At 62.9% G+C, this 56,808-nt stretch carries 55 protein-coding genes (2 of these 55 only partly in view); 33 read left to right on the top strand and 22 right to left on the bottom strand.

The window, feature by feature from the left end; genetic code table 11:
* From P9273_RS09120 to P9273_RS09080, 9 genes are all read left to right on the top strand, one after another.
* Nucleotides 1-297 carry the 3' portion of a DUF2285 domain-containing protein gene (locus P9273_RS09120; RefSeq protein WP_336619372.1) on the top strand. The gene continues 87 nt to the left of window position 1, outside the view, so 297 of the gene's 384 nt are visible here — the last part of the coding sequence; its start codon lies off the left edge, out of view; its stop codon occupies nt 295-297.
* Nucleotides 298-437: 140 nt separating this feature from the next.
* Nucleotides 438-719: a helix-turn-helix transcriptional regulator gene (locus tag P9273_RS09115; protein WP_278048609.1), complete on the top strand. Its 282-nt coding sequence runs from the start codon at nt 438-440 to the stop codon at nt 717-719.
* 118 nt (nt 720-837) lie between these two features.
* Nucleotides 838-1,359: a DUF2840 domain-containing protein gene (locus P9273_RS09110; protein ID WP_278048608.1), complete on the top strand. Its 522-nt coding sequence runs from the start codon at nt 838-840 to the stop codon at nt 1,357-1,359.
* Nucleotides 1,356-1,901: a S26 family signal peptidase gene (locus P9273_RS09105; protein ID WP_278048607.1), complete on the top strand. Its 546-nt coding sequence runs from the start codon at nt 1,356-1,358 to the stop codon at nt 1,899-1,901. Before P9273_RS09110 ends, P9273_RS09105 begins: the two co-directional genes overlap by 4 nt.
* A 67-nt stretch (nt 1,902-1,968) precedes the next feature.
* Nucleotides 1,969-2,304: a DUF736 domain-containing protein gene (locus tag P9273_RS09100; protein ID WP_278048606.1), complete on the top strand. Its 336-nt coding sequence runs from the start codon at nt 1,969-1,971 to the stop codon at nt 2,302-2,304.
* 3 nt (nt 2,305-2,307) lie between these two features.
* Nucleotides 2,308-3,081 (top strand): lytic transglycosylase domain-containing protein, encoded by a 774-nt coding sequence (locus P9273_RS09095; protein ID WP_442920201.1) that lies wholly within the window; start codon nt 2,308-2,310, stop codon nt 3,079-3,081.
* A gap of 243 nt (nt 3,082-3,324) precedes the next feature.
* Nucleotides 3,325-5,064, top strand: a complete 1,740-nt coding sequence (locus P9273_RS09090) for a relaxase/mobilization nuclease domain-containing protein (RefSeq protein WP_278048604.1) — start codon at nt 3,325-3,327, stop codon at nt 5,062-5,064.
* 23 nt (nt 5,065-5,087) lie between these two features.
* A complete protein-coding gene (locus tag P9273_RS09085) occupies nt 5,088-7,076 on the top strand; it encodes a conjugal transfer protein TraG (protein WP_278048602.1) in 1,989 nt (662 codons plus the stop codon).
* Between the two features lie 5 nt (nt 7,077-7,081).
* The gene (locus P9273_RS09080; RefSeq protein WP_278048600.1) at nt 7,082-7,537 is read left to right on the top strand and encodes a CopG family transcriptional regulator; all 456 of its coding nucleotides are present in this window, start codon (nt 7,082-7,084) and stop codon (nt 7,535-7,537) included.
* A 51-nt stretch (nt 7,538-7,588) separates the two neighbouring features.
* Here P9273_RS09080 and P9273_RS09075 read toward each other — a convergent pair whose 3' ends face one another.
* Together P9273_RS09075 and P9273_RS09070 are read right to left on the bottom strand one after the other, a co-directional pair.
* Nucleotides 7,589-8,821: a type II toxin-antitoxin system HipA family toxin gene (locus tag P9273_RS09075; RefSeq protein ID WP_278048598.1), complete on the bottom strand. Its 1,233-nt coding sequence runs from the start codon at nt 8,819-8,821 to the stop codon at nt 7,589-7,591.
* The gene (locus P9273_RS09070) at nt 8,814-9,401 is read right to left on the bottom strand and encodes a helix-turn-helix domain-containing protein (RefSeq protein WP_278048597.1); all 588 of its coding nucleotides are present in this window, start codon (nt 9,399-9,401) and stop codon (nt 8,814-8,816) included. The genes P9273_RS09075 and P9273_RS09070 overlap by 8 nt, the downstream gene beginning before the upstream one ends.
* 369 nt (nt 9,402-9,770) lie before the next feature.
* Between P9273_RS09070 and trbB the strand changes: the two genes are divergently transcribed.
* Genes trbB through P9273_RS09015 form a run of 11 tightly spaced genes read left to right on the top strand, consistent with a single transcriptional unit; the run spans nt 9,771 to nt 19,765 of the window.
* Nucleotides 9,771-10,787 (top strand): P-type conjugative transfer ATPase TrbB, encoded by a 1,017-nt coding sequence (gene trbB, locus P9273_RS09065; protein ID WP_278048596.1) that lies wholly within the window; start codon nt 9,771-9,773, stop codon nt 10,785-10,787.
* The gene (locus P9273_RS09060) at nt 10,784-11,116 is read left to right on the top strand and encodes a TrbC/VirB2 family protein (RefSeq protein WP_336619371.1); all 333 of its coding nucleotides are present in this window, start codon (nt 10,784-10,786) and stop codon (nt 11,114-11,116) included. Before trbB ends, P9273_RS09060 begins: the two co-directional genes overlap by 4 nt.
* Complete coding sequence (locus tag P9273_RS09055) at nt 11,116-11,412, top strand: VirB3 family type IV secretion system protein (RefSeq protein ID WP_278048595.1); 297 nt, start codon at nt 11,116-11,118, stop codon at nt 11,410-11,412. The genes P9273_RS09060 and P9273_RS09055 overlap by 1 nt, the downstream gene beginning before the upstream one ends.
* Before the next feature lie 13 nt (nt 11,413-11,425).
* Entirely contained in the window at nt 11,426-13,924 is a 2,499-nt protein-coding gene (gene trbE / locus P9273_RS09050) for a conjugal transfer protein TrbE (RefSeq protein ID WP_278048594.1), read from the top strand.
* Nucleotides 13,921-14,679, top strand: a complete 759-nt coding sequence (trbJ, locus tag P9273_RS09045) for a P-type conjugative transfer protein TrbJ (RefSeq protein ID WP_278048592.1) — start codon at nt 13,921-13,923, stop codon at nt 14,677-14,679. The genes trbE and trbJ overlap by 4 nt, the downstream gene beginning before the upstream one ends.
* Before the next feature lie 10 nt (nt 14,680-14,689).
* Entirely contained in the window at nt 14,690-15,085 is a 396-nt protein-coding gene (gene trbK-alt / locus P9273_RS09040; RefSeq protein WP_278048591.1) for a putative entry exclusion protein TrbK-alt, read from the top strand.
* Nucleotides 15,086-15,087: 2 nt separating this feature from the next.
* The gene (gene trbL / locus P9273_RS09035) at nt 15,088-16,452 is read left to right on the top strand and encodes a P-type conjugative transfer protein TrbL (RefSeq protein WP_278048590.1); all 1,365 of its coding nucleotides are present in this window, start codon (nt 15,088-15,090) and stop codon (nt 16,450-16,452) included.
* Between the two features lie 2 nt (nt 16,453-16,454).
* Nucleotides 16,455-17,138, top strand: a complete 684-nt coding sequence (trbF, locus tag P9273_RS09030) for a conjugal transfer protein TrbF (RefSeq protein ID WP_278048589.1) — start codon at nt 16,455-16,457, stop codon at nt 17,136-17,138.
* Between the two features lie 56 nt (nt 17,139-17,194).
* A complete protein-coding gene (gene trbG / locus P9273_RS09025) occupies nt 17,195-18,268 on the top strand; it encodes a P-type conjugative transfer protein TrbG (RefSeq protein WP_278049014.1) in 1,074 nt (357 codons plus the stop codon).
* Nucleotides 18,265-19,539, top strand: coding sequence for a TrbI/VirB10 family protein (locus P9273_RS09020; RefSeq protein WP_278048588.1), 1,275 nt, complete (start codon nt 18,265-18,267; stop codon nt 19,537-19,539). The genes trbG and P9273_RS09020 overlap by 4 nt, the downstream gene beginning before the upstream one ends.
* 1 nt (nt 19,540) lies before the next feature.
* A complete protein-coding gene (locus tag P9273_RS09015) occupies nt 19,541-19,765 on the top strand; it encodes a DUF2274 domain-containing protein (protein WP_278048587.1) in 225 nt (74 codons plus the stop codon).
* Between the two features lie 22 nt (nt 19,766-19,787).
* On the opposite strand, the gene P9273_RS09010 is transcribed toward P9273_RS09015, so the two are convergent.
* Both P9273_RS09010 and P9273_RS09005 read right to left on the bottom strand, forming a co-directional pair.
* On the bottom strand, nt 19,788-20,723 hold the full coding sequence (locus P9273_RS09010; protein ID WP_278049013.1) for a LysR family transcriptional regulator: 936 nt from the start codon (nt 20,721-20,723) through the stop codon (nt 19,788-19,790).
* A gap of 81 nt (nt 20,724-20,804) precedes the next feature.
* Nucleotides 20,805-21,779 (bottom strand): class I SAM-dependent methyltransferase, encoded by a 975-nt coding sequence (locus tag P9273_RS09005; protein WP_278048585.1) that lies wholly within the window; start codon nt 21,777-21,779, stop codon nt 20,805-20,807.
* A 372-nt stretch (nt 21,780-22,151) separates the two neighbouring features.
* Between P9273_RS09005 and P9273_RS09000 the strand changes: the two genes are divergently transcribed.
* From P9273_RS09000 to scpB, 4 genes are all read left to right on the top strand, one after another.
* Entirely contained in the window at nt 22,152-22,943 is a 792-nt protein-coding gene (locus P9273_RS09000; RefSeq protein WP_278048584.1) for a helix-turn-helix domain-containing protein, read from the top strand.
* Nucleotides 22,944-23,099: 156 nt separating this feature from the next.
* Nucleotides 23,100-24,500: a hypothetical protein gene (locus P9273_RS08995; RefSeq protein ID WP_278048583.1), complete on the top strand. Its 1,401-nt coding sequence runs from the start codon at nt 23,100-23,102 to the stop codon at nt 24,498-24,500.
* Between the two features lie 239 nt (nt 24,501-24,739).
* Entirely contained in the window at nt 24,740-25,561 is an 822-nt protein-coding gene (locus tag P9273_RS08990) for a DUF1403 family protein (RefSeq protein WP_442920200.1), read from the top strand.
* 2 nt (nt 25,562-25,563) lie between these two features.
* Entirely contained in the window at nt 25,564-26,262 is a 699-nt protein-coding gene (scpB, locus tag P9273_RS08985) for an SMC-Scp complex subunit ScpB (protein ID WP_278048581.1), read from the top strand.
* Nucleotides 26,263-26,272: 10 nt separating this feature from the next.
* On the opposite strand, the gene P9273_RS08980 is transcribed toward scpB, so the two are convergent.
* Nucleotides 26,273-29,557, bottom strand: a complete 3,285-nt coding sequence (locus P9273_RS08980; protein ID WP_278048580.1) for a UvrD-helicase domain-containing protein — start codon at nt 29,555-29,557, stop codon at nt 26,273-26,275.
* Complete coding sequence (locus P9273_RS08975; protein ID WP_278048579.1) at nt 29,554-32,235, bottom strand: PD-(D/E)XK nuclease family protein; 2,682 nt, start codon at nt 32,233-32,235, stop codon at nt 29,554-29,556. The genes P9273_RS08980 and P9273_RS08975 overlap by 4 nt, the downstream gene beginning before the upstream one ends.
* 68 nt (nt 32,236-32,303) lie before the next feature.
* Here P9273_RS08975 and P9273_RS08970 point away from each other — a divergent pair, with 68 nt between their 5' ends.
* A complete protein-coding gene (locus P9273_RS08970) occupies nt 32,304-34,091 on the top strand; it encodes an ATP-dependent nuclease (protein WP_278048578.1) in 1,788 nt (595 codons plus the stop codon).
* 22 nt (nt 34,092-34,113) lie between these two features.
* Nucleotides 34,114-35,865 carry an ATP-dependent helicase gene (locus tag P9273_RS08965; RefSeq protein ID WP_278048576.1) on the top strand — a complete coding sequence of 584 codons (1,752 nt, stop codon included), beginning with the start codon at nt 34,114-34,116 and terminating at the stop codon, nt 35,863-35,865.
* A 99-nt stretch (nt 35,866-35,964) separates the two neighbouring features.
* Here the strand turns inward: P9273_RS08965 and P9273_RS08960 are convergent, their stop codons facing one another.
* The 8 genes from P9273_RS08960 to P9273_RS08925 form a co-directional block, all read right to left on the bottom strand.
* A complete protein-coding gene (locus P9273_RS08960; protein WP_278048575.1) occupies nt 35,965-37,083 on the bottom strand; it encodes a hypothetical protein in 1,119 nt (372 codons plus the stop codon).
* Between the two features lie 157 nt (nt 37,084-37,240).
* Complete coding sequence (locus tag P9273_RS08955; protein ID WP_278048574.1) at nt 37,241-38,011, bottom strand: hypothetical protein; 771 nt, start codon at nt 38,009-38,011, stop codon at nt 37,241-37,243.
* A gap of 62 nt (nt 38,012-38,073) precedes the next feature.
* Nucleotides 38,074-38,679 (bottom strand): BRCT domain-containing protein, encoded by a 606-nt coding sequence (locus P9273_RS08950; protein WP_278048573.1) that lies wholly within the window; start codon nt 38,677-38,679, stop codon nt 38,074-38,076.
* Nucleotides 38,672-39,424, bottom strand: coding sequence for a thermonuclease family protein (locus P9273_RS08945; RefSeq protein ID WP_278048572.1), 753 nt, complete (start codon nt 39,422-39,424; stop codon nt 38,672-38,674). Before P9273_RS08945 ends, P9273_RS08950 begins: the two co-directional genes overlap by 8 nt.
* A gap of 292 nt (nt 39,425-39,716) precedes the next feature.
* Nucleotides 39,717-39,893 (bottom strand): YegP family protein, encoded by a 177-nt coding sequence (locus P9273_RS08940; protein WP_278049012.1) that lies wholly within the window; start codon nt 39,891-39,893, stop codon nt 39,717-39,719.
* 313 nt (nt 39,894-40,206) lie between these two features.
* The gene (locus P9273_RS08935; protein WP_278048571.1) at nt 40,207-41,250 is read right to left on the bottom strand and encodes a CBASS cGAMP-activated phospholipase; all 1,044 of its coding nucleotides are present in this window, start codon (nt 41,248-41,250) and stop codon (nt 40,207-40,209) included.
* Complete coding sequence (locus tag P9273_RS08930) at nt 41,247-41,687, bottom strand: hypothetical protein (protein ID WP_278048570.1); 441 nt, start codon at nt 41,685-41,687, stop codon at nt 41,247-41,249. Before P9273_RS08930 ends, P9273_RS08935 begins: the two co-directional genes overlap by 4 nt.
* A complete protein-coding gene (locus P9273_RS08925; RefSeq protein ID WP_278048569.1) occupies nt 41,680-42,921 on the bottom strand; it encodes an SMODS domain-containing nucleotidyltransferase in 1,242 nt (413 codons plus the stop codon). The genes P9273_RS08930 and P9273_RS08925 overlap by 8 nt, the downstream gene beginning before the upstream one ends.
* 161 nt (nt 42,922-43,082) lie before the next feature.
* On the opposite strand from P9273_RS08925, the gene P9273_RS08920 reads away from it, so the two are divergent.
* Genes P9273_RS08920 through P9273_RS08910 form a run of 3 tightly spaced genes read left to right on the top strand, consistent with a single transcriptional unit; the run spans nt 43,083 to nt 44,887 of the window.
* Nucleotides 43,083-43,706 (top strand): hypothetical protein, encoded by a 624-nt coding sequence (locus P9273_RS08920; protein ID WP_278048568.1) that lies wholly within the window; start codon nt 43,083-43,085, stop codon nt 43,704-43,706.
* 18 nt (nt 43,707-43,724) lie between these two features.
* Nucleotides 43,725-44,117: a hypothetical protein gene (locus tag P9273_RS08915; RefSeq protein WP_278048567.1), complete on the top strand. Its 393-nt coding sequence runs from the start codon at nt 43,725-43,727 to the stop codon at nt 44,115-44,117.
* The gene (locus tag P9273_RS08910) at nt 44,114-44,887 is read left to right on the top strand and encodes an ImmA/IrrE family metallo-endopeptidase (RefSeq protein ID WP_278048566.1); all 774 of its coding nucleotides are present in this window, start codon (nt 44,114-44,116) and stop codon (nt 44,885-44,887) included. Before P9273_RS08915 ends, P9273_RS08910 begins: the two co-directional genes overlap by 4 nt.
* A 165-nt stretch (nt 44,888-45,052) precedes the next feature.
* Here the strand turns inward: P9273_RS08910 and P9273_RS08905 are convergent, their stop codons facing one another.
* A complete protein-coding gene (locus P9273_RS08905) occupies nt 45,053-46,420 on the bottom strand; it encodes a hypothetical protein (protein WP_278048565.1) in 1,368 nt (455 codons plus the stop codon).
* A gap of 34 nt (nt 46,421-46,454) precedes the next feature.
* Between P9273_RS08905 and P9273_RS08900 the strand changes: the two genes are divergently transcribed.
* Nucleotides 46,455-46,949, top strand: a complete 495-nt coding sequence (locus P9273_RS08900) for a hypothetical protein (RefSeq protein WP_278048564.1) — start codon at nt 46,455-46,457, stop codon at nt 46,947-46,949.
* Here the strand turns inward: P9273_RS08900 and P9273_RS08895 are convergent.
* Complete coding sequence (locus tag P9273_RS08895) at nt 46,940-47,176, bottom strand: helix-turn-helix domain-containing protein (protein ID WP_278048563.1); 237 nt, start codon at nt 47,174-47,176, stop codon at nt 46,940-46,942. The two genes, P9273_RS08900 and P9273_RS08895, sit on opposite strands and share 10 nt — an antisense overlap.
* Nucleotides 47,177-47,315: 139 nt before the next feature.
* Here P9273_RS08895 and P9273_RS08890 point away from each other — a divergent pair, with 139 nt between their 5' ends.
* Nucleotides 47,316-47,813 carry a helix-turn-helix domain-containing protein gene (locus P9273_RS08890; RefSeq protein ID WP_336619382.1) on the top strand — a complete coding sequence of 166 codons (498 nt, stop codon included), beginning with the start codon at nt 47,316-47,318 and terminating at the stop codon, nt 47,811-47,813.
* Between the two features lie 53 nt (nt 47,814-47,866).
* On the opposite strand, the gene P9273_RS08885 is transcribed toward P9273_RS08890, so the two are convergent.
* From P9273_RS08885 to P9273_RS08865, 5 genes are all read right to left on the bottom strand, one after another.
* On the bottom strand, nt 47,867-49,120 hold the full coding sequence (locus P9273_RS08885; protein ID WP_278048562.1) for a CapA family protein: 1,254 nt from the start codon (nt 49,118-49,120) through the stop codon (nt 47,867-47,869).
* A 76-nt stretch (nt 49,121-49,196) separates the two neighbouring features.
* Nucleotides 49,197-50,045, bottom strand: coding sequence for a transporter substrate-binding domain-containing protein (locus P9273_RS08880; RefSeq protein WP_278048561.1), 849 nt, complete (start codon nt 50,043-50,045; stop codon nt 49,197-49,199).
* A gap of 53 nt (nt 50,046-50,098) precedes the next feature.
* Entirely contained in the window at nt 50,099-50,848 is a 750-nt protein-coding gene (locus tag P9273_RS08875) for an ABC transporter permease (protein WP_278048560.1), read from the bottom strand.
* Nucleotides 50,849-50,862: 14 nt separating this feature from the next.
* Nucleotides 50,863-51,522 (bottom strand): ABC transporter permease subunit, encoded by a 660-nt coding sequence (locus tag P9273_RS08870; RefSeq protein ID WP_278048559.1) that lies wholly within the window; start codon nt 51,520-51,522, stop codon nt 50,863-50,865.
* A 387-nt stretch (nt 51,523-51,909) separates the two neighbouring features.
* Nucleotides 51,910-52,131: a helix-turn-helix domain-containing protein gene (locus P9273_RS08865; protein WP_278048558.1), complete on the bottom strand. Its 222-nt coding sequence runs from the start codon at nt 52,129-52,131 to the stop codon at nt 51,910-51,912.
* Between the two features lie 175 nt (nt 52,132-52,306).
* Here P9273_RS08865 and P9273_RS08860 point away from each other — a divergent pair, with 175 nt between their 5' ends.
* The gene (locus P9273_RS08860) at nt 52,307-53,218 is read left to right on the top strand and encodes a LysR family transcriptional regulator (RefSeq protein ID WP_278048557.1); all 912 of its coding nucleotides are present in this window, start codon (nt 52,307-52,309) and stop codon (nt 53,216-53,218) included.
* Nucleotides 53,219-53,723: 505 nt separating this feature from the next.
* Nucleotides 53,724-55,493, top strand: coding sequence for a DNA ligase D (ligD, locus tag P9273_RS08855; protein WP_278048556.1), 1,770 nt, complete (start codon nt 53,724-53,726; stop codon nt 55,491-55,493).
* Nucleotides 55,494-56,635: 1,142 nt separating this feature from the next.
* Here the strand turns inward: ligD and P9273_RS08850 are convergent.
* Nucleotides 56,636-56,808 carry the 3' portion of an SOS response-associated peptidase family protein gene (locus tag P9273_RS08850; RefSeq protein ID WP_278048555.1) on the bottom strand. It continues 49 nt past the right edge of the window, so 173 of the gene's 222 nt are visible here — the last part of the coding sequence; its start codon lies beyond the right edge, outside the window; it ends in the stop codon at nt 56,636-56,638.

Below are 56,808 nucleotides of genomic sequence, written 5' to 3'. Positions count from 1 at the left end.
ATCGAGGCGCTTACCCGCTTCTGGCGTTCCTGGCAGGGTCGCCCGGCACCGCCTGACACGCGAATGACCCCGCAGCAGCGACGCCGATTTCGCCTCATGATGCGGGCCGCCGACGGCCGTTCAAACGGCGCCAGCTATCGCGACATCGCAATCGCTCTCTACGGGCTTACCCGCATCGCCGCCGATCCCTGGAAAACCTCCGCTCTTCGCGACGCGGTGATCGGCCTGGTCGAGGGCGCCACGTCCCTGATCGCCGGCGGCTATCTCCAGATATTGCGCCATCGACGCCGGGCGTAGCCCTCCGGTTCAGCCATGGGGTGGGATTTTTGGCACCCCGCAACTGTCCCATCCCTTCCGCAGCCCATCCTCCGCCACCGTGGTCACCGTCCGCCGCTGGTCGTCAGCGGCCGCTCGAAACCCCACGGAGCTGCGATCCAATGCGATCCGATGTCACCGCTTTGCCGCCGCGCTTTCTGCGCACCAAGGAAGCTGCTGATTTCCTCAGCCTGTCCGCCCGTACGCTCGAAAAGCATCGCACCTACGGGACAGGTCCTGCTTACAAAAAGCTCGGCGGCCGTGTCGTCTACGCGGTCGACGATCTGCAAGCCTGGGCCGAGCGCGGCGCCGTCACCTCGACGTCGGATCCTCGCGGGTCGGTCCTGCCGGCCAAGCGACATACCCCCGCGCCGGCTTCGCATGACGGACGCTATTCACGCTAACAGCATGCGGATGACGGCGCGGCCGGGCAGCTACGGTGCCGATCCAGCGTAACATTGCCATCGCCGCCATGCAGCGCGAGACAGAGCGCGCAACCCTCACAAAACCAGGAGCATCTTCATGACGGCCATCGCCGTTCCGCGCCTAAGTTCTGCCTTCGCAGGCGCGCCCCAGCACTCTGACAATCTCGTCCATGTCCAACTCATTTGGATGGAAAAGAGGCAGGAGAACTGGATACGGTTCGGAACGCATACCCACGAGCAGATCGTCGATCGTCGACGGCGCATCCTGTCCTACCGGCCGGGCGCGATCTTCGCCTTTGTGCGCTGGGCCGCAAACGACTTCGGAACAGTCACCTCGCGCATCGATATCGTGCAGGCGATGTCGCCTGGCGAAGCCTACCAGACGCTTCCCTTTGTGCGACCAGGTGGCGAGCTCCTGCTGAAGGTCGAGAGCTGGCCCAGGGTTGAGCGCGTTCTGCAGGCGATCGACACAATCGAGCGCCTCGGAATAGAACCCGAGTCGGTATCGCCGGATCATTGGCGCAACATCCACAACCGCATAACCGCCGGGCAGGCGCCGCGCAGCTATACGCTCGACCAGCATCGCGCAGCCTTGCTGCGCAGGAGGGTAGGGCTGTGACGCGCGCCGCCATTATCCTGGCCGGTGCTGCCGCAAGCCTGGCGGTTGGCTGTCCCGCCTTCGTTCCGATGCCGGTCAGATTGATCTGGAACGCGTCGGCCAGTGCGCCGCTCGGCCTCTACCTGATCGACATCAACGAGCCACCCGCGGTCGGCGATCTGGTCGCCGTGAACGCGCCGGAGCCGCTCGCCGCTTTCCTCGCTGGTCGCGGCTATCTGCCGAAGGGCGTGCCGCTTTTGAAGCACATCGTTGCGGCCTCCGGGCAAAGTGTCTGCCGCTGGGGTCTCATCATAACCGTCGATGGCGCTGCCGCTGGAATGGCGCTGCAGCGCGACCGGGCTGGCCGGACCTTACCAATCTGGCAGGGCTGCCGACGCCTCGCGTCCGGTGAAATCTTTCTTATGAACCGGCGGGCGCGCGACAGCCTCGACGGCCGGTACTTCGGCCTGATCCCAGCCGACCGGATCATCGGCCGCGCTCTCCCGCTGTGGACCTGCGGGAATGGCGGCGCCGACTGCGAATGGCGCGCGCCAATGCGGTGAGCGCGCGACCGGCGACGTCTCTGTCGCCGACCTCATCACCGCACCGTCACGACAACAGGAGCTTGACATGCTGCAGATCGGAGAGTTCACACGCCACAAGACCGGATATTGCGGGCGCATCCATACGCTCAGCCTCAACCTCGACGTCGCTATCGTGCCGGCAGAGGCAAGCGATACGGAGAATGCGCCGGACTACCGTGTCCATGCCGGCAATGAGGACGGCCCCGAGATCGGCGCCGGCTGGAAACGCTCCAGCGAAAAGGCTGGCGACTTCATCTCGATCCAACTCGACGATCCCATCCTGGCGCAGCCGATACGCGCGAGCCTCTTTTGCAATGGTGAAGACAAGACGTCGTGGTCGCTGCACTGGTCGCGCCCGCGCGAGCGCGGCGAGAAGGATTGAACGATGCGCGCTCGCCGACCGCCGACGCGCCGTCATAATGCGCCCGGGCCGCTTCGCGCTGCCCGGCGCATGGCTTTCTCCCTGCTTTGCGGTCTGTCCGTCGCGACCGCCTTGCCGGCGGTGGCAGTGGCGCAGGACCCGGCCATCGCGCAACCGTCCCAACGCGACCCGTTTGCCGCGCACATCAGCGAAGCCTCGCATCGCTTCGGCGTTCCGGCCGCGCTGATCCGCGCCGTCATGCGCCAGGAGAGCGCGGGCGACGCGCGCGCCGTCTCCAGCGCAGGCGCCCGCGGCCTAATGCAGATCATGCCTGCCACATGGGACGATCTGCGTGCCCGCTGGTCGCTCGGTGCCGACCCCTTCGATCCTCGCGACAACATCTTGGCTGGCACCGCGTATCTGCGCGAGTTGCATGATCGCTTCGGCTCGCCAGGGTTTCTGGCCGCGTACAACGCGGGGCCCGCACGCTACGAAGCCTACCTCGCTGGACGTCCGCTGCCGGCCGAGACTCGAGCCTATGTCGCATCGCTTGCTCCGCTCGCGCGAGGTCTGGCGACCGCTCGCCCTTTCGCCTTCGCCTCCGTCACGGCAATTCCCTGGAAGGCTGCCGCGCTGTTTGTGCGCCGGCCGGATCGCGCGCCGCCGGTCGGCTTCGCGACGGCCGGCGGGCCGCTGAATAGCACCGTCTCTGCAACAATCGTGCGCGATGTCTCCGGCATTGTGCCGCCCTCGCCCGGCCTCTTCGTGGCGCGAGCGGGCGAGGGGATCAAGCCATGAGCACGCGCCATCTTTTTCGCGCAATCGCGGGCTCCAGCGTACGATGGTGTGCGGGAGGGCGGGAGGCACCCAGATCAACCGGAAGATGGCAGGATAAAAGGGCGCACATTGCGCCTCGGTTGAGGGGTAGCGTTTGTCCGGTTTTCAGGCCCGCTACACACATTGCCGCCCTCCGGCACAATGTGGGAAGGGAGCCTAGGTCTCTGATCTTGCGCGGTCTTTTCCACATTTCAGGTCAATGCCATGGCCGATGAGCGCGAGTTTCGCATTCGACCGGGCCGTATCCGCTCGGTCCGCGCGCAGCAGGCGCGGCCCTTCATCGCCCAGGCGCTGGCCGCGGCCAAAAAAGCCGGCGGTGGCATCTCGCGCTCGGGACACGTGTTTTCCAGCAGCCGCTCGCGCTTTGGTGAGGGTAAACGGGCCAGCATCCAGGCCAATCGCCTGATCAGCTCGCGATCGCGCGGCGCCGTCGTCAAAGCGCGAGTCGTGCGTCATTCCGCGCGCGGCACTCCGCTTGTGACCCATCTCAGTTATTTACGTCGAGAGGGGGTGACCCGCGACGGCGAGAAGGCGAGGTTGTTCGGGCCGGGCAGGGAAGAGGCCGATGCCGCGGCTTTCGCGGAGCGCGCGGCGGAAGACCGGCACCATTTCCGGTTCATCGTCTCGCCAGACGATGCCCTCCAAATGGCGGATCTGAGATCTTTCACCCGCGACCTGACCCTGCAGATGGAACAGGACCTCGGCACACGGCTCGACTGGGTAGCCGTCGATCACTGGAACACGCAGCATCCTCATGTGCACCTCATCGTTCGCGGCGTACGCGAGGATGGAGACGATCTGGTCATCTCGCGCGACTACATCAAGGAAGGAATGCGCGACCGGGCTCGCGACCTGATCACCCAGGAGCTGGGGCCGCGCACCGACCTGGACATTCGGCGGTCGCTCGAAAGCCAGGTCCAGTCTGAGCGCTGGACGCAACTCGATCGCCAATTGCTTCGCGACGGCCACAGGAACGGTATCGTCGACCTGGCTCCGTGGTCTCATACGCAGCCCGATGAATATCACGCGCTGAAGATCGGTCGCCTGCGCAAGCTTGAGGTTCTCGGTCTCGCCAGTCAGGTCGGTCCGGGCCAATGGGTCATCGAGGACAAGGCCGAAGCCATACTGCGGGAGCTCGGCGAGCGCGGCGACATCATCAAGCGCATGCATCGCGCGTTGACCGAGCAAGGCATCGAGCGTGGCTCGAGCAGTTATGTTCTGGCTTCCGAAAATCTCGATGAACCCATCGTCGGTCGGCTCCTCGATCGCGGGCTCGACGATGAGTTGGGTGGCACGGCCTATGCCGTTGTCGACGGCGTGGATGGGCGCACCCACCACATCAGGCTTCCCAGCCTTGAAGCAACCGGCGACAGCGCGCTCGGATCAATCGTCGAGCTGCGCAAATTCGACGATGCGCGTGGCCGACGTCGCGTTGCGCTCGCGGTTCGCTCCGATCTCACTGTGGATGAGCAAGTCGCGGCGCCTGGTGCGACCTGGCTCGATCGCCAAGCCATCGCCCGCAAGCCCGCGGAACTGGCCGAATCGGGCTTCGGCGCCGATGTTCGTGACGCCTTGGATCGCCGAGCGCGACATCTTCTGGGTCAAGGGTTCGCAGAGCGGCAAGGCAACCGCGTCACATTCACCAGCAGCCTGCTCGATACACTGCGCCGTCGCGAGCTGGGGGTGATCGGCGAGAAGCTCGCGGACGACAGCGGACGGGCCTTCAACCGTGCCGCCAGCGGCGAGCATGTCGCTGGCAGATATCGCCAGCGCCTGTCTCTCGCTTCCGGCCGTTTCGCCATGATCGACGACGGGCTCGGCTTCCAGCTCGTTCCCTGGACGCCAGCGCTCGAAAACCATCTCGGCCAGCATGTCAGCGGCGTCGCTCGCGGCGACGGCGGCGTCGATTGGAGCTTTGCCCGCAAGCGCGGGCTTGGCCTCTAGCGGCCGAAAGAAGGGATCCTGCCATGTCCGCCACGAAAATCCTCTGGGGTCAGATCCTCACGGTCTTCCTGATCGTGGTGTTGACGACCTGGACGGCGACACAATGGACAGCATGGCGACTTGGCTTTCAGCCGCAGCTCGGGCCGCACTGGTTCGAGCTCGCCGGACTGCCTGTCTACTATCCGCCGGCGCTGTTCTGGTGGTGGTATTTCTACGACGCCTATGCCCCGTCGATCTTCGTGGAGGGCGGGCTGATCGCCGTGTCGGGCGGCTTCCTTTCCATCGTCGTTGCGATCGGCATGTCGGTTTGGCGGGCACGCGAAATCAAGAACGTCTACACCTACGGTTCCGCGCGTTGGGGCGAGAAGACCCAGGTGAAGGCTGCCGGCCTGCTCGGTGCCGACGGCGTGGTGCTCGGGCGCTATGATCGCCATTACCTGCGTCATGATGGCCCCGAGCATGTGCTGTGCTTCGCCCCGACCCGGTCCGGGAAGGGCGTCGGCCTGGTGGTGCCTTCGCTGCTGACTTGGCCCGACTCGGCGATCGTCCACGACATCAAGGGCGAAAACTGGCAACTGACCGCGGGCTTCCGCGCCCTGCACGGGCGGGTCCTGCTTTTCGATCCGACCAATTCGAAATCGTCGGCCTACAATCCTTTGCTCGAGGTCCGGCGCGGCGAATGGGAGGTCCGCGACGTGCAAAACATTGCCGACATCCTGGTCGATCCGGAAGGAAGCCTCGAGAAGCGGAACCACTGGGAAAAGACCAGCCACGCGCTTTTGGTCGGCGCGATCCTGCATGTGCTTTATGCCGAGAAGGACAAGACGCTGGCGGGCGTCGCCGCCTTTCTCTCCGATCCGAGACGACCGATCGAGTCGACGCTGGCCGCCATGATGACAACCGCCCATCTGGGAGACGCCGGTCCACATCCTGTCATAGCTAGCGCGGCGCGAGAGTTGCTCAACAAATCTGACAACGAACGATCGGGCGTGCTCTCGACGGCGATGTCCTTCCTCGGTCTTTACCGCGATCCCGTCGTCGCCGAGGTCACCCGGCGATGCGATTGGCGGATCGCGGATATTGTCGATGGCAAGACCCCGGCGACGCTCTACCTCGTCGTACCTCCATCCGACATCAACAGGACCAAGCCGCTCATCCGTCTCATCCTCAACCAGATCGGCCGGCGTCTTACAGAGGATCTGCGCAGAAAAAGGCACCGCCATCGGTTGCTGCTCATGCTCGATGAATTTCCGGCGCTCGGCCGTCTCGACTTCTTCGAGAGCGCGCTCGCCTTCATGGCGGGTTACGGGCTGAAAAGCTTTCTCATCGCCCAGTCGCTGAACCAGATCGAGAAAGCTTACGGGCCGAACAATTCGATCCTGGACAATTGTCATGTTCGCGTCAGCTTCGCCACCAACGACGAAAGGACCGCCAAACGCGTGTCCGATGCGCTGGGCACCGCGACCGAGATGCGGGCGATGAAGAACTATGCCGGGCACCGGCTCTCGCCCTGGCTCGGGCACCTCATGGTGTCGCGACAGGAAACGGCCCGCCAGCTGCTGACCCCGGGCGAGATCATGCAGCTCCCGCCGACCGACGCGATCGTGATGGTTGCGGGGACACCGCCGATCAGGGCGAAGAAAGCGCGCTACTACGAGGATGTCCGCTTTCGCGATCGCGTCCTGCCGCCACCCGAACTCACCACATCCGGACAGGCCGGCCGCGACGACTGGAGCCACCTGCCGACCCCGGTTCGCCATGCGGCCGCCGCGGGTTCAGGCGCGCCTCGCCAGGACGACGACGATCCGACCGACTCCGAGCGGCGCCTGCAACCCGAGCTCAATCGTGTGCGGCCGGTGGAACACACGATCCCGATCGAGAACGAGTTCGAGATCAACGCTGCCGACGATGCCGACGACGATGACGCGGTCCGCAATCGACGCCTGGCGCGCCTGCTGCAGGGCGTGGCGCGGCAGGTATCGCTCGACCCGGACGATGGCATGGAGTTATAGCCGCGATGACCAACCGCAAGAAGAAGGCCCAGATTTCCGTCTATCTCGATCAGGCGATCATGGCGATGCTCGCCGACTATGCGGCGCGCCGCGATCAATCCCAGTCCATGATCGCCGAGGCTGCGATCGCTTCGTTTCTGTCGCCGGACGCCGACGAGCGTCGCGAGGCGGCGATCGCCAAGCGTCTTGATCAAGTCGATCGTCGTCTTGCCCGTCAGGAGCGCGATGTGGGAATCGCGGTCGAGACGCTGGCCGTGTTCGTACGCTTCTGGCTCGCGACGACGCCTGCCTTGCCGGAACCCGCCGCGCAGGCCGCACGCGCCAAGGCTGCCGAACGCTACGACGCCTTCCTCAGCGCGCTCGGCCGTCGTCTGGCGAAGGGACCGAAGCTGCGGCAAGAGATCAGTGAGGACGTCGAGACCGGTCCGGACCTAAATCAGTCCGGCGTGCCCGGGCGATAGTTGGAGACTGCGGCCGAGGCAGGTTCGCGGATCGTCGCTGCAACCCGCCTGTCAGGCCTCCGAGACAAGCGCTAGGCTTTTGAGGTGAGCTTCGATTGCGCTGGCGACGTGGGGCGCGATGGGAAGCGTCTTTTTCGCGTCCGGCCAGTCGTCGCGAAAGCGGGTCACGGTTTCGCGCGCCGTATCGACGACCGGCTTCTCAGGCAGATGCGCCTTCGCGGCCAGATAGCGGAGCTCGTCCAGCGAAAAGTCGCGCATGCGCTTGGTGCGGGCATATTTGATGGCGGCGAACTCGTCATCGATATAGGCGATCGTGGACACGAAATCATAGGCCGGGGCAAGCGTCGCCGTGCGCCGGTCGCGATAGATGACCGACCAATTCTTGAGGTGCATGTCGGCGTTGCCGATCAGCGTGTTGAAGACGAGCCTGCGGATGAATTCGCGCACGCCCTCATCGCCGGCTTCGACGCCGAGCACGGTGGCGATATTGCGCGCGCTGGCGCGCTTGTATTTGTCCTCCGGCCAGACGCCGAACACCTGGGCAAAATCCTCGATGTGCACCGGGCCCTCGTCGCCGCGGTCGAAACGCCGGACGGCCAGCGCCTGTCCCTTCAAAGTCCGCATCCCCTCGGGGAGGCCGTCGATCATGGCGACGTCGAGGAGCTGGAGGTCAGGCACGTCCATGCCGATCCTGGCTGCAATGCTCATCATCGAGAATTCGTTCTCGGGCACGCCGTCATAGAGCTGGGAAGGAAGTTTGACGATCCACGATCCGCCGATCCCATCCGCGGGGATCGTCAGCCCGCCACCCTTTCCGGGATTCTTCACTGCCGAGAATTTCAGCTGCACGCCCGCGAGAGAAAAGCGCAGACTGTTGGCACGACGCCCGGGGCCAGCGTCTTCGCCGCGCTCGTCCTTCAGGTCGGGCCATGCCTCTCCGTCCGCCGGGGCAATCGTCAGCGCGCCGGGCAAATCGCGACCCAGAACCCACAGCAGGAAGAACTCGCGCCGGTCGCTCACGCCCGCCCGTTCGGCAAGGTAGGTGCGCAGCGGCCCTTCCGGCAAAAGATTGGCGAAGAAGGGCGGCACCCTGACGCTGACCGGCCTGAAATCGGTCAGGAGCTGCCCGTATTGATCTTCAAACGACAGGCTGAACGTCGGCCGTTCGGGATTCTCGACATAGGACTTCTCGAAGGCAAACAGCGTGCGCTCGCCCGGGATGAGCGTCAGCGTTGCGATCTTCTCGCCGTAAAGGCGGACATCGAGCACCGAGACCTCAGGCATCCTCGTCCTCGTCGTCGTCGAGCGTGTAGGCGGGGCGCGGCGCTTCGGGCGTCGCATGGGCAATTCGATCGCGCAGTGACGTGAGCGCCTTCGATGCCCGCTCGATGGCCGGAAGCGCGCCAGGGCCCGCAGGCAGCTTCATCAGCCTGTCGGTGACGGCGCGCAGCGTGTCGAGATCGGCATTGCTCAGCCTGAGGCTCGCAAGCTCGCCCAATATCGGATCAAGCCGCGTGAAGTCGAAAGCGTTGGCGTGGTCGCGGCGCAGTTTTGCAAGGGCCGCCTGGGCCCGATTGAACGCCGCGGAGCGCCGGGGGTCCTCGCCGCCCTGTGTCGCGTGGGCGTTGCTGACAATGGCCTCGACCGCGGCCAGCGCCTTGCGCGGCACCAGGACCAGTTCGTGATCGAGCGCGCGCGCCAGTTCGACCAGGCTCGAGAGCCTGAGATCGGTTCCCCCGCTTTCGATTTTCGAGATGTGGCTTTGCGGAACGCCGACGCGAGCGCTGAGGTCGCGCTGGCTCAACCCGCTTTGGTTGCGGGCGCTTCGCAAGGTATGAAAGATACTTTCGGTCGAATAAGCCATGATATGTCTCTACATATCCGTTCGCAAGGATGATATGTGAAAATATATCACAATGGGCAGGTTCTGCAAGACTTGATCCATAAACAAATATCGACGTCCTAGTTTGATATGTAAGGCTATATCAGAATCCGTCCGGCAGGGTAGGGCCCGAACCGCTGCAAGGGACCGCGAGAATCGCATTCGCTTACTCCTTCCAGCCGATCTGCAGGGACCTCAACAGCCCGCGCCGCGGACGGCACCGCCGATCTCCTGTCATTGCACGCCACGCTACTACGCCTCGACATAGCTGTTGAATCCGGCCGAGATCGGGTCCTCTTAATCATCCCCGTCCCGGGGCCAATCCATACCCCCGGATCGAACGGGGACCGGATGACAGCTTCGCATCACAATTCGGAAGGACTTGCGCGCGGCGCGCGCATGCTGCGAACAGCGCTCGGACCTGCGATCGCGCGCTATCTCGACGACGCGGGCATCGTCGAGGTGATGCTGAACCCGGATGGGCGGGTTTGGATCGATCGCCTGTCCGAGGGCCTCGCCGACAGCGGCGAGCGGCTGTCGGCGGCGGACGGCGAACGTATAATCCGCCTGGTTGCGCACCACGTAGGCGCCGAGGTGCACGCTTATGCTCCGCGCGTATCCGCCGAGCTTCCCGAGACAGGCGAGCGGTTCGAGGGGCTGCTTCCGCCGGTGGTCGCGGCGCCGGCCTTCGCGATCCGCAAGCCCGCCGTCGCCATCTTCACATTGGACGATTATGTGGCGGCCGGGATCGTGTCGGCGCGCCAGGCGGACATCCTGCGCCGGAGCGTCGCGGCCCGCGCCAACATCCTGGTCGCCGGCGGCACGTCCACCGGCAAGACCACGCTGGTCAACGCGCTGCTGGCCGAAGTGGCCAGGACCGATGATCGCATCGTCATCATCGAGGATACGCGCGAGCTGCAATGCGCCGCGCGCAATCTCGTGGCGATGCGCACGAAGGACGGCGTCGCTTCGCTCTCCGATCTCGTCCGCTCCTCGCTGCGCTTGCGCCCCGACCGCATTCCGGTCGGCGAGGTGCGCGGCGCCGAGGCGCTCGAACTGCTCAAGGCCTGGGGCACGGGGCACCCGGGGGGCCTCGGCACGATCCACGCCGGAAGCGCCCTTGGCGCGCTGCGGCGCATGGAACAGCTCATCCAGGAAGCGGTCGTCACCGTACCCCGCGCGCTGATCGCCGAGACGATCGACCTCGTTGCCGTTCTTTCCGGCCGTGGCTCGGCGCGGCGCCTGACTGAACTCGCCCGGATCGACGGCCTTGGCTCGGACGGTGACTACCGCGTCGGCCCGGCCGTCATCGAGGACACCGGCACGCAAACCGCCCTCATCCAAGACCCAGAAGGAGTACGTCCGTGATCCAACGCCTGCGCCTCGCAAGCCATCGTCTCTTAATGACCACATCGGTCGCAACGCTTTCGCTGGGGACGGCCGCTCCCGCTTTTGCCTCCGGGTCCTCAATGCCGTGGGAACAGCCGCTGCAACAGATATTGCAGTCGGTCGAGGGGCCGGTCGCCAAGATCATGGCGGTGATCATCATCATCGTCACCGGCCTCACACTCGCCTTCGGCGATACCTCGGGCGGATTCCGCCGGCTCATCCAGATCGTGTTCGGCCTCTCGATCGCCTTCGCGGCCTCGAGCTTCTTCCTGTCTTTCTTCTCGTTTGCCGGCGGAGCGCTTGTCTGATGGCGAACATTGTCCAGCTAAACGCGTCGATCCCTGAGGATGCAGTACCGGGATACGCGGTTCCTGTTCATCGCGCCCTGACCGAGCCTATCCTCCTCGGCGGCGCGCCGCGCGCCATTGCCATCATGAATGGGACGCTCGCCGGCGCCGTCGGGTTAGGGCTGCGTCTCTGGCTTGCCGGCATCGCGATCTGGGCGATCGGCCATCTCGCCGCCGCATGGGCTGCCAGGCGCGACCCGCTCTTCGTCGATGTCGTGCGCCGGCATCTGCGCATCCCGGCGCATCTCACGGTCTGAAGGGTCGCTCCTGATGATGAATCTTGCGGAATATCAAAATCGAAACCGCCGGCTTGCCGACTTCCTGCCTTGGGCGGCGCTGGTCGGAGAAGGCATCGTCCTCAACAAGGACGGCAGCTTCCAGCGGACCGCGCGTTTTCGCGGTCCCGATCTCGACAGCGCCGTCCCCGCGGAACTCGTCGCGGTGGCCGGCCGGATCAACAATGCCTTGCGCCGCCTCGGCTCCGGCTGGGCGATCTTCGCCGAGGCGCAACGTCATCCGTCGACCCGCTATCCCGATAGCCATTTTCCGGACGCGGCCTCCGCGCTGGTCGACGCCGAGCGCAAGGCGGGCTTTGAGGAGATCGGCGCGCATTTCGAATCGAGCTACTTCCTGACTTTCACCTATCTTGCGCCTCCCGAGGACGCGGCACGTGCGGAGAGCTGGCTCTACGAAGGGCGCCAGAAAAAGGGACTTGATGCCCATGAGGCGCTGACCGGTTTCGCGGACCGCAGCGATCGCGTTCTTCGCCTTGTCGAAGCCTTCATGCCGGAATGCCGCTGGCTCGATGACGCCGAGACGCTGACCTATCTGCATGGCTGCGTCTCGACCAATCGCCATCGTGTGCGCGTTCCAGAGACGCCCATGTATCTCGACGCGGTACTTGCCGATCAACCGCTCACCGGCGGCCTGGAGCCGCGGCTCGGTGCATCGCATCTGCGTGTTCTGACGGTCACCGGGTTCCCGACCGCGACGAAGCCGGGTTTGCTCGACGAGCTCAACCGGCTGGCTTTCCCATACCGTTGGTCGACTCGCGCAATCCTGCTCGACAAGACGGATGCGACCAGGCTGCTCACCAAAATTCGGCGTCAGTGGTTCGCCAAGCGCAAGTCCATCGCCGCGATCCTGAAGGAGGTGATGACCAACGAGGCATCCGTCCTTGTCGACACCGACGCCGCCAACAAGGCCGCCGACGCCGATCTGGCGCTGCAGGAGCTCGGCGCGGATTATGCAGGCATGGCCTACGTCACCGCGACGGTGAGCGTGTGGGATGAGGATCCGGCCGCCGCCGATGAAAAACTGCGCCTGGTTGAGAAGGTCATCCAGGGGCGGGACTTCACCGCGATCATCGAAACCATCAACGCCGTCGACGCCTGGCTCGGCAGCCTGCCGGGTCACGTTTACGCGAATGTCCGTCAACCACCCATCTCCACCCTCAATCTCGCCCACATCATCCCGCTGTCCGCGTTGTGGGCGGGGCCGGAACGGGACGAGCATCTGGCAGCGCCTCCCCTGCTGTTCGGCAAGACCGAAGGCTCGACCCCGTTCCGGTTTTCCCTTCACGTGGGCGACGTCGGCCACACGCTGGTCGTCGGGCCGACGGGCGCCGGCAAGTCCGTTCTCCTGGCGCTGATGGCCCTGCAGTTCCGCCGTTACGCTAGCTCGCAAGTCTTCGCCTTCGATTTCGGCGGCTCGATCCGCGCGGCGGCGCTCGCCATGGGGGGCGACTGGCACGATCTCGGCGGCGATCTCAGCGACGGCGCGACCGACAGCGTCAGCCTGCAGCCTTTCGCTCGCATCCACGATGTTCCAGAGCGTGCCTGGGCAGCCGACTGGATGGTGGCGCTGCTCACTCGCGAGGGTGTGGCGATCACGCCTGAGGTGAAGGAGCACGTCTGGACGGCGCTCACCTCGCTGGCCTCCGCGCCTGTGGGCGAGCGCACGATCACGGGCCTGGCCGTGCTGCTGCAATCGAACGATCTCAAGCAGGCGCTTCGCCCGTACTGTGTCGGTGGTCCCTACGGCCGTTTGCTCGATGCCGAGCGCGAACAGCTCGGCTCGGCCTCGGTCCAGGCATACGAGACCGAAGGGCTGATCGGAACAGGCGCCGCGCCGGCGGTCCTTTCCTATCTCTTCCACCGCATCGAGCAACGCCTTGACGGCGCGCCAGCACTGCTCTTCATCGACGAAGGCTGGCTTGCCCTGGACGACGAGGGCTTTGCCGGCCAGCTGCGTGAATGGCTGAAGACGCTGCGCAAGAAGAACGCCAGTGTCGTCTTCGCAACGCAGTCGCTCAGCGACATCGAAGGCTCGGCGATCGCGCCGGCGATCATCGAGAGCTGCCTGACCCGGATTCTTCTGCCGAACGAGCGTGCCATCGAGCCGCAGATCGCGGCGATATATCGTCGCTTCGGCCTCAACGACCGGCAGATCGAGATCATCGCGCGGGCAATGCCCAAGCGCGATTACTACTGTCAGTCGCGCCGGGGCAACCGGCTGTTCGAGCTCGGACTGTCGGATGTCGCCCTCGCGCTCTGCGCCACATCCGCAAGGACCGACCAGGCCGCGATCGCTCGCATCATCGCCGAACACGGCCGCGACGCCTTCCTCGCGGCCTGGCTCAGCCATCGCGGCCTCGGCTGGGCGGCCGAGCTCGTCCCCGGCCTGGCCAGCTCCGCCGCCGCGGGCCCCGCCTTCACCAGCACGGCCCTCACCAGCCCCGTCTTTAGTCACAAGGAGAAGTCCTCATGAATCTGCATTGTTCCGTTGCCATCCGGTTCGCCGCCGCTCTGGCTCTCGCTCCCGTCAGCCTCGCGTCGATGCCGGTGGTTCCGGCGCACGCCTTCATCGTCTTCGATCCCTCCAACTATTCGCAGAACGTCCTGACGGCAGCGCGCTCGCTTCAGCAGATCACCAACCAGATCACGTCGCTTCAGAACGAGGCGCAGATGCTGATCAATCAGGCCCGCAATCTCGCGAGCCTGCCGTTCTCGTCGCTGCAGCAGCTCCAGCAGTCGGTGCAGCGCACCCGGCAATTGCTCGGCCAGGCGCAGAACATTGCCTATGACGTCCAGCAGATCGATCAGGCCTTCCAGCAGAAATACGGCGCGGTCGCTCTATCGGCATCGGATCAGCAACTCGTCACCGACGCGCGCTCGCGCTGGCAAAATACGGTCGGTGGCCTTCAGGACGCCATGCGCGTGCAGGCCGGAGTGGTCGGCAATATCGACGCCAATCGCTCCGAGATGTCGGCGCTGGTCGACCAGAGTCAGGGCGCGACGGGCGCGCTGCAGGCAACGCAGGCTGGCAACCAGCTCCTTGCGCTGCAGGTGCAGCAACTCGCCGATCTCACCGCGGTCGTCGCCGCGAACGGCCGGGCGCAGGCCTTGCAAGCGGCCGAGCAGGCCACGGCCGCCGACCAGGGCAGGGAGCAGCGCCGCCGTTTCCTGACGCAGGGCGCGGGCTACCAACCCGGCAATGCGCAGATGTTTTACGGCAGGAATTGAGGCCAGAGCGATGGACACCAGGATGTTCGCCCGCCTCACTGCGGTGGTCTTCGTTGCAGCCGCTGTTGCGGCGGCCTTGATTGCGGCGAGGAGCGCCGACAAGCAATCCGAGCCCTTCGCGCTGCGCGACCGTGCCATCGCACCACGAGATCCGCTCGCGGCCGAATTGCTGCGCTGCTCGGTGATTGGCGAAACCGGCCCCCGCGATCCCGGCTGTCTGAGCGCGTGGGCTGAAAGCCGGCGCCGGTTTCTGCGTCAGCGGAAAGGGGCCATCACGCCCGCTCCCGCTCAGCCGGAAACGCTATTCTCGAACCTACCGGCATCGGCCGATCCGGACCGGAAAGAAGGGGAGGGTGCGGGCGTCCCGCCAATGCAGGCCGCGCCCTCTGGGCCAAAGGTTCCCTGACAATGGGCGGCACCGGCGTCATCGACCATTTTCTCGAAGTCTTCACGCGCTACATCGACGGCGGCTTCGGCCTGCTTGGCGGCGAGGTGGGCTTCATCGCCACAACCCTGATCGTCATCGACGTGACGCTGGCGGCGCTTTTCTGGTCCTGGGGCGCCGACGACGACATCCTGGCGCGCCTCGTCAAGAAGACGCTGTTCGTCGGCGTCTTCGCCTATCTCATCTCCAACTGGAACAACCTCGCCCGCATCGTCTTCGAAAGCTTCGCGGGGCTCGGTCTGAAGGCATCGGGCACCGGCTTTGCCGTCGACGATCTGATGCGCCCGGGCAAGGTGGCGCAGACCGGGCTCGATGCCGGTCGGCCGTTGCTGGACTCGATCTCCAATCTGATGGGTTACTGGTCCTTCTTCGAAAATTTCATCCAGATCGCCTGCATGTTCTTCGCCTGGGCGCTGGTGCTGCTCGCCTTCTTCATCCTCGCGGTCCAGCTCTTCGTCACGCTGATCGAGTTCAAGCTGACGACGCTTGCCGGTTTCGTGCTGATCCCGTTCGGTCTGTTCGGCAAGTCCGCCTTCATGGCCGAGCGCGTGCTCGGCAACGTCATCTCGTCCGGCATCAAGGTTCTGGTGCTCGCCGTCGTCATCGGCATCGGCTCGACGCTTTTTTCCGAATTCACCTCCGGGTTCGAAGGCGACACGCCGTCGATCGACGACGCCATGGCGATCGTGCTCGCGGCGCTGTCGCTGCTTGGTCTCGGCATATTCGGCCCGGGCATTGCCAACGGTCTTGTCTCCGGCGGCCCGCAGCTCGGCGCCGGCGCGGCAGTCGGCGCAGGCCTGGCCGCCGGCGGGATGGTCGCGGCAGGCACGGCGGCATTCGGCGCCGCCGCGGCGGGCGGCGCGGCGTTGTCCGGCGCCGCTGGCGCGGCGGCTCGCGGTGGCGCCGCGGCCGCGGGCGGAGCGTCCGCGGCCTATCAGCTCGGCGCGGCTGGAGCGTCCGGCTTCTCCGCCATTGCGTCCGGACTGGGTGGCGTCGCCGCCGCTGGCGCTGATGCCGTCGTCTCGCCCCTGAAGCGCGCGGCCAATCATGCTGCTGGCAGGATGAAGGACAGCCATCGCACCGGCACTCGCGCCGCCTTCGAGATGACCGGCGGATCGTCCAGCGCGGGCACGATTAGCGGGAATGCCGCAAGCAGCGGCGGCGCCGCTGGCGTGGCGTACCGCACGGCCGAAAGCCAGCCCGCCTGGGCAAAGCGCATGAAGCGCTCGCAACAGATGACGCATGGAGTCCAGGCAGCTGCTCACGCCGTCCGCAGTGGCGACAGCCATGGCGGCGGCTCCTCGATCAACCTTTCTGAAAGCGACTGAGCATGTTCAAACGACCGTCCACCCACTACGGAAAATCCCCCCGGCCGGAGACGCCATACCAGCGCGCCGCCCAGGTCTGGGACGAGCGCATCGGTTCCGCCCGCCAGCAGGCCCGCAACTGGCGCTACATGGCCTTCGGCTCGCTGGCGCTGGCCGCGGGTGTCTCCGGCGCGCTCGTCTGGCAATCGGCCAGCGGCTCGATCGTGCCCTGGGTGGTACAGCTCGATCGGCTGGGCCAGGCCCAGGCCGTGGGGCCGGCGACCGCCGATTATCAGCCGAGCGATCCGCAGATCGCTTTCTACCTCGCCCGTCTCATCGAACAGGTGAGGTCTATCCCCGCCGATCCGGTCATTCTCCGGCAGAACTGGCTGCGCGCCTATGATTTCACGACGCAGGGCGGCGCGCTGGCTCTCAACGACTATGCGCGCGCCAACGACCCGTTCACCAGGATCGTCAAGCAGCAGGTCTCCGTCGAGGTATCGTCGGTCATTCGCGCCTCGCCGGCGAGCTTCCGCATCGCCTGGGTAGAGCGCCGCTATCAGGACGGCTCGCTCGCTTCCACAGAGCGCTGGTCCGCCATCGTCACCATCGTCGTCCAGCCTCCGCGCGACGCCGACACGCTGCGGAAGAACCCGCTCGGCATCTACATCAACGCCATCAACTGGTCGAAGGAGCTTGGCCAATGACGCTCGCAACCTGCAAATCCAGCCCCGCGGCGCGCCCGCCGTTCCTTTGCCGCGCGATGCCTGCCTTGAGCAAGATAGCGTTGCCGGCATTTCTGCTTGGCACTTCGGCGCTCGTGGGATGTGCCACCCGGCAGAAGCCGCCGGAGATCTCCTATGACGATCCGGCCCCTGCCTTGCGAGCGGTCGATCCGCCGTCCCCAGTCAAGGTGGTGGCGCTTGCGAAGCCATTGCCGCTTCCCGGCCAATTGAAGCCGGTCGGCAAGAGCGCGAAGCCAGAGGCGGAGCCAAGCGATCCCGCAGCCCGCGTGAATCTTGCCAATCAGGCGGCACGTGTCCAGCCGGTCCGTGACGGCTTCATCAACTCGATGCAGGTCTATCCGTTCGTCGAGGGCGCGCTCTACCAGGTCTATGCCTCGCCCGGGCAGATAACCGACATCGCGCTTCAGGCAGGCGAGCAGCTCGTCGGCTCCGGTCCGGTCGCAGCCGGCGACACCGTGCGCTGGATCATCGGCGATACGGAGAGCGGCTCCGGCCCGACCAAGCAGGTCCACATCCTGGTGAAGCCTACCCGCGCCGACCTTCTCACCAACCTCGTCATCAATACCGACCGGCGCACCTATCACATGGAACTGCGCTCGACTCCCTCGACCTATATGGCCTCGGTCTCCTGGCAGTATCCGCAGGACCAGCTCATCGCTCTGCGCCGCCAGAACCAAGAGGCTGAGGCCACGCAGCCGGTGTCGACGGGGATCGACCTGTCCCGCGTCAATTTCCGCTACGAGGTGACCGGCGATCGCGCGCCATGGCGGCCGCTACGCGCCTTCGACGACGGCAGGCAGGTGTTCATCGAGTTCCCGCGCGGCATTGGGCAAGGCGAGATGCCGCCGCTCTTCGTCGTGGGACCGCAAGGTGACACGTCCGAGCTGGTGAACTATCGCGTGCGCGGCAACTACATGATTGTCGATCGGCTGTTTGCCGCCGCCGAGCTGCGCTTCGGCGCCGGCAAGAGCCAGACCCGGGTCCGTGTTTCTCGAACCGATGGGCGACGCACCGGCGCAGTGTCCTGGATGCGAGCTTCCGGCGAATCCTGGCGTTCGACCAGCACCCGAGGCGGAGGGCCGGCCTCGTGACCGACAAATTCGACCCCTTCAGCGATCAAGCCCAGGGCGCGGAGAACGATGCCCGATCGAAACGCCCGGCCGATGAGAACGAATGGCCAGAGTCGCCAGGCCACGATGACCATCGCCGCTTCACCCACGAGCCGGCCGCGGCCATGCGGCTGCGCGCCGAGCCGCCGCGCGTGACGCGCCTGTCACGCAAGGTTCTGGCAGGATTGGGATTGGGCGCGAGCCTCACTATCGGCGGGGCGCTGATCTACGCGCTCCAGAACCGACAAGAGCACCAGGGCCAGGAACTCTATTCGACAGACAATCGCCAGACCGCGGACGGACTCTCCTCCCTTCCAAAGGACTACGCGGGCGTTCCGAAGCTCGGTCCGCCGCTTCCTGGCGATCTCGGCCGGCCGATCCTCAACGGACGCAATGCCGGTCTCGTGGCGCCTCCGCAAGCCCCCGGGCCCGACCCGGAGGAGCAACGAAGGCAGCAGGAGCTGGAGGCAGCCAGGACCGCGCGGCTTTTTGCATCCACCCAGATGCGGCCCGCCAGCGGCCCGGTTGTAGCAGAGACCGGTGCGAGCCCAAGGGCTCAGCCCGATCTCGCCAGCCTTGGTCTCGCGCCGCAGCCCGCAACGCCATCGGCGCAGGACCGGCAGCGCGCCTTTCTCGATCAGCCTCCCGACAAGCGCACCGTCTCGCCGGATCGCTTGGAAGCGCCGGCGTCGAAAAACGTCCTTCAGGCCGGTGCTGTGATCGCCGCCGCCCTCATTACGGGCATCCGCTCCGACCTGCCAGGCCAGATCACCGCCCAGGTGACAGAGAATATCTATGACAGCCCCACCGGACGGATACTCCTTGTTCCGCAGGGGACGCGGCTCATAGGCCAGTACGACAATGGCGTCGGCTTCGGCCAGCGACGCGTCTTGCTGGTGTGGACCAGGATGATCTTTCCTGACGGGCGCTCAATCGTCCTGGAACGTGAGCCGGGTGCCGACGCCGAAGGCTATGCCGGTCTGGAGGATGGCGTGAACTACCATTGGGGCGAGCTGTTCAAGGCGGCGGCGCTCTCCACGGTTCTCAGTATCGGCGCCCAGGCCGGCTCCTCGGGCGAGGAGAGCGATATCGTGCGCGCTCTGCGCCAAGGCACCTCCGACAGCATCAGCCAGACCGGCCAGCAGATCGTCCAGCGGCAGCTAAACATAGCGCCGACGCTCACCATCCGGCCTGGTTTTCCGGTGCGCGTCATCGTCACGCGCGATCTCGTGCTCGAACCTTATGGAGATTGAAATGGCAAAATTGAAACTTGGGCCGATCGCCGATGACAAACCTGTAAAGGTGACGGTGGAGCTCCCGGCCGCACTGCATCGCGACCTGATCGCTTATGCCGAGATCCTCGGCCACGAGGCGGGACAACTGCCCGCCGATCCACCAAGGCTGATTGTTGCGATGCTCGAGCGGTTCATTGCGACCGATCGCGGCTTTGTCAGCGCCAGGCGGTCGGCGAGGGGGTGAGCGTCGCGCGTTCAGTCATGTCTCATTGGCATGGCCGACTTGCGATTGGCGGCGCCGATCTCAGGCTTCCGTTCATGACAGACTGGCGCGGCTTTGCCGACGTCATGTTCCGTGCGATCCCCACGAGCCGCAGGAGCCCGCGTTTGGGGTTCGATTCCAGCCACATCGCCTGTATGGGCCTGCTGCTGTCGGGGCCTTTCATGGGTTTCCAAATGGCAGACTCCACGGCGACTGCCCTGGCGAAGCCTTCACCCGCCAGGGTGACGCCGTGGCCGAGCTGGACCTTGAGGATGACCGTTGCTTCGCTGGCGCGACATATCTGGGGGATAGGCCCTCCATTGGCAGCGAGATGCCCCAGTAGGGTGAGGTCCCCCTGCGATGGAGCCGAAACCAGGAGACTGGCACCTGCAAGATCTTGCCAACTCACGGCAGACCTATCCGCGAGTGGATGGCCCCGGGGAAGGAGAACGAACAACCGTTCCTGGGCGAATATTTCGCTTCGGCATGAGGCGGTGTTCTGAAGACCGTGCGCAAAGACGATGTCGAGGCGCCGCCGGCGTATCGCCGCCAGGCACTGTTCATGTGCAACATCCTCAATGGCGACATTCACGTCGGGGTGAAGATGGTGGAATCGCTCGACGAGTCGGGCCACGAACGCGCGCCCCATCTGGGCGCACAATCCGATCCGGATCGTCCTGGCATCCTGAGTGCGGCGATCACCGCCGGCCAGCGCATCCTGTAAGCCTTCGTAGTGAACCCGCACGCGGTCCGTCCAGGCGCGACCTGCTTCCGTCAGCCGCACGCCATGCACGTCGCGATCGAACAGCTGCATGTTGAGCACCTGCTCCATGGCGACGATGTTGCGGCTGACGGAGGATTCCCGCACCCTGAGAGCTCTTGCCGCCTGTCTGAGGCTGCCATGGTCGACAGCTGCGAACACATGGTCCAGTCGGCGCAAAGTGTTGCCGGCCTGTCTCAAGACTCGGACAACTCGTGGACAGAGTTTCCGTGGGCCAGCCGGCTCGACGCTGTGGGAGCGTCAATCCGACGAGCCGCCATGCACGCTGGTTTCGTAGACATATTCGTGTGGAATGGCCGGGGCGGCCATCTTGGAAACATAACGGTTCAGGTTTTCCTCGCTGTTGCTCGCTGCAAGGCAGTAGAAATTCCCGCTGTTCCATGTCAGTGCGCAGTGCCTGAAATGCTGGTGTATAGCCTCCCCCATGTCCGCCACGGTCACCTCATTGCCAAACATCGTATTCAGGACGGCGGCCTTCTTCTTCTCGATCTCCTCGGGAGGGAAATAGCGCGCCTTGAAGCCGAAATCCTTCTGGTATTCACGCAGCCTGTAGTCGGTGTCGTCAGTCGCCCGGAACTTCTCGACGAAGACGAAGATCCCGTCCTGCTTGAGGTGCTGGCTCACGAACTCGATCTGGTCTGGCCGGTTTGGTGAGTACATCTGAAAGGTCGTATCTTCCAGGATGATATCGAAGCCGGAGCTGAAATCTGCCAGTCGCGGAGTGGAGGCGAGAACGTCTTTGGTCAGCCTGTGGAAGGGGCCGATAAAGAAGTCGGCATGCGCCGGCGCGCCATACGCCATGAAGCACTCGTAGTTCTCCGGGTTCGGGCTGCACGACAAGGTGCGTATCTGCCCCTCGGACAGCTCCGACAGCGTCCTTGCCATTGTGCCTTCCGCCGTTCCAAGGCTGTACAGCGAGAGCGGCCGGTCACGATCACGTGCGTACTTTAGGACCGCATAGGCCATCCGGCACTCTTCCTCCAACCTGTAAGGAATGCTGCCGTGGTAATGCTGGTCGAAAAAGCCTTGCCGCGCTGCGTGCAGGCCGACCAGGTCGCGCAGAAGTTGGTCGCGCGGCAGCAGGCGATCGTCGACCACGGGTTTGCGCAGAGGAACCCCGTTCTTGCCTGCGGCTGTCGCGGCAAAGAAGCCGGCAAGTTCGTTGATGCGTGGGGCGTGGTCGCATTCAGCCAGGAAGTCATCGAGTCCGCGCATCGCAGTATGCCTCTGCACCCATCGAGATGGTGAGGTGCCAATGCGCCTGGGAGCGGTACCGACAGAGTTTAAGAATAGTCTAATATTCTGACGGGCGGGCATTGACTGAGGCAAGTCGTAGGAAGGCTAGGGAGTGAGAGCTTTCCATTGATTGCGGTTTTTTCGATAAAGCCACATCTTCTACCAATCCTGAGTTATTTGTGATTTGTTTGGCAACCGGAGGTTCGGCAAAACAACAGAACTGACGTGACGTAAGTACGGGAACTGCTTCGAGTCGTGCGTAGTCTTGGATTTGATCCGAACGACATGCGTCCTTCGCAGCACCGCACGCTTGTGCACCGGTATGAATGCTGGGGCCAGGTGCGAGTCGACATGGTCAAAAGGACCGGCCTCAAGCGGCAAGAGACAAAGATCTTTTGTCCGGGCCATGTGTTCCTGATGAACCTTCACGGCACGGCGCGCAGCGGCGAGGACTTTGTCGACGGGCGCCGGATTTCCTTTTCGCCGCGACGTGCCGGCTCGATCGTCTTTGTGCCCGCGGGCAATCACTGGACCGGTTGGGACGAGGGCGACGAAACAGCTTCCTTCCTGCTGGTCTCGATTGAGCAGGAGTTCGCGGAAGAGATGTTCGGGGAAGGGCCGCGACATCGCCGAACGGTTTTATCGCCTTCTATCGGATTTCGAGACGGTCTCGTTGAAATGGCGTTGCAGAGGATCGCGGTCGAGCTCAAGCAACCTGATCCGTTCAGCGCGGCGATGGTTGAGAGCCAGGCCAAGCAACTGCTCGTGCAGATGGTCAGGCTGAACGGCGCCTATCATGAACCGATGAAAGGCGGTCTGTCTCCATTCGACCTTAAGCGTGCCATGGAGATGATAGGCTCGCTGTCGGGCCAAACCCTTACGCTTTCGGCCCTGGCGCAGGAGCTTGGCGTCAGCAGGTTCCATTTTTGCAGGGCGTTCAAGCAGTCGACAGGCAAGACCCCGCATGCATTCATCGCGGAGCGCCGCCTGGAGAAGTCCTCCGGCATGTTGCGATCGACCAGTTTATCGGCAACCGAGATCGCGTTGGAGTGCGGGTTCGGAAGCTCGAGTCATTTTGCGATTGCCTTTCGCCAAGCGTTCGGCGTGTCGCCCACGGAATTCCGCCGCAGATGCAGAATCTAGGCCGCCGATGTCCATCGCCAGCAACTATTTGAAAATCGCAACGCAGCCGCAAAGCATGGTTTGGCGTCGGATGATATGCGTGTGCGATTGGCGTTGGCGAGGCGCTGACATTGACGTCGGTCGCCAGCGCACGGGAAGAAGAGGGCGGATGGTGAGGTGGACGAGCTAGCCGCAGACATAGATGCGAAATCGGCGGTCCTCGAGGCGCTGGAGGCGCTTTATCCCTGGATGAGGCCATTTCGCTCCCGGCCGGTGCGCGACTACGCGTCTCGCCTTTTCGAGGCTCCAGCTTTGGGGTCAATACCGGAGGTCCGAAGTCAGGCCCTCGACAAGCTACTGAGCATCATCAGAAAAGCGGCGACGCGGTGGGGGCTTTCCGCCCGCACAGCCGCGGAGATGTGCCGCGATCTGCACCGGCGGCGCGTCTTGCAGACGGGGCCACATTTGCTTCTGCTCGTCGATCCCGAAGCATACTACACGCACATCTTCAGTATGCTTGGTCTCGGCGCGCATGGCTGCTCCACCTATGTGTCCTATGCGGTTTCAACGGTGAGCCTCGTTGAAAGATCACGCAAAGGACCAGGCTGGCTCACCGTTGACGGCAGACCCATCAACGTCTTCGGCCTCAGCCGAAGCCAGATGGTCGGCTACAACCTCTTGAGCGGCCCTGGATCCTATGGGTTTGAAATGGCGCCTGCGGATGCAGAAGCGCGAGGCTATGTGTTGGCGCAACTGCGCGATCTCTTGCCGAGCACGCCATTTCAGCGGCCTGCGCATGCGATCAAGGCTGCCAATCAGGCGCTTTGGCCAAGACTCTTCGGAAGCCGTTTCGCCTTTCTGCAGCTCGATGACGAGGATATCGCGGATCTGGTGGCGGACCATCTGTCAGACGCAGGTTCCTGGCTTAGCACGTCGCTGCTGGAAGAGCCGGCGCTCGCTTTGAATATCCTTGCGGAAATCGACCGGCTGGCCATCGGCCCCTGGAGCGGGTGGGTCACGCGGTCTACCGATTTCTTCTGGTTCTACCATAATGGCAAGCGTCTTCCGCTGCGACTTGCCGCGGGCGATTTGATCGATCCGTCAAGCGGCGTGAAAGTAGCCGGCTTCAAGCCTGCAGACATTGTGGCGCGGCTGTCGGACCGTACCCTCATTCCAAATTTTTTCACCGCCATGTTGGTCGTGTCCATGCTACCCGGGGTGCGGGTCCTCGGAGGCAGCCACCAACCAGTCTTCTATCCTTTGATGCGCCATGTGGTTTACAGGGCGCTCGATGTTACGGGCATCGCTCCCGAGCTTCGGCAAGCTCTCGCGGCCGACGAGGTTTCGGGCGCTTGGGGACACCGGGTAATCGAGTGCAACGATGACCCGTTCGAGCGATTTCTGAATGACCCGATCGGAAATGCCCACTCTGTTGTGGAGCGGCTTGGCGCAACTCCCCTGGCGGAGGTATGTGGCAGTTTGATGGGCTTGGTGAACGACCCGTCGTGGCTGGAGCTTCATAGACGATTGGAGCGGGGCGTGATCACGACTGCCGATGAACAATGGGCCCTGTCCTGACCGCCTTTTGAGATCTGAAGTTAGCGCGTCATAGCAGAAAGACAGTCTAAAGGACTGATACAGCCACATTGTCATTCGTTTTATCTCCGCGACAGGCTGTGCACTTTGCCCCGAAAATGATCGCCAAGAGCGCACGGCCGATTTACTTCCAACCATGGAATCCGCCCCGATCGCGCGACCGCCAGCCCCCGCGCCGCCGACCGTACCGCGCTGGGCGCTCGCAAGGGCTCGCGCGCCGAGTGACGGTGACCCAGCCTTCCGGGCCGAGGCGGCCCGGGCTTCGCTCAACACGCCCGCTCAAATGTGCCGCCGCCAGCATGCGGCTCGCCCGCCGAACCGATGATGAAGCCGCCTTGCGCAACACTTGGCAGCTTCGCCCGGTCTGCGCCGATCCCGGTCCCGCCGGCGCCATTTTTGGCGCCTTGCGCCAGCTGGCGCTGCAGCTGCCGGCGGTCAGCGCCGATCGGCTGGCAAAAGTGGCCGCGATGCTCGGGCTCGCCTGGGACGACGAGGCGCTCGCCGACCGCTGCACGCAGATCGAAGACGTGGCGGGGTCGCAGCGGCCGGCGCCATTCGCCGCCGCCGCAATCGCCGCTCACGTCGTCGCCATGCGGCCCGATGCCGAGCTTTTTGGCTGGTGGCTGGCCGACCTGGTGCTGGCGCAAAGCCTGCGCTGGCCACGGCCGCTGCCGCTCCTGATGGCGCAGGCTTTTGGCCGTGCCTTCAGCACAGATGCCGGCGGCAAGCGCATCCGACCGGGCGAAAAAGGTTTTGAGCGGGCGGTCTGCGTTGCGCTGGTTCAGGGAGCGGTCGAGGCCTGCCGGCTGGCCAGCGAGCTGTCGCGCCGCGCCGAAAAACTCCTGTCGGTGGCGCCAAAGCTGCGCGCGAAAGGCGCCGGCGACGTGATTTTTTTGCTGCTCAATGAAGATGCTGTCGCCGGATCGCTGGTGACGAAGAACCTGTCGCGCTTTGCGGCGCGACGTCTGTTCGAACGCTTGCAGCAGCTCGAGGCGGTGCGCGAGCTGTCGGGCCGTACCAGCTTCCGGCTGTTTGGGCTGTAGCGATGAGCCAAGCATCCGCCCGCCGTAATCCGAACGATCAGCCGGCGCTGCTCGACACCGAGCTCGATCACCTGCCGCCCGAATTGCGCTGGCGTGAATGGATGGGTCGCGTCGAAGCGGTGATCTTTGCCGCCAGCGAACCAGTGCCGCGCGACGTGCTGGCGCGAGTGGTGGGAAAAAATTGCAATCTCGACCTGGTCGTCGACGACATCCGCGCCGAGCTCGCCGGCCGCCCCTACGAACTGGTGTCGGTCGCCGGCGGTTGGCAGCACCGGACCAAGAAGGTCTTTGGCGACGTCATCCACACCGCCTTCGGGACGGCCGTGGGGCAGGGGACAAAAGAGCTGTCCCAGTCGGAGGCGCTTGTACTGATGTGCATCGCCTATTTCCAGCCGATCACGCGTGGCGAGCTGTCGAGCTTTTTCGGCAAGGAGGTGTCGCGCGATCTGATCGGCGTGCTGCGCGCGCAGGAGCTCATCGCCTCGGGGCCGCGCAGCCCGCAGCCGGGCGCGCCTTACACCTATGTGACGACCAAAAATTTCCTGTCGCAGTTCGGGCTCGACACGCTGCGTCAGCTGCCGGATTTCGAGGCGCTCGAGGACGCCGGGCTGTTGTCGAAGGAAAGGCTGCTCGCTGGTGACATCATCCGAGGGTTAGTAGATATCGGCGATGATGGCGGCAGCGTCGCGCTCGACGAATGAATGATCCGCATCAAGGCGGGACAATCCACGCGATCTCGCCGCTCGTCAGATAGACGATTGCGCCACGCATGGCGCCGGTCGCGGCCAGGTAGTCACGCAGCTGCTGCACATGTGCTTCGCGCGCAGCAGGTGTGGGATGGACGTCGGACTTCCAATCGATGACAGCGTTGACACGGTCTTCGATGATCGCCAAGGCGTCGGCCCGTCCGCCAATAAGGCTCACCTGATCGCGGCCCCAGATTGCCATCTCGGGCACGAGGTGAGGCCGCAGTTCAGGAATGTGCGGCAAAGCTAGCCCGCGGAGCGCCGCTGCTCCCATCTCATGGGGATCAGGCTGAGGTTCATCGTCATTTGCGTCGGTCACCAATTGATTGAGCAGTTCGCGAGCGCGGTTAACGCTTGGGTCGAGTTCTTCCGCGAGCTCGCCGGTAAGAAGCTCTTCCATCAGCTTGTGAAGGATGACGCCGCGGCGGGCTCCGGCACCGACCACCTCGAAATGCTCAATGTGGCTCTCCGAAGTTACGACGCCCTCGAGAGGGTCGCCGAGCCGATCGGCATCGTGTTGGCTGGGCCGGCGCCATACGATCGGCGGCGCGCTTTCCTCCACGCACAGCTGCTCGGCGGCAAAAATGTCGGAAGACTGCTCGTTCGGCACAGATGCCGGTACCGGTGGCTCCCGCTGTGCGAAGGAAGAGAGGTCGAGCTCGGGAATGTCGCGCTGACGCAGATCTATCGAGCTGAACCAGGAGTCTTTGGACGCCTGAGGGATGTGGGGGAGGATCAGGAGATCCCGTGCGCGTGTGCACGCCACGTACCAGATACGCTCACGTTGATTGGCATCCTCGAGGCTTTCCGCGGCGCGCGCTGCAGCCAGCTCCGGCGGCGCGACGCCCCCCAGCATCCAGTGCAAGCTATTGTCGGACTGCCGATGCACGAACTGATCCGGCCGGTAGAGCTCGGTCGTCGAATTGACCGGAATGACGATTGGCCACTCCAACCCCTTGGCGCTGTGAATGGTCACGATCTCGACGGCATCCTCGGCAGCATCGATGCGTCCTTCCTGCGCCCGGGCCTTGCGCTCCCAATCGTCCTGCAGATCGCGAACGAAAGCGCGCAGGCCAGCGATCGAGTAGCCGCGCGCTCTCTCAATCAACGCGTCGAGGTTGACGAGCGCGCGGGCATTTCTGTTGCGATGTCGCGCTGCCATGATGACGCGAACGTTCAGGCGTTCGATGGCTTCCGCCAAAATCAGGCTTGGGGTCACGATTGAGGCGCGCCGACGAAGCCGCTGCAACTCGACGAGAATATCTCTGGCGACAGCATGCTGCACGAGCTCGGGATCCGTCCGCACAGTGAAAAAGCGTTTGCCGTCGTCTTGCTCGACAAGGGCTGAGGTGATGTCCAGCAGTTCCTGTTCGCTCAGGCTGACCAGCGGCCCTCGCATCAGCGCGCCAAAGGCCAGCGTGTCGGAGGAGTCCGCCAGGACCCGCAGCAACGCCAGAATGTCCTGCGTTTCCTGCCGCCGCATCAGAGTCTGGCCGGCTTGCGAGGATACCGCCAGCCCGCGCTGCTCGAGCGCCCGTTCGTAGCGCCACAGCTCCGTGTGTCCCGGCGAAAGCAGCGCGATGTCGCCGGCCCGGAGCGGCGTGCATTTCTTGTCGGCGCGCTTGATCGACACGTTGCCGATCAAGCTGGCGCAGATTTCGGCAACCCGCTCGGCTTCGGCTTCCCGAAACGTTTCCGCGTAGATCCGCCCCTCTTGCGCAATTTCGACGGAGAAGCGTGCCACGCAGGGAAGCGGGTGTGATGGCTCGAACAGCGTCGGGGCGAGCGGGACATATCTTGGCTGCGCGGGCTTGGCAAAGACCGGCTCGAAGCAGGCGTTCACATGCTCGATGATCGGGCTCAGCGATCGAAAATTGGCCGTGATCTCGAGCACCACCCCACGATCCTGGCTGTCGATCAGCCGGCGACACAGCTCGTAGGCTTCGATGTCGGCGCCGCGAAAACGATAGATCGCCTGTTTCGGATCGCCGACGAGGAAGAGCGCGCCGGGCCGCAGCTCTGATTCCTCCCATCGCGCGAGTCGAGTTTCAGTCGCGGCGATCGAGAACAAAATCTCGTTCTGGATGCCGTCCGTATCCTGGAACTCATCAACCAGGATATAGCGATAGCGCTGGCCGATGGCCTGACGCACCTCTTCGTGGTCGCGGATCAGCGACCGAACGTGGATCAGGAGGTCATCGAAATCCAGGACAGCAGCAGCCCGCTTTCGTGCCTGATAGCTTTCGAGCAGTTGGTCGAGCGAGGCCGACAACGAGCAGACGAGCGTGCTGGCGATATTGCCTACGAGCTCGTTCCAGGCGAGGACGACGTTTTCATAGAGCGTACGGCCGTCACCGGGACCGGCATCGTTGCGGTGAGCGCCGAAGCCCCGAGCAGCCTCATCGTAGGTTTTCAGCTGCAGGCCCTTGCGCTCGAAGAGACGGCCGGTTCCCGGATCGCAAAGCCGCCACAGGGCTCGGAAATCCGCTTCGCTTGCAAGACAACTCAGATAGCGCTCCGCGAGCCGGCGCAATTCGTGCGCTATGTCGGAAAGCCATTTGTCGGGCCCGACGCTCGCATGCCAGCGGTCGAAATCATCCACCGCTTGGACGAAATCGATGTCGGGTCGTGCGTCGGGCGAGGGAGAAATCGGTTGGGCATCGGGGTGCTTGCGCCGAAGGCTCGCGAGTTCCCGAATGAGGTCGACGACCTGAAGGGGGATTTCCTCGGCAAGAACCACGATCGGGTCGCCTTCCGCCGCGTCGGCTGCGAGTCGACGCGAAAACCAAGCCGACAGCTCGGCCATGAACAGATTGTCGGCGACTGTGGCATCGGCCACGCGGGCGCCGGGGTCGAGTCCAGCTTGCACGCCATGGCTGCGGATGATCGCCTGGCAAAATCCATGAATGGTCGTCGCCGTCACCTCATCCAGGCGAGGAGAGGCGGCGGCAAGCGCATCGCGCTGCTGCTCCGAAAGGCCATGTGGAAGAACGGACTTCAGAAAAGCAGGAACATCGCCCGCCAGCAGCGTGTCGATCGTCTCCCTGATCCGGCGCGCGAGCTCGCTCGCCGCGAGTTCGGTGAACGTGATTGCCGCGATGTCACCCGGGTGATGGCCGGATGCGAGCATCATCGCCACGCGGCCGGCCATAAGGGAGGTCTTGCCGGTTCCCGCGGCTGCCTCCACCAATAGGATCGAGGAGAAATCGGTCATGGCCCGGCATCGGGCCTCCTGGTCGACGAGCGTCATGTCGAGGCGTTCCACAGCCTGTTGAGCGCCTGGTTGGCCGCTCGGAATTCGGCGGCCTTTCGGCGCAGATAGCTTTCACGATCGGCGGGAAGGGCAAGACGCATATCGTCATAATCGATGTCCTGCTCCCAACGCGGCGCAATCCGGCCGCTGCGCAGGATCGTCATGGCCGCCGATAGATAGCCCACCGCCTCGCCCACCGCGCTGTCGAGCTCGTCCCCCTTCAGTTCGAAAGTTATGGGGTTGTCGGCGAGATAGACCAGGCGCGCCACCACGGTCCTGACTTCAGGCAGCAGCGCGCGGGCCGCGATCGCATAAAGCACGCGTTGCAGCTCTCGCCCCTGGCCCAACGCGATGCGCTGATGCTTTGGAGGCGGCTTGGCGCTCTTGTAGTCGGTGATGCGCGCGCCATCGCCCGTGGCGCGAATATCGAGCCGATCGATGCGGCCGCCGAACACCAGACCGGTTTTCTCGATCGGCACCGCGACCGTCGTGTCCCACGGCGCTTCTTCCTCCGCGGCATCTTCCTGGCCGAAGGGAACCTCCGTCCAGCTACGCGTGTCGGACCTGACCTGATCGTCGGCCGCGAGACCTTTGGCCGTGCGGCGTGCAGCTTCATTCACCGTATGGCGCCACAGGAGTGGAGGCGGAACTGACCGCTGGAGTGGCCATGCGTGCAGGATGGCCGTCGACGCATCGGCGATCGCGGCTTCAATCTCACCGGCGCTGGCGCGCGCAAATCCCGGCGTCGGCTCGAGCGCCGCGATCGCGCCGCTGATCAGTTCATGAACCAGTTCGCCAAATGAGGCCGCACCGAGCTGCAGCGGGTCGGATTGGAACCGAACAGAGCGCCAGCCCAGAGCGTAACGCCAGACGAACCCGAGCGGATCTCGCAACAGCCTCTGGAGCGATGTCGTCGACTGAACCCGCGTCAAAGCTCTCTCAATCGCCGGATGATTGGCTCCCGAAAGGCCGTCATGCGGCGTCAATATCGAAGGCCGTTGCCAGTTGCGCCAGCAAAGCTGGCTTTGGCGAACACGGGCCAGTTGGCCGGCATCGCGGGGTCTTGCCAACAGCCTGTCCGCTTCGCTGAAAGCGTGCTCCGGGATCCGATCGCGCTTGTGAACGATCTCGTCGGAGGGCCAGAGGGAACTGGGTGACAGAACGCCGCCCTTGGCGTTGCGCAGCGAGCGCGACAGAACGAGTTCTTCCTTGGTATGCGCCCGAATAATTTCGAAATGGCGCCGGTCGCGCTCGGCGACCCCCACGGGATGAAGCCTGCGGCGGTCGAGCAAATGGTGCGGCAGCAGCGGGTCGTCGTTTTCCGAACGCGGCCAGGATCGGCTGGTGAGGCCGAGCAGGCGGGTGAACGGCCGCGGACAGGCGGCCAGTTGCGATGCGGGGCACCAGACGACACTATTGCCTGGGTCAAGCTGATCGGCGACACGCAAAGCTTGCAACGACAGGCCGATGGCTTGGGCGGGCGCGCTTTGCAACGCCTCCTCCCACATCGCCAGGCTTGCGCCGCTCAGCAACCGCGTGCCAGCCTCTCCGGCCATCTCTGCTCCACGCGCGAGAAGCTCTAGAATGGGAAGCAAAATCCGCTCGGCCAGCTCATCGTCGGCACGCTGCGGCCTGGCCGCCGCCAGCACAGCTCGCCACTGGTCGAGGCTGCGCAAGCCCGCGCTGCGCGGAATTGCGGCGAACCAGTCCGGTGGAAGCAAGCCGGCGAATGGGCGCGCCGGCAGGCGCCGGATCAAGCGCCAGACGCGTTCTTGACTGAGACCACTCCCAAGGATATCGGCCAACGCTGCACAGGCTTGGCCCTCCGGCGTGCTCAAAGCGGGCACCCCATGAGAGAAATGCAACGGCAACCCGGTGCTTATCGCATAAGCCAGAAAATGATCGTCCCAATCCTGTGTCGAAGTCGCAGCTATCGCGATGTCCTGCGCTTGTACCTTTCCGGTCGCAAGCAACTGCCTGGTCCAGCGCAGCGCCTCGATAACCTCCGACTTCGGGTCCGCGCTCGCCTCCGCGGATGCACGGACCGGAGTAGTCGCCGCCCTTCTTTGGATCGGCCCTCTAAACCACGCGTGCTCGACAGGCGCCGGCAGTTCCCAGGTGAGATCAGTGACGCGAGCGAGCGCATTGATAAGAGGCCTCCAAAGCGGATCGACGTTCACCACTCCTGAAAGCGTGACCGGACCCAGCAGGCTATGCGCACGATCGATCCGTCTGTTGGCTGCATCACGAAGATCGCGCGGCAGCAAATGCGCGGGTGGGATGTGATCGCGAACGTAGGTCTCGATGCGATGAAGGTCACCGAATCGCGGCGCCTCGCCCGCCATTGTGGATAGATCGAGATCCGCCCGCCAGGCGCTATCCAAAGCATGGAGAACGGCACGTGGCATCCCTGGCAGCCTGGCGACCGTTCCGATGTCGCCAAAGCTCTCGGACGTGAGCGCCGCCTGGATGGCCGGATAGAGGACGTCCGTGCTGGCCGGCGTGGCGAAGCCGCCGACCAAACGCGCTGCAAGCAAAGGCAGGGTCACGATCTCACGACCGATCGCTCCCTCTCGCGCCGCAGCGACGCGGGCGATGCGAAGGGCCAACATGCTATCGACGACGTAAGTGGACCGACAGGGCATTGTTTTTTCGTCGTTGTTCCAACCGAGCACTGTGATCGCTCAAAATCTCCGGCTATTGAAGCTCCCGCAAACAAAAAGCTTCGGCCTTGGGGGCGGGAATGTATCCGAGTAAGTTGAGCATTAGGAATTTCAGGAACTTCCAATCGATCGACATCGCTCTGGCTGGTAATGTGGTGCTGCTCGGCGAGAACCGGGTCGGCAAGAGCAATCTGCTCTTCGCCATCCAGCTCATCCTCGATCCGACCCTGCCCGATTCGGCACGGCAGCTGAAGCTCACCGATTTCTGGGATGGCGGGCCGGCCGACTATAGCGCGCCCATCGAGGTGCATATGGAAATCTCGGATTTCGCGACGGACATGGCGCTGACCGCGCTCTTGACCGATTTCCGGGCGCCGCATGATCCAAACATCGCTCGGCTGAGTTACGTATTCCGCAAGAAGGCGGACGTTGCGGGCCCGCCGCAGTCCAGCGCCGACTGCGAATTTCTGGTCTTCGGCGGTGGCGACGAAACGCGTTCGCTGCCGAGCAAGGTGCGCCGCCGTATTGCGATCGATCTGCTCGACGCCTTGCGTGACGCCGAAGGTCAGCTGGGGAGTTGGCGGGCCTCGCCGCTACGCCATCTCCTCGAGGAGGCCGTCTCTGGCATCAGCCGTCCGGAACTCGACGCCGTGGCGGGCGAACTCGACAAGGCGAGCAAGGCGCTTGAAGCCTTTCCGACCATCAAGACGCTTGAAGATGAACTGCGCGCCGGTATCGCCTACCTTTCCGGAAAAGCACATGACATCGACGCTCGTTTGAGATTCGCGCCCGCCGATCCGCTCCGCCTGTTCCGCGCGATAGCGATGTACATCGATGACGGCAAGCGCGGCATCGCGGAGGCCAGCCTCGGATCGGCGAACGTTGCGCTGCTGGCGCTGAAGCTTGCGGAATTCGCATGGCGCCGGAAGAAGAATGAACGCAATTTCTCGCTGCTGTGCATTGAGGAACCGGAAGCGCATCTTCACCCGCACCTGCAGCGATCGGTATTTGCCAAGCTGCTCGGTAACGCCGCGACCTCCCAGGCCATGATCGTGACCAGCCACTCGCCCACCTTGGCCGCTGTCGCGCCGTTGCGGTCGATCGTCCAGCTGAAAAAGAAGGGGGGCGAGACGCAGGCATGCTCGCTGGCGACCCTGCCGGTGACACCCGACGAGCTTGACGATCTCGAGAACTATCTCGACGCGACACGCGCCGAGTTGCTGTTTGCCCGTGGCGCCCTCTTTGTCGAGGGCGACGCGGAAGAGGCGCTTCTACCCGTTTTCGCCACGTCGCTCGGCCATTCGCTCGACGATCTTGGCATCACCGTCTGCAATGTCGCCGGCACAAACTTCCGCCCCTACGTGAAGCTCGCCGAGGCGCTGAAACTGCCCTATTGCGTGATCACCGACTGGGATCCGCTCGACGGGAGCAAGCCGCCTCTCGGCAAGAAACGGACCTTGGATCTCTGGGCGGACATGCTCACCATCCGCGGCAAGCCCCCACTGACGCCGGCGCAACTGGCGGAATGGGAGGGAAAGAACTATGCGGCGTTCAGCGCGGGTGCGATAAAGACCAGGATCTTTCTCAACGATCAGACCTTTGAAGTCTCCGTTGCCAACACGCCCGCCCTCTTGAATCCGCTCCTCGACATTCTCAGCGACCAGGATTTCGGGTCTGTGCGGACCAAGCGAATTGCCGACTGGCGTGCGGGCACCCCAGTCGATGCCGAACAACTGCTGGCCATGGTCGCAAGCGTCGGCAAGGGGCGGCTCGGCGCCCGGCTTGCGAAAAAGGCCGCCGGCCTCCCACCGCCCCCCTACATAGCCGCCGCCCTCGCCGCCCTCGTCACGCTGGTCTCCAATGCTTAGCGACCGGGCCCTTCTTCAGGCCTTGGCTGAGCTCAAGGGCAACCCGGAGCAGGCGGCCGCGGTCGTGGAGAAGGGTCACTGCGTGGTGCTGGCCGGTCCCGGGAGCGGTAAGACCAAGACGCTGACGACGGCGATGGCGCGCGCGCTGATACAGGATATTCCCGATCCGCGTGGTGTTGCCTGCATTACCTACAACAACGACTGCGCGATCGAACTGGAAACGCGGCTCGCGCGCCTCGGGATCACCGCGAGCGACCGCGCTTTCATCGGCACCGTGCACAGTTTCGCGCTGAGCCAGGTTATCGGTCCCTACGCGCGTTGCGTGCCTATTGGGCTTCCGGCAGACTTCAAGGTCGCAAGCAAATCGCAGATGAAAGCCGCGGTCGAAACAGCCTACAGGAACTCGATCGGCGGTTACGGCAACCCGCACGACCGATGGAAGTTCGCTTCGGAAAAGCGCCTTCGCGATGTCGACCGCACGCGGCCCGAATGGCGGGGACACAATCCAGAGCTAGCCGATTTCATCGAAGCGTACGAGGCGGAGTTGCACCGGCAAGGCTTGATCGACTTCGACGACATGCCCCTGATCGCCTACCGCATGGTCAAGGAGAATGGCTGGATTCGCGACGCCCTTCGCGCTCGCTTTCCTATAATGTTTGTGGACGAATACCAGGACCTGGGCCACGCGCTGCATGAACTCGTCCTGGTGCTCTGCTTCGAAGGCGGCATTCGGCTCTTCGCGGTCGGCGACACCGACCAATCGATCTACGCCTTCGCCGGCGCCAATCCCGAATTGCTTGAAAACCTGACGCGCCGGCCCGATGTGCGTACGATCAGGCTTCGCTTCAACTACCGATCCGGTGCAAAGATCATCCGCGCGTCGCTCGGCGCGCTTGGCGAGGAGCGCGACTATCATGGCATCGACGGCGCGCCCGACGGCGATCTGAACTTCTGGCCGGTTCCTTACGGACACGACAACCAGGCTGATGCCCTCGCCAACACAATCATTCCCAAGCTTGTGGAGCAAGGGTTCGAGCTCGGAACAATCGCGGTGCTTTATCGGGCCGCTTGGCTCGGCGACAAGGTGGCGGCCGCATTGAAAGAGGCGGGGATCCCTTTTGTCCGGACCGACACGAATGCACTGGTGAAGAGAAGCTCCCGGCTGGCGCGCTTCATCGAGGAGTGCGCTCGCTGGATCACCGGCGGCTGGCGCGATGCCGAACCCCCATACGCGCGGTTGCTGTCGCAAGCGCTGACGCTGGTCTATGGGCGCCACGCCAGCGAGCGCGAGGAGCAGGAGTTGTCCGTGCAACTCATGGCGTTCCTCAACGCCTCGCTCGCAAGCGTCGAGACGACCCACGTCTGGCTCCAGCGCTTTTCTCGTGAACTTGTTACGCCGTGGCGCAACATTGCGCGCAACTCCGAACAGGAATGGGACGTCTGTGCGGAAATGATCGCCAACACCGATCCGGCCCGAGACCTCGATCTTCCCCTCGCGCACTTCGCCGGGCGGGTCGAGGGATCGGGCCGCGTCAACCTGAGCACCCTGCACAGTGCCAAAGGCAGGGAGTTCGACGCGGTCATCATGTACGGAGTAAACGCTTCCGACATTCCGAGCGCGCGCGACAAGCAGACTCCCGCTAGCCTTCGTGAGGCTAGGCGCTTGTTCTATGTGGGAGTGACCCGCCCGAAAAAACATCTCAGCCTGGTCTATCAGGAACACCACCACTCACCATGGGTCTTCGAGCTTTACCAGCGAAGTCAGCAGGATTGAATCCGAGTAAATCGGCGTAGTCGACCAGCTCCTCATCCGAGCTGTGCCCCTATCCTGGCGGCCGATCTTCAGCTTGACGTTCAACATGCTCGACCTTGTCTAAATCACTCGGGTATATGTCTCTCCGTCGATCACCCGTTGCACTTGCTCACGGTTCCGTGCGCCTATCCGTTCGGCGATGGTCTCAGCTGGATGCACCTTCGCAAGCTCCCGAATAGCCAGGACCTGCTCAACCGAGAGGCGGTCGTCTCGGCCGCAAATCTGGGCGACGGCCCAGGCGTCGTCCTTCCATTTTTCCGAGACCCAAGGGGCAGGAAGTCCCTTGCGGGGATGGTCACGTAACCAGTTTTCGAGAATACTGTCGCGCTCGTCGGGCAGCGGCACGACACGATCACCCAGCATGCCATTTTCACGAAGATATCGCAGACCCGACTTGCCTCCCGGGATCATATTGAGGCGCCGTTGGTCGTGCCAATGTCCGTCCACCAGCCATTCCTCCGTGGCATAGAGCCGTTCGATATCATCGGTGATCGCCATGACCTTGTGGTGGATGTAGGTCACACGGCCAGCGTCTGTCTCTTCGCGAAGCTTTCGGTGAAACAGCAAGGGGCTACCGGTCTCCATCGCTCGTCGATGTTCCGCCCAGCGCTTCTGCCAGCTGCGGGTCGTGACGCCGACATAGAAGAACCCATCGTCGGGATAAGACGATCCCGAACAGAAGATGTGCTGATAGAGAACGAAGCTCTTTTTCGGAAACGATTCCGGAGCCAGAAGGAGATGCGCGGGCGCCGAGAAGACCTGACTTGGATTCTTCACGCCGGGGATATGGTCGGAGAAATCCCGGCGCGCCGCAGCTGCGAGCAGTGCCTGATCCTCAACGACATCGAGACGAATTGTCGGGCTAAGGGCAAGCTCGTTTTCCGCAAGAGCGTGACCCGAAAGAAACTGATCGGAACCCACCATCCGGTGTCCCACCCTGACCTTCATCGGGGGTGCGATGAATATCGGCCTGTCGCCGAGCGCAACAAAGTGGACGACCGGAATGAGCTGACCCGGTTTCACCCGTATCACCCCGCCTTTGCGCTTGGCCATTCCCAGCCACAGTGCGCCATACTCCGATCGACACCATTGGCGCAGCAAAGTCTCGACCTCGTGAAACCGGCGATGCATGGGTTTTGGCGCGAGATGCTCCCACCAGGCGCGATTGATCGAGACCACGAAACCTCCAGTTCAATTAGTTTATGACGTCTGCTGTAAGCGGACTTGTCCGATAAGGGCCGCCATTCGCGCTAGGTCCATGACGTTCACCCATGACGGCCGTTTCGACGGTCGGTCGCCGCACGCCGGTCGGCCATGGGTTGGCTCGACGCTCATGTCAGAAGGACAGGCGTGCTATAATCTTCGCGGGCCTCACTGCTCGGACCGCCGGTGCGACGGTTTCTGGTATTTGGAAGGTCCTCAGATTTTGAGCTTTGGATGTTGAGCCCGGTATCGCCGCCTCTGCTGAAGCAATATCTTTCGCGCTGACCTGTAACGACTTACAGGCTCCCTTCTCGTCCCAAAGGTTCTTGGCAATTTCGCTTCCTACGGCTGCAGTAATGGCGCTAGGTGCAACATCGTTCGGCGCGACTTGGCGCGTCGCGATCAACGCCTTGATTGCCTCGCCGAGGATCGCTACGGAGTCGTCGAACTCGACGCCACGGACTTGGTCGAACCTCTTCTCGGTGCTGCCGTCGACGATGCAGTGATGCGCAATGAAGATCCAGTCGTGGATCATGTAGGCTGGGGCGTAGCCCCAAGGCGACAGCCCCTTGAAGACCTGCGCGATCTTCGGGATCGAGCCGCCGTCCGTGTACATGAGGCCCGGCTTGATCGTGCTTCCTGGTGCTGCCGGATCTGCCCGATGGAAGATCAAGGGATCATGAGGGTCGGGCACGAACAGGAAACTCCCGTCACCGGAACTGTTGCCCTCACCGACCCACATCACGAACAAGCTGCCGGATATCTCACCGGTGGTAAGCTTCTGGTAGTCTATGGAGCTGCATCCAGCTGCCGTTGCAACTGCGAGCGCGATCACGCTCGTAAGGAAGCGACCCGCAAATCGCCGAGACAGGCGGATCTGATCGCTAAACGCATTGTGCCGCATCGTTCCACCTCGGTCGAACAGGGTGCTGACGGTATGAGACGCTGCCAAACGAACGGACGAAGTCAGAGAAAACCGACCCAATGGCTCTCGGCGACAATCGAGATTGGCAACCCCTCGTCGCGCCAGGCGGTCGCTTTGAAAATCTTGTCGCCAAACGATGAGTGCTTCCAAGACTCCGTGGCGTAGGCGCCGATCACGAGCACGTCGGTCTTTTGCGTCAAACTGCCGGCGCGGCCGCCACGATCCGCTATGGCCTGCTCGCAGTATCTTCGCTGGCCATAATTGAACGTCCCGGTGAAACAGTACGACCGACCTTCAAAGGTCAAATGCGGAGGCGGATTGCAAAGGGGCAGGGTGGTCGGCTTCAACACTTCCCCGAGTTCGAAATCTCGGTTCGAGAAGCTGTTCAACGTATCGAGAAGTTCGGTGTGTTCATCGGCATCGAGCACGCCGTCCGCAAGGATTTCATTGACCCGTCGGTACAAGGTCCGGACAATCGGCTGACCGCTAATCTCGACGTTCGCGGCCAGCCATTTTTGAAGGAACTCGACTTCCGCCTTGTTGATAGTCCCGTCGGCAGCGAGGCCGCGCGCTAACCCAATCAACTCATCGATCTGCCGCGAAGAAATACGATCGCCGCCGACGCGGTTGTAAAACTTGTCATCCATGGATCCCTCCCCAGCAAAGCGTTTCGCACGCTACCCCGTCACCATCCCTGTCCAGCTTGCTGCCCCACGCACAGTTGTGCAGGTACCATTGGGCGTCTTCGCAGGAACTGATTTGCGAGCAGTATCGCCGGGGTTCGCACGAAAGGCCGCCGCTTTGAGCAACCAGCTTGCGACTGATGATGCCGAGTGGCTGGCTCGACGGCGCAGGCCGGTCGCCATGCGATGCGCGCCAGTCCCAAGGCGCGTCGAACTTGCCGACCCATAGACCGAGCCTCGCCGCCTTGGCCTTGGCCTGCTGCGGCGCGTAGGCACCGTTGCTGTAGCGCGGCCAATCGAGCGCCTGGCCATGCTCTACCATCCACGCCGCCACGCTGGCGCCGTCGGCGAGCCGGCAGTCGCCGACGACGCGGTGATAGCGATCCCATGTCACGAAAGTGCACTGCACCAGCCGCGAGGCGGCCAGGAAACTGTCCAGTGCTTCGGCGGATCGCCGACCGCATGGGTACTCGAAGCCCTTGGCGTCGTCGCAATATTGTTTGCTCTCTGGCGCGTCGATCCCGTTGAACCGAACGCGCTGGCCGTGGATCTCGATTGTGTCACCGTCAATGACGGACGCCACGCCGGTCATGGGGGCAGGCTTTGGCTCGATCCAGTTAGAAGGGGTCAGGTCGGGCAAGCGGTCACTATGCAGAATGACCGTCTCAGTAGCGAAGGCTCCGGTTGCGGCAGCGGTGACGAAGATCAACCGTCGCGGCACACTTGCCCACCGCAGTGCTCGAGAGCGTTTTGCTCCAGTGCGCTTGCGCCAGCGATCAGAACGATTGTCGTAACGAGACCTATCCACACCCCACTCCCCAGCGGAGAGAATGCTCCTAAATGTAGCAGAGGTCTAGTGAAGTCTATTTGCCGAAAACGGCCTTAGGAGCTGAGGGCCTCACTTGCCCCAGCGCAACAAGTGTAGTGCCGATCCGAAGTTCATTCCGTAGCCGATATGCTCAGCTTCGGAATTTCGCAGCGTTGTATGGCCTCGAAGGCGATCAGCTATTGTCTTCGACTGGCGCACTGGGGCCATTTTTCTTGATCGAGTCGATGGCGTTCTGAGCGCTGGATTTGCTTGAGTAGCCCTCGGTCGAGAATATCACCTCGCTGTTGTACTTGAAACGAACGCGATACTCGCCAGCTTTGTCCTTATGGATTTCGAACTTATGTGCCATGGGTGTGCCCTCCGTTGACAGTGAGAAGCTCGCAGGAATCGAGATGGCTTTCAACATCGCCTTGGCCCCTGCCAACAGGTGTTTTGCGTCTCGTTGGCTACGGAAGCGGCGTGAGCATCCCTGAGGATGCGAGCGAGCTACGATCGTCGAGCCGTTTGATCAGCCACCATGTTTAGTTTGGAACCCGCCGAACAATGGATCGCGGCGTACGCGGATCCGACTCGACGGCAGCTTCGCGACCCGACCTCGGCCGTTCCTATGAACAGTTGGCTATCCCAAAAGCGGCCGTCAATCGGCGGTGGTGGTTCGGGCACTATGACAGCGCGCACTTCACGAAACGGTCCGCCGCGTCACCGAGGAAGATCTGGTTGACGTAGTGCCCGGTCGCCTCGGCATGCGAACGCGCCAGCCGAGGCAGTTCGGTCACGGCACGCTCGACGTCGTCGAGGCCGATGGGATTTTCGGCTTCCGGAGGATCGATGCGGACGACGTTCTGCTTGCCGACAAGAAGGTAGGCCTGGCCAAGGGCGTTGTGGGACTGGGCCTTTGCTGCCGCGCGAAAGATCATCGGCGCCTTCCCCAGTCCTGGGAAAACCCAACGCAGGAGCCCACCATTTCGGTCGCCTTCGTCCAGCCCAAGGACCTCGTCCCCAGTGCCGATGGACAAAACGCGGATGTTCTCCCGCGGAAGATCGTAGCAGGCGAGGGCGTCGACCACGGCATTCATGACTGGGTTGTTCGCCCAGATGCCGCCATCGATCATGATATGACCGTCATTCTCGACCCCCGGATAGTACCCCGGAGCAGCTGACGTATGGAGCGCAACGTGCGCAGCCTTCGCGTGACGGTCCTTCTTGTAGTCGGGGTGGTGCGGGGTCTTGTAGATATAGGGCTCACCGTAACGGCCCTCGAAGCTCGGTATCACGAGACGCGTCGTCGCGTCGTCCAGCAGACGTTCACCGAACACCTTCAGCAGTTCATCCTTGAGAATGCCTTGATCGTGCTTCGGACGGCGCAACCACCGTGGGAGATCGAAGATCCCCTTTCCCTTCGGAAAGATCACGTGTCCACGCTCGGTGTAGATTTCGGCAGCCTGCCGGGCCGCCATACCTGAGGCGAGCGCCAGCGCGATGATGCCTCCGGTCGAGGTGCCGGTGATCATATCGAAATGATTGGCAATCGACTGCCCGTCCAGGAAACGCCTTTCGATTTCCGCCAGGTAGGACGCGCCAAAAACACCCTTGATGCCGCCACCATCGATTGACAGGATGCGGAAAATTCGGCCCTCCGGCCACGGTTCCTTCTTGCGTGTATGCTGCAGAGTGCCGTCAGAACGGCGGGGCGGCTGATAGGTCACGATGCAACTCCTGCTGGATGAGGTGTCGGGTGACGGCCACCGCCGGTCCAGCGCCCTGTCATGAGCCACAATTCGTAGCAGGCGAGCCAATCGGCGCTCCAGGGAACGATCGTCTGGGACAGGCACATGGTTGCGTCCCACTCGTTCGCCGCCGGGTCGTAGAGGCAGAGTCGCGGATCGCCGTCACGGTCAAAGACATGGGGAAGGGAGCCTTCCGGATTTTCAGGCAGCCTGATCAGGGCCGGGGACAGCACCCGCACTTGGGGCGCATAGCCAACCCGGTAACGGACCTCGATCCGATATACTTGGAATTGCTTCAGGTCCCCGGTCCAGCGGGCCGCGCCCTCGCGGCGGGAAAGCTGACTGACCCCGAAGCCGCGCCAGTCACGCTCCATCGAAGCGACCTGCTCCTCGATTGAGAGCTGTCGGCTATTCATCAACCGGATCTCCGAAGAAGGTGTGCGGCTTGGCGGCAACCGGAGCCGCCGACGTTATGATCGCGGCCGCTGCCGGCAGGAGAATGCTGCCCTTCTTGCTGTAAACCTGTGATCCTGCAACGATTGCCGCACCAGTAGCGTCCGCCATCCTGTCGGCAGCCCGCGTTACGACGCGCTCACCAAAGATCTCCCGCAACCAGTCGCGAAGGGCCACGGGATCGAACTCGCCACGCTTCGCGCGCTCGATGCCGGCCACGAGATCCTGAAGGTAACGAGCGAACTGGTCCTGCTGGTCGAGGTTCTCGGGCCAGCGGTCGGTGAAGACGTCGGCACTGTAGGTCGGGTTGACGACATGAAGCTTGCGCCGGTTGATCGACGCCCGCTCGATCTCCCCGATGATCCAGCGGCAGATGCGGATCAGCATGTCCGTGAGCTTCATGTCGGGAAGCGCCGCCGCGCCGGCGAAGTAGGACAGCATGACCGACGGCGGGATGCGCCCCTTGTAGTTAGCGTAGCGGACGTTGCGATGGCGCTTCAGCAGCTGAAGCGCGACGGTCGCCATGCTCTTCACGACGAACTCGGTCTGATCGGGAACTTCGTCGACCTCCGCCTCGGCGCGGATGGCAACGCGCTGGTCACCGAACCAGCGGTCTTTGAACGCCTCGATCACGCGCTCCTCGTTTGGTGTGCGCGCCCTGTACCATTCGGCATGGCCGTAGGCATTCATCGGCACCATGTAGTCATTGTTGGACGGCTGGGGCCCCTTGGCATGGGTAATCGCTGACTGCCGGTCGATGGTGCCGTAGTGGCGAAGCGCCGGTGTCACGTCGAGATGCATGTCATCGGCGTAGAACAGCGTCACGCAACGGGTCTGCTGAACGATCTTTTGAACCGGATAGTCACGCAGAGCGGCGGCGAGCGCGTTCAGGATCGCGAGTGGCGTCATGTTGCGATAGCGACCCCCAAGCTGGGCGACGATGTCAATATCGTACTCGTCGTCGGTGCCGCGCGTGGAGATGGTTGCGTCGATGGCCATCGATCCCTGGGCATAGAAATGCTCAATCTGGTCCTGGAACGAGGTCGTCCCTTCCAGGTATTCGCGCACTGCCTTGTAACGTTGGCAGGCCTTGGCGTGGAGGGACGGAGGCAACTGAACGCTGAAGGCGATTTCCGCCAGGATGCGATCAAGCGGGTCTTCGAAGGGGTTCTTCCCCCGGTATGCGGATGCGGTCATAGTCGTGTTCCTGATTTCAAAAGTCTCAGCGGGGCTTGGGAGGCTCGCTTAAGAGAAAAGCGCGGGATTCCGAGATTCAGACAATTTTTTTTGTCTGAATCGGCTCTGCTGCGCGCAAGACAATCGGGAGGAGCGTCGGCGAGTGTTTTGGGAGACGTCGAATGGATGCCGAAGCCGGCATTAGACGCATACCTTGCTCGGAAGAGGAGGTAAGCGATTTCTTCGATCGCATGACGTCCGCGCAAAGGCGGGACGCTTATCAGTTTGCCGTCAAATGTTCGGCGGCGTGCCTCGCTGATGCTGACGAACTGATCAGCGAAGCCTTCGTCAGGATGTGTGACGGGCGCCGTACGCGCCTAAGCGATAACGACGATCTGTTCCCGGTTCTGATGGGCACGATCAAGAGTCTGGCTTCGGACCGCCACTTCGTCACGGAACGCGCACGGATCAGGCGCATGGGTTCCGGGAAGGAAAAGGGCAAGTATGGCGTCGTCGAATACGATGCAGATCACGGGAACGTCACGATTGACAAGGGCAGCGCCGATATCGGTGAAGGCACCGATCGAATGGACCCAGACGAGTATCGAAAGGCTCTGCTTGCCGACATCGCAGGCGACACGGAGCTGGAACTGCTTTTCGAGGGCATGTCGGTCCCGTTCATCGGAAAGGACTTGGCCGACTGGATGGGAATGGACACGGTAGCGCTGGCGACGGTTCGTAGGCGCTTCAAAAGGCGAATGCTACAGCTTGGCAAGAGGCTGGCGGGGGTAGCGCGCGAGCGCTAGGCAGATTGGAAGGTCCGCATGTCAGGGAAAGATAGAGAGTGGCTCGACCACCTGCACGAGTTCCTGATCGACGAGATCGTGCATGGCAAGGATGACGAGCCGGTAGATGAAGCCGATGTCAAGGCATTTGACGCTGCTGTTGCATCCGGGCGGTCGCGCCTGGCTAAACGCAAGCTCGAAGCGGCGCGGCGAGCAGTTCGTTCGGATCTTTTCGGGTCAGCACCCGTTTCGGACCTGGAGATGGAACGCGCAAGGCGACGGCTGACCTCGCTGAGAACTGGGGCCAACGATGACGGCGCCAACTTGACGCTCGCCGCCCGGTTCGGTCAGAACGGCAACGAGGACGACGACGGCATGCTCGAAGACATTGCCGAGCTTGAGCGTGACCGTGACGACAACAGCGATAAATGAGCAAGCGCCCGACACGCGCGGAAGGCCTGCTTCAGTCACTGGGGATCGACGACCCCAGGGACATTGATCTTGAAGCCATTGCTTGGCACGTCGGCGCCCGCATCAAAATCCGCCCCCTCGTCAATTGCGAGGCCCGTATCATCGGGTTGGGTGACAACGCGATCATCTCCGTCAACGCCGCGTCGCCTCCAGAGCGGCGCCGGTTCTCGATCGGGCACGAACTGGGCCATTGGGCGCACCATCGCGGCCAGTGTGCGGTGTGTCGCGCGACTGACATCGGCAACTATAGGAACGAGCAAGCCACGAAAGAAAGGGCCGCCGACACATATGCAGCAGACCTTCTCATGCCCTGGTACCTCTTCAAGCCTGCGGTACGGGAGCACAAGCGCCTTGATCTGAAGGCGGTGCGAGCAGTGGCTAGCATCTTTTCGGCCAGTCTGACGGCAACTCTGATCCGCATGATCGACAGCGATCATTTCCCCTGCAGCATGGTTGTCACCCACCGCGCATCCGGCAAGCCTTGGGTGACTCGAGCTCCGTCAATGCAACGTCGCTGGTTCGCTCGCGAGGACCTCGATCCGGACTCTTTCGCGTTCACCATGATGTACGGAAATGACCCGAGGACTGAGGGTTTTCCCCGCAAAATCGGTGCTGACGCATGGTTCGACCATCACTCGGCGGCCGAGTTCGAAATCACTGAGCAATCTTTCAAGCTGCCGACTGGCGACGTAGTCACGATCCTGAACCTTCCAGACAGGATGGCTGGCTGACCGAGGTGTCGATTTTTCCGAAATTCGATCCAATTTGCAAGGAATATGGCTGGCCTGTTTCCGGGTCGCGGGACAAGACCGGACCGTCCACTTTCGGCCCCACACTACCTATGGGAGCGCACATGGCACGCCCCCCGCCGATCCTTTTGAGGGTCCGGCGGTGGTTCACGAGGCGCGGCGGACATTCCTTCGTGTGCGCTTGGCCCCAGCCTCTTGGGGGCCAAACATGTTCCCAGAGCTCTTTTCCTTTGTAGTCGCGGTGCTGAGGCCACCATCTATCGGCAATCTCATCTGCGGGGCGCGTCGGGCCTCTTCAGGCGTGGGGTTGCGGGGTTTCCTGGCCTTTCCGGACGTTGCGCCCGCGCCGATAGCTTCGCGTGACAGATTCAGTTCCATAAGCTTCGCCATAGCCTCCTCATCGGAGATGTCGACGGGCCAGCCATAGGCGTCGGCGACAGCGGCATCCAGTTTTGCGTGTGCGTCGATCAGCCATTGCGGGCGTCGATTGTATAGGTTGGTCAAGGTGCGTTCGCGAAGGACTGCCTGAGCGGCTGTATCCTTCGCGAGGATTCGATCCGGGAAGCCGGAAACGGCCTCGGGCCTCATTTCGACAAGATCGGTCGGATTGAGCCACGCGTCGCGAAAATCAACGAGCTTACGGGCAGCTGTTGATATCGCGAGGGCGCGCGAATCCTTTTCGTAGCGAATTGCAGGAACATCCGGAGACAGACCAGCCGGAAACGGGAAGGTTTCGAATACGCCCGCGCTGTTGTATGTCGGATCATTTCCGACACCGTGCCAGGAGCATGTCCCCAAGCTCCAAGCCTCGTGAAATCGCGAGTGCAGAATCCCGAAGAAGACGTCATCCGACCGGGAAAATGCAAATATCCGGGAGTCTGGCAAAACCGATTGGTCGAGCCAGACGAACGTTCGATGCTTAGCAACGCGAGGTGTTGCCACATACCGTGAGTGGCCATGCAGGGCGGAGTGCAGGGCTGGCCGTGCCTCTACGTGTCGCCACCAACGTTCCCGGTAAGCGTCCCGCCTGTTCTTCGTTCGCTCGGGAAAGACGTGCTCCTTGATGTACTGAAAAGGCGCCTCGTAAAGGGCGGCCTGCTGCTCGGACATCCCCGAGCCAAAGTCGACGATCCACATGTCGCGGGGACGTCGAGTCACGTCTATCCCGTTGCGCCAGGGTCGGAGGACGTCAGAATTCGGCCTGCCGTTAGGATTCACCGGCATACGCAGCCAGGACCGCGCAAGTTCGCCGGGAACATCGAAGGCGCCACCTTTCGTGTCGCCCATGAATGCAATGTTCTTATTTTCAACAAGCCGGTGCGCCTTCGTCAGGTCGGTGCTTCCAGCTGTCAGATCTGAGTTTATCTGGGCAACCGTCTTCCCGTCGAGGCGCAGTTCATCTTCGCCCTGGCCAAAGCAGAAGAGCGACACGCGCACGGATGCGCCATCGACGACCCACGGCTCGTCACTCCATGCCTCAAACAGCCGGCTCTCTGCTGCGATCTGATCCAGCACCTTTCGGTTCGCACCGCCGCGGATGGAGTTCGTCGTGACCAGACCGACCCGGCTTGTCTTCTGGGTCGCCACAGGTCTGAAGGCATCCCAACATAATGATGCTGCTGAAGCTGTATGGCGCAGATGGCAGAATGCCTACGAGGAGACCCAGAGACTATGCCGTCAGCAGCAGCGCCTTGAGCAGAAACTGATCGAAACGGTCGGACTTCCTTACGCGCCTGATCGCGGTAACGCGGAAGCTGGTTTTGCGGCACATCACTCTCGCTGGGATGCCGCCGATCGCGAACTTGGCTACTCGGCTGCGTTGAAGGCTGAACGCGAGGCTGCCGAGCGAGCAGCGGATTTGCTTGAGATGCTGGCCCGGACCCCGGCCACCTCGCTTGCCGGAGTGGCGGCCAAGCTCGACGCGGTGCTGAGGGAAGGACAGCCGTCAGAGAACGATCCTGAATTTCCCTGGCCGCAGATCCGTTCTTTACTGGAGGACGTCGTTCGGATTGGCCAGCAGTCGGGGCAGGGAGCTCAGGCCTGAGGATCGAGGAGGCGCACACCCTCGCCCTTTTGGCCGGCTGACAAGAACTCGACGCCGGCCCTGGTCAGAGCTGCCTCGATGGCCTGCATGGTGCTGACCCGGGAATCGACCTTGCCGCTCTCCAAGCGGGCCAGTGCGTTGAGCGAGACGATCGCCTTGTCGGCAAGCTCCTGCTGCGACCAACCAAGCAAAGCCCGCGCGGCCCGAATCTGTCGTGGACTGACCATGCGTCCACAATCGGCAGGCACATGGTCTTTGCCACCTATAGGGTTATTTTAAGCCTCATAAGGTATATTAAATGGCTGATCGGCTCAGCTTGTAGACGAGAGCGAGACCTCTGAGGGTGTCGCGGCAAACCTGTTGAGGGTGGAACGCTTTGGAGCGTCGGAGGCCTTGTTGAAACCGCAACGTCCTGTCCTGCTTCGGATAACACGCAAGCAAGCGGTGGAGAGCGAACCTCATCCGGCCGATCGGCATGTCGGGAGGCAGATTGCGACCGTGCGTGTCCAATCGGACGTGTCGCAGGGCCAGCTCGCCCGCGCCATCGGTATCAGTTTCCAGCAGCTCCAGAAATACGAGAACGCGCGCAATCGAGTCAGCGCCTCGATGCTCTACGAGATCGCCACTTCGCTCGGCGTTCCGGTCAGCCGCTTCTTCGAAGGCCTGCCGGGAAATGACGAGAGCCGCGGCCAGGCGCGCCCCTTGCCGGTCGATGAACGCCTGGAGTTCATCGCCAGCGCCGAGGGGAGACACCTGATCGAGGGTCTGATGAACCTTCCACCGCGTGTCCGTGGCCGCATCGCTTCGCTGATCGCGCTGTTGGGGGAGGAATTGGCGTTGCTCGACAGGAAGGGCGATGCCTAGACGGCCGGCGAGGCTGAGCCTGCCGATCGTCGCTCTGACGCCGGGGCTCCCTGTCAGCCGAATTTTCTTGGGGCAGGCATTTCGATACGGCCGCGCGCCAGGGATATGTCGATGTCGACGCCGAATGCCCGCGAGCGCCCGGCGAATCCTTCCAGGATATCATGCGCGGTGCCTGAGCAGGCGGTGACCGGCACCAGCCTGCCTGTCTCTGATCCGGGACAATGAGGCTCGGTGCCGATCGTGACGGGTAGAAGATCTATCCCTGTGAGGCTTTTGCCCGCATCAAAGCGGCAGGCCGCGACGATGCTTTGCCAGACCTCTGGCGGATCCCATTCCGTCTCGTCGGCATGCACGTGGAAGAGGAAGTTTCCGAGGCCATAGAAGATCGGCGAGCCGTTGTAGATCTCCATCGCCTGGAGAACCGGAGCGCCGTGGCTGACGAACAGGCTGGCGCCGGCGTCGATGCACGTCCGGGCGAAGGTCCGCACCCAGCGCGGCACGTCCTGCCAGCCAGGCTCCCAATGATGGTGATGGAGGTATGCAATCACGAAATCGCCCTGCGCTGCCGCCCGCCGGATTATTGAAAGATGGGCATCGGCGCTCTGCGGATCGATCTCGATCAGCCGCCCGAAGTCGGTGGCCTGCGTGAACACGGTGCCGTAGAAATTAACCTCCTTGCCGGCGGTCACCTCCACTGGGTCCTCCGGCTGCGCGTAGTTGGTGAGCTCGAAGGGCGAGCACTGCAAATGTTCGCCAAGCCTTGCCAGCCTGCGCAGATGCCCGTCCGGCACCCCGATCTTTCGGGCAGTCTTGAGGCGGTTCACGCCGGGACGGGCAGGGCGCAAGGCCGTGCGGTCTTCGGCATACATGCTCGAGGGGCCAGGCCCCGCATCAAAGGCAAGAAGCGCGACCTCCCGCCCGCCCAAGCGCTGGCGGCCCGGCTTGCGGGCGCTGGTCTCGTCGGTCCCGATGCCCGCATGAAGGAAGCCGCGGCGGCCAACTTCCTCCAGCGTCGAGAGGATGCCGCCGGCGCCGAGATCAAAGGCGTGGTTGTTGGCAAGCGCAAGCGCGTTGAAACCTATCGCCTGCAACGCGTCCAAGACCTCGGCCGTGGAGTAGCCGAAATACCTGCCCTTCGTCGCCCAGCCGCCATGGCTGCCGAGGATCGTCGATTCGAAATTGGTGAACACGACATCGCCCTGCCGCAGGAAGTCGACGACTGCCGCGAACCGCTCGTCTTTTAGGTCGCGGACGTCACGCGTGATCAGGGATTGGCCGGTCACTACGGCGCAGAACTGGTCTTTCATGAAAACTTGCCTTGAAGGAGGAGAGGGCGGGGGCGGCTTTGGGCCGGGCCCGCGTGGGTGAGGCCTTGGCGCCGGCTCAGTTCGAGGCTGCCGGCGAGATGTCGGTCTTGAACCATTTCAGGCTGAGCGCCTTGATCGTCCCGTCTTTCGTGGCGGCGTCTATCGCTGCGTTGAACTTGGCGAGCAGCTCGGTATCGTCCTTGCGCATTCCGGCGCCGACGCCCGGTCCCCATAGGCCGCCTTTCAGTTCCGGGCCGAAGAACGCTGCCCCCGATCCAGACGGCGTCTCCAGGAAATCCCGCCACGTGAAATAGTCGGCCAGACCGCCGTCGACGCGGCCCGCGGCAAGGTCGAGTTTCATGTTGTCCAGGCTGTCATAGCTGCGGATTGTCACGATATCGCCCATGAGCTGCTTCACCACCGCTTCCGAGTTCGACGAGCGCAGCACCGCGATCGCCTTGCCGCTGAGCGTCGAGCGCAGGCGTTCAATGGCCGCCTTCTCCTTGTCTCCGATCGTCGACAAATTGACCTTCCGCCTGATGTCGCCAGGATCGAGACCGAGTTCCTTGCGCACCACGAACTGGTTGAACCCGCTTGCGTACGGGACAGAGAAGGCGATCGACTGCTTGCGCTTCTCGGTGATCGCCATGCCGGACATGATGACGTCGAACTTGCCGACCAGCAGCGCCGGGATGATCCCGTCCCAGTCCTGCGGCACAAAGGTGCATTTGATCGCGATGCGGCGGCAAAGCTCGCGGCCGACATCGATGTCATAGCCGTAGAGCTCGCCCTTGTCGTCGGTGCCGTCCCAGGGCGGCGAAGCACCTTCGGAGGCGATGGTGATGACGCGTTCGCTCTGCGCGCCGGCAGGCAGAGCCGGAGTCAGCAACGCGATAGCGACAGCAATAGCCAGGGGTATGCGCATGATGCACCTCTTCTTTGATCTGGATTGGAAGGAGTTTTTTGGACGGCGCGCCGTCAGGGCAGCGGCGTCTTCACCGCTTGGCCGGGCAGGGGCGGGCGCCATCGCGATCTCGACCGCTCAGCGGGCCGAAGTTCGGTCGAAAGCCTGCGCTCCAGGAATTGCGTGGCTTTCACGGCAATTGAAGTCAGCAGCAGATAGATCGCTCCGGCGACGATGAAGATCTCATAGGGCGCGAAGGTCGTCGAAACCATTTGTCTGGCCATGCCGGTGACCTCGAGCAGCGTCACCGTGCTTGCCAGCGACGAGCCCTTGATCATCCCAACCACCTCATTGCCATAGGCCGGCAGCGATACCCGGAAAGCGATCGGGAAAGTGACCAGACGGGCGGTCTGGAAGCGTTTTAGGCCAAGGGAGGCGGCCGCCTCGATGACGCCCTTCGGCACCGACTGGAGACCGCGGCACAGGATCTCCGTCGTGTGCGCCGCGCTGTTCAGGGAAAAGGCAATAAGCGCGCACCAGAAGGGATCGCGCAGCACCACCCAGAAGATGCTTGCCCGCACCGCCTCGATCTGGCCGAGGCCGTAGTAGATAAGGAAGAGCTGCACCAGCATCGGCGTGCCGCGAACGACATATGTGTAGGCCAGCGCCGCGCCCGAGAAGACGGGACGCCCGAAAGCGCGGATGAAGGCCAGCGGCACGGACAGAAGAAATCCGGTTATCAGCGAAAGCACCGTCAAGGTGAGGGTAAGCACAATGCCGGAAGGCAGGACAGCGACGGCGTCGAGCATCAGGCCGAGGTTCATGGAGCGCGCCCCTCCTAGCGGCCAAGAGCGGGATAGCGCCGCTCCGCCAAGCGGATCGACAGCAGGGTGAGGGTGGTCAGCGACAGGTAGAGCGCGGATGCCGCGAGATAGAAGGTCAATGGCGCGCGCAGCGACCCGGCGCCGACATAGGCCACGCGCATGATGTCGGTCAGGCCGACGATCGAGACCAGCGCGGTGTCCTTGAAGAGCGAGATCCACAGGTTGCCATAGGCAGGCAGCGCCAGCCGCAGCATCTGCGGCCCGATGACGAGAAGCCACCGCTGCCAGGCGCTCAGGCCGAGCGCCTTGGCCGCTTCGGTCTGGCCGGAAGGCACTGCGGCGATCGCGCCGCGGAACACTTCTGTCGCATAGCCGCTGAAAACCACCGAGAGCGCGATGACGCCGGCGCTGAACGCGTTCACCTCGACGTAGCGGCCGGCGAGCCTGCTGGCGAGCGTGGTCCCGCCGAAATAGATGAGCAGGATTATGAGAAGTTCAGGCACGCCACGCACAATTGTGGTGTATGCCGTCACGATGCCGGTGAGCCGCGGGCGCGCCGTGCCTTTCCAGATCGCCAGAAGCAATCCGGCAGCCGTTCCCAGGCAGCCGCTGATCAGCCCAAGGCTGACGGTCACGGTCAGGGCGACAGCAAACTGAGCAGTAAAACCACCCATCGGGCGTTTTCCTTGAGACGCACTTCGATAAGACGTGCCGGTTGGCGTAAGTTCAGAACGGGTTAGCCACCTGCGGTTGCGGTTTGTACAGAAAGTAATTCCAAGTTAATTATAGGGATTTGATCATGATAAGATCTGATTTACGGGCGTTCAATCTATAAATTGTGCAATCTTTGCTATAAGATATTGTTATAGCGTGAAATTAGTCTCGAACGAAATTTTCGGGCCGTGCATGCCGCGTGGCTAAAACCAACCTTGCGCCGCAGGAAAACAGCCAGGGTTGTAAGCCTGAAGTGCCAAGCGCACCGGCGATGCAAGGCGAGCGCGGATCCCGGCTAGGCGGGGAGGGAGGCAATTGAGTTGTGGCCTCCCGATCTTTGGCGCCAGCTATTTGTCCGCTGAGGTTGCTCGCAACAGGATGACCGGATCGCAGTCCAGCGCCTTCGCGATCCTCTCGGCCATGTCCAGGGTGGGGTTTCTTTGCCCCCGTTCAATGCCGCCCATATAGCTGTAGGCGAGCCCCGCTTCGGTCGCCAGCGATTCCAGGGTCATTCCGCGCTTCAGGCGGACCCTGCGAACGTTCGCTCCAAAAATCTCCGCCAGGCGCATGCGCGCATAGCGATAAGCAAACCTTCAGCTTTACCAGTCACTATAGTGACTATATTATAGTGCATTCCGGGATTGCGCCTGATCTCGAACCAGGGGGCTCAGATTCGCTCCCCGGTCTGTCTGCCAGGCAGCGACCACAAAGGGTTCGGCCCGTCCGTTCGAAGGAGCGCAGGCATTGGAATTGCTGCCAGGCGGCTTCAAGTTCCGTCAGCTGCAGGTCTTTCGCGCGGTGCTGCGAACCGGCTCGACAAGGCGGGCCGCGGCGGAGCTTGGCATCAGCCAGCCCGCCGTCAGCCAGCATGTCAAGCAGCTCGAGGCGACCGTCGGCCTGACGCTCTTCAAGCGCTCCGCCAACCGCATCGTGCCGCTTCTCGAGGCTTGGGAATTGCTGCGGAACGTCGAGATGGCGCTGACGTCGCTCGGGCGGCTGGAAGCATCCATCTTCGCGATGAAGAATGAAGAAAAGCAGCGGATCGCGCTCGCCGCGCCATCCGTCTTCGGTTTCGTCACCCTGCCGAAGGTGGTTGCCATCATCCATGCCAAGACCGCCTCGAATGTGCGTTCCATCTCGGGCAGCTACGAACAGATCGGGGAGCACATCCTGGCCGGCCGCGCCGACCTCGGAATCTCAAGATTGCCGCTCGATCCGCGCCTGTTCGAATGGGCGCCGCTCGGATCGGCGCGCAATGTCTGCATTTTCCCTGTCGGCCACCGTTTCTCGAGCCAGGACCGGATCGTTGCCGAGGATCTTGCAGGCGAGACCATCATAGATATCGATCCGCAGTTCGCCGCCCACCAGATGAATTTCAATGCCCTGCGCTTCGCCGGCACCGAGCCTGACATTCTGGTCGAGTTCGATTGCAATGGTCACGAAGCAGGATACGTGTCGGCTGGACTTGGCGTTGCAATAACCAACGAGATTATCGCGCGCGAATACGCGGCGTTCCACCTGGAAGCGAGGCCGGTGGAACCCTCGGCGCTTTATCACTATGTCGCGGTCTGGCAGAAGGGCCGCACGTTCTCCAGCGGATTGAACGTAACGCTAGAGGCGATCATCGCTGCATTCTCGGACTCCAGCAGCGACTGATGATTGCGACCACGCGTAACGCCCGGTCCGTCGGAACATGAGCGGCTTCGGCAGCGGAACGCGGCGAGCCAGGCCTTGCGAGGCCCTTAACCCTAAGGGTGCTTGCCTGATGAAAGGCGGTACGCCGAGGACGTGGTCCTCAACGTCAAGCTCGGCCAGCGGCAGCGCTTTGGGACCAGGTGCAGAGCCTGGCCAGGCGCCCAGTTAGCGCATTCACCCATTAACCCGCTGCAGATGTGCCACCACCAACTGCAGCGGGCTAAGGTGGCCGGCGCCTCTCGTTGGGAGATTGCCTGAAGCGTGCGCCGGCCTGGCGAACCTGTGGTCCGCCGCACATGCAGCTTAGCTAAAATGATGCTGCTTCAGGCATGGTGTGATCGCGGAAGCTCTCGGCAGTGCATCCGCAATCGGCGTCCAGGGCAGGCGATATATGCACTTTTGCTAAATTTATCGGAACCGATCGCGACGACGAGGTTTGAATCCGGGTTCAGGGAGTCCCCAGTGCATGCCTAAACCGAAGGGGCAACTCGCCTTCATCGCGTTCCAATCACCGACGCTGGTCGAAAGAGCCCCCGCCGACGCCGACTGGCTGCACGAAATCAAATACGACGGATACCGGACAGAACTTGTCATTGAAGGCGGACAGGCGAGGGCGTTCACACGGCGGGGCTATGACTGGTCGCACCGCTACAAGCGGATCGTACAGACGGCAGCAAACCTTCCCGTTAAATCCGCAATCCTTGATGGTGAAGCGGTCGTCCTCGGCAAAACGGGCCTGCCGGACTTTCAAGCTCTCGAGCGGGAGCTGGGAAATCCGAATTCTTCGAAGATCATGTTCTTTGCCTTCGACCTATTGCACCTGAACGGTCGCGACCTCCGGCGACAGCCGCTGATTGAGCGCAAGGCGGCGCTGCAAAGCCTGCTGCAGGATACGGCTCCAACTCTGACCTACGCCGAGCACCTGGAGCTTGGAGGCAAAGACGTATTCGACCATGCCTGCCGAATGGGCCTGGAGGGCATCGTCTCAAAACACGCCGACTCGCCGTACCGATCCGGCGTTCAAACGAGCTGGCTCAAGGTAAAGTGCGTGAAGAGCGACACTTTTCCGATTGTCGCTTTCGTTGAAAAGCTCGGCGCGCAGCCGCGCCGGATCGCTTCCCTCTATATTGGCAGATGGGAGGGAGACCGGCTGCTTTACGCGGGAAAGGCGCAAAGCGGTTACACACTGGAGGCAGCCAGGCGGGTTCGCGAGCGGCTTGATCCGCTGGTCGTCAGCAAATCACCTCTGTCGGAAGCGATCAAAAAACCCAAAGCAACTTGGGTGCGGCCGGAGGTACTGGCCGAAGTGCAATTCAGCGGCGTGACGGACCGCGGCATCTTGCGCGAGGCGGTGTTCAAGGGGTTGCGCGAGGATCTTCAGGTCATCCCGGCAAAGCCGCCGTCGCCTTCCAAACGGAGGTTCGAGAGCCAACATGGGGTCCCTCGCGAGAACATTCTCCAACTGCTGCCCGATGCTGTTTCACCTTCGAAGGAAGAGCTGGTGGACTACTGGAAGCGTGTTGCGAACCTGGCCTTGGTCCATCTGGGCGGAAGACCGCTCAAGCTGGTTCGCCACGCCTATGGGGCGACGTTCTACCACAAGGGGCCGCTGCCTCCGATCCCAGCTTCGGTGCACCAGTTAAGGATCCAAAAGCGCGAGGGCGGCGAAGGTGTTCGGGTGTGGGTGGATGACCTCGACGGGCTGCTTGGCTTGATCGAAATGGATGCCGTCGAGCTACATCCTTGGAACGCCACCGTCGACGACATCGAACGTGCGGATCAACTCGTCCTCGATCTCGATCCCGGCGAGGGCGTGCCATGGGACGCGGTTATCGAAGCCGCGCTGTCACTGCGTGGCATCCTCGAGGCGGCTGGCTTGCAGAGCTGGCCGAAGGTCACCGGCGGAAAAGGCATACACCTGATGGCGCCGCTGGTTCCGGGTATGACCCATGACGGTGCCCGGCAACTGGCCAAATCGCTTGCCCAATGTCTCGTTGACGCCGATCCCGCGCGTTACCTTCTATCTGCCGACCCGGCAGCGCGAGGGGGGCGTATCTTCCTGGATTACCTGCGCAACGGGCGGGGCAATACTGCTGTGGGTGCTTTTTCTCCCCGTGCACGGCTCGGTTTCCCAATCGCTCATCCCGTCACGTGGAAGCAGATCGAGGCGGGGATTCGGCCGGATGCTTTCACGCTCGCGCGACCGTTCAAAGCCGCTCCTCGACGAGCCGCATGAGGCGCGAGCTTCCCGAACGCTCGCCAGACCGATGCGCGTTTCGGCTGTCATCGTTTGAAGGCCCTGGACGGTGGCAAACACGCTCTTTAGTTGCCCCAAATAACTTGCAACAAGCCGCTTGACCCTTGCCCAAATTACAGCGCCCTCTAGGAGCGGCCAGGTTCCCAACAGAATTGCCACCTTGCGCACCCAGGCCAGGCCACTCCTGCATCTGCCCGTCGGCTTCGGCCGACCGGCTTTTTCACAATGTGTTACATCCGAGCAAGGCGGCCGAAACCTTCTCCACGCCTCGCCATTTCTGCCGAAGTGACATGGATGATGCGTGACGACAAAAACGGCAAAGACGTTCAAGCCGAACTGCTGACTCCCGCCTCGTTAGGGAGGCCTGCGAACTCGGCGTCGTGGCGTCTGAACGCCCGCTTGGCATGTTCCACCGGAATCAATGTCGGTCTTTCAGAAAGCGGGCCTCGCGAAGCAGCGACGGCCAGTCTGTGCCGAGCGTCTCGGTAGCGAGCAGCACCGCCAGACTCGCGGCTCCCAGCGGATCGCCATGGCATCTGGCTCCCTGGCATTCAGTGCGAGACAACTTCCCACGCAGGCTTATAGCGGCGGTTTTCTTGACAACTGAGGACATCAAAGATCAGGTGACGGCATTGAGGGTTCGGCCGGTGTTGGGAGGGCCTCATGCCGATCTACCAGAGAGCCAGAGAGGCAGGTGTCTTCAGTCCTTCAGAAGTGGCGCAAAACGGGTTCAGATCGTTGGCGATCAGCAACGATGGGTGCCGTGCCATCCACCTCGATCAAAAAGACAGAGTACGATCCGGAGATGAGGACACTTTTGGTCTGGTTCGTGAGCAGCGGCAAGCGGTACGACTTTGACGAGGTACTTACGTGGCGTTCCGTTCTGCGTTTGCCAAAGATCGCTTCGTCAACGACCATATCCGCGACCATTTCCGGTATCGCCACAATCTCGAATAGCTGTCTGCTTGAAGCGGCTCATGCTCTTGCCTCAAGTCTTCGCGTCCCATGAATCAGCCAGTGCCGAGCTTGGGGTTGTCAGGGATGCGGACTTCGTGTCAGCCCCTTCGACGCACCATTGCGCAGTTGATCTGCAGCATCGTGCGAGGGCCGGGCGCTTTTTTTCAGAGCGGATTGATCGGCCCGACAAGCCCGGAGTGGTCGTTGGGCTGCTTGTTGATCGCCGCGGAATTCACGTCGCGCTCGACGCGATTGAATTGAAGCTGCCCGTCGATGTCATGGCATAGCACGTCCTTCAGGTCGCTTGCCGGCGTCTTCGCGTTCAGCCAGCCATCGT

It is taken from the genome of Mesorhizobium sp. WSM4935 (assembly GCF_029625735.1).
Classification (GTDB): domain Bacteria; phylum Pseudomonadota; class Alphaproteobacteria; order Rhizobiales; family Rhizobiaceae; genus Mesorhizobium.
The sequence above is the reverse complement of the archived record's forward strand: the minus strand, read 5'-3'. Positions and strand labels throughout refer to the sequence as shown.

Bases quoted from the DNA above. Each gene is read 5' to 3' on its own strand.
- P9273_RS09115 (WP_278048609.1), top strand. From the start codon at position 438: ATGCGATCCGATGTCACCGCTTTGCCGCCGCGCTTTCTGCGCACCAAG.
- P9273_RS09110 (WP_278048608.1), top strand. From the start codon at position 838: ATGACGGCCATCGCCGTTCCGCGCCTAAGTTCTGCCTTCGCAGGCGCG.
- P9273_RS09100 (WP_278048606.1), top strand. From the start codon at position 1,969: ATGCTGCAGATCGGAGAGTTCACACGCCACAAGACCGGATATTGCGGG.
- P9273_RS09095 (WP_442920201.1), top strand. From the start codon at position 2,308: ATGCGCGCTCGCCGACCGCCGACGCGCCGTCATAATGCGCCCGGGCCG.
- P9273_RS09090 (WP_278048604.1), top strand. From the start codon at position 3,325: ATGGCCGATGAGCGCGAGTTTCGCATTCGACCGGGCCGTATCCGCTCG.
- P9273_RS09085 (WP_278048602.1), top strand. From the start codon at position 5,088: ATGTCCGCCACGAAAATCCTCTGGGGTCAGATCCTCACGGTCTTCCTG.
- P9273_RS09080 (WP_278048600.1), top strand. From the start codon at position 7,082: ATGACCAACCGCAAGAAGAAGGCCCAGATTTCCGTCTATCTCGATCAG.
- P9273_RS09075 (WP_278048598.1), bottom strand. From the start codon at position 8,821: ATGCCTGAGGTCTCGGTGCTCGATGTCCGCCTTTACGGCGAGAAGATC.
- P9273_RS09070 (WP_278048597.1), bottom strand. From the start codon at position 9,401: ATGGCTTATTCGACCGAAAGTATCTTTCATACCTTGCGAAGCGCCCGC.
- trbB (WP_278048596.1), top strand. From the start codon at position 9,771: ATGACAGCTTCGCATCACAATTCGGAAGGACTTGCGCGCGGCGCGCGC.
- P9273_RS09055 (WP_278048595.1), top strand. From the start codon at position 11,116: ATGGCGAACATTGTCCAGCTAAACGCGTCGATCCCTGAGGATGCAGTA.
- trbE (WP_278048594.1), top strand. From the start codon at position 11,426: ATGATGAATCTTGCGGAATATCAAAATCGAAACCGCCGGCTTGCCGAC.
- trbJ (WP_278048592.1), top strand. From the start codon at position 13,921: ATGAATCTGCATTGTTCCGTTGCCATCCGGTTCGCCGCCGCTCTGGCT.
- trbK-alt (WP_278048591.1), top strand. From the start codon at position 14,690: ATGGACACCAGGATGTTCGCCCGCCTCACTGCGGTGGTCTTCGTTGCA.
- trbL (WP_278048590.1), top strand. From the start codon at position 15,088: ATGGGCGGCACCGGCGTCATCGACCATTTTCTCGAAGTCTTCACGCGC.
- trbF (WP_278048589.1), top strand. From the start codon at position 16,455: ATGTTCAAACGACCGTCCACCCACTACGGAAAATCCCCCCGGCCGGAG.
- trbG (WP_278049014.1), top strand. From the start codon at position 17,195: ATGCCTGCCTTGAGCAAGATAGCGTTGCCGGCATTTCTGCTTGGCACT.
- P9273_RS09015 (WP_278048587.1), top strand. From the start codon at position 19,541: ATGGCAAAATTGAAACTTGGGCCGATCGCCGATGACAAACCTGTAAAG.
- P9273_RS09005 (WP_278048585.1), bottom strand. From the start codon at position 21,779: ATGCGCGGACTCGATGACTTCCTGGCTGAATGCGACCACGCCCCACGC.
- P9273_RS09000 (WP_278048584.1), top strand. From the start codon at position 22,152: ATGGTCAAAAGGACCGGCCTCAAGCGGCAAGAGACAAAGATCTTTTGT.
- scpB (WP_278048581.1), top strand. From the start codon at position 25,564: ATGAGCCAAGCATCCGCCCGCCGTAATCCGAACGATCAGCCGGCGCTG.
- P9273_RS08980 (WP_278048580.1), bottom strand. From the start codon at position 29,557: ATGACGCTCGTCGACCAGGAGGCCCGATGCCGGGCCATGACCGATTTC.
- P9273_RS08970 (WP_278048578.1), top strand. From the start codon at position 32,304: ATGTATCCGAGTAAGTTGAGCATTAGGAATTTCAGGAACTTCCAATCG.
- P9273_RS08955 (WP_278048574.1), bottom strand. From the start codon at position 38,011: ATGCGGCACAATGCGTTTAGCGATCAGATCCGCCTGTCTCGGCGATTT.
- P9273_RS08950 (WP_278048573.1), bottom strand. From the start codon at position 38,679: ATGGATGACAAGTTTTACAACCGCGTCGGCGGCGATCGTATTTCTTCG.
- P9273_RS08940 (WP_278049012.1), bottom strand. From the start codon at position 39,893: ATGGCACATAAGTTCGAAATCCATAAGGACAAAGCTGGCGAGTATCGC.
- P9273_RS08930 (WP_278048570.1), bottom strand. From the start codon at position 41,687: ATGAATAGCCGACAGCTCTCAATCGAGGAGCAGGTCGCTTCGATGGAG.
- P9273_RS08925 (WP_278048569.1), bottom strand. From the start codon at position 42,921: ATGACCGCATCCGCATACCGGGGGAAGAACCCCTTCGAAGACCCGCTT.
- P9273_RS08920 (WP_278048568.1), top strand. From the start codon at position 43,083: ATGGATGCCGAAGCCGGCATTAGACGCATACCTTGCTCGGAAGAGGAG.
- P9273_RS08915 (WP_278048567.1), top strand. From the start codon at position 43,725: ATGTCAGGGAAAGATAGAGAGTGGCTCGACCACCTGCACGAGTTCCTG.
- P9273_RS08910 (WP_278048566.1), top strand. From the start codon at position 44,114: ATGAGCAAGCGCCCGACACGCGCGGAAGGCCTGCTTCAGTCACTGGGG.
- P9273_RS08895 (WP_278048563.1), bottom strand. From the start codon at position 47,176: ATGGTCAGTCCACGACAGATTCGGGCCGCGCGGGCTTTGCTTGGTTGG.
- P9273_RS08885 (WP_278048562.1), bottom strand. From the start codon at position 49,120: ATGAAAGACCAGTTCTGCGCCGTAGTGACCGGCCAATCCCTGATCACG.
- P9273_RS08880 (WP_278048561.1), bottom strand. From the start codon at position 50,045: ATGCGCATACCCCTGGCTATTGCTGTCGCTATCGCGTTGCTGACTCCG.
- P9273_RS08875 (WP_278048560.1), bottom strand. From the start codon at position 50,848: ATGAACCTCGGCCTGATGCTCGACGCCGTCGCTGTCCTGCCTTCCGGC.
- P9273_RS08870 (WP_278048559.1), bottom strand. From the start codon at position 51,522: ATGGGTGGTTTTACTGCTCAGTTTGCTGTCGCCCTGACCGTGACCGTC.
- P9273_RS08865 (WP_278048558.1), bottom strand. From the start codon at position 52,131: ATGCGCCTGGCGGAGATTTTTGGAGCGAACGTTCGCAGGGTCCGCCTG.
- ligD (WP_278048556.1), top strand. From the start codon at position 53,724: ATGCCTAAACCGAAGGGGCAACTCGCCTTCATCGCGTTCCAATCACCG.